The sequence below is a fragment of the Jannaschia aquimarina genome (genome assembly GCF_000877395.1).
In the GTDB taxonomy this organism is placed as follows: Bacteria; Pseudomonadota; Alphaproteobacteria; order Rhodobacterales; family Rhodobacteraceae; genus Jannaschia; species Jannaschia aquimarina.
In genome coordinates, this window is sequence record NZ_JYFE01000048.1 from 1 (window position 1) to 57671 (window position 57671).

Below are 57671 nucleotides of genomic sequence, written 5' to 3' on the forward strand. Positions count from 1 at the left end.
GGGGGGGGGGGGGGGGGGGCGCGCCACGATCACGGATCGTGGCGGGTTCCGTTATTTTCCTGCTCGGACGATGTCGGCGAGATAGCGGCCGTATTCACTCTTCTCGACCAGCTTCGCGCGTTCCGCGAGAGCCTCCCGGTCGATCCAGCCAAGCTCGAACGCGACTTCATCCGGGGAACCTGCCAGCATCCCCTGCCGGGTCTGAAGCGTGCGGACAAAGTTGGCCGCGTCGAGAAGCGACCCATGGGTTCCTGTGTCGAGCCAGGCAAAGCCGCGCCCCATCAGCTCGACGCCGAGCGCACCGTCATGGAGGTAGCTTTCCAGCAGCGTCGTGATCTCCAGCTCGCCACGTGCGGACGGCTTCACGTCTCGCGCGCGCAAGGGCGCGGAGCCATCCAGAAAGTAGAGACCGGTGACCGCGTAGCTCGACGGCGGATCTTCCGGCTTTTCGACAAGGGCCCGGACTGTCCCGTCCTCCGCGAAATCGACGACGCCATATCGCTCCGGATCGGCGACGCGATAACCGAAGACCGTCCCCGCCGGCGCGTCGGGCGCCTCGGCGCGGGCCATCAACTGGGGCAGGCCGTGGCCGTAAAAGATGTTGTCCCCCAGCGTCATGGCGCTGGAGCGGCCATCGAGAAACCGTTCCGCCAGGAGGTAGGCCTGCGCCAATCCGTCGGGGCTGGGCTGAACGATATATTCGAGGTTCAGGCCCCATTGCGCGCCATCGCCAAGCGTCCGGATGAATTGCTCCTGCTCATGCGGAGTCGTGATGATCGCGATATCCCTGATCCGGGCCAGCATGAGGGTGGTCAGCGGATAGTAGATCATCGGCTTGTCGTAGAGAGGCAGGAGCTGCTTCGAGACACCCATGGTGATGGGATAAAGCCTGGTCCCAGATCCCCCGGCGAGAATGATGCCCTTGCGTCCGGTCATGTTGTCTCTCCGATCTGGGCCAGTACGGTGCGCAGGCCCGCCCGCCAGTCGGGGCGAGGCAGGCCGAACGCCGTCTCGGTCGACGTGCAGTCGAGGCGCGAGTTCAGCGGCCGCTTGGCGGGGGTCGGGAACGCTGTCGTCGGGATGGGATCCACGCGACATTCCAGGCCGGCCTGAGCAAAGATTTCGCGCGCGAAACCGGCCCAACTGACGTCCGGCGTCCCTGCGAAATGGTAGGTTCCGGTCGTGCCGGGATCCAATAGCAGATGTCGGGCAATCGCGACCGATGCCGCCGCCAGGTCGCGCGCGGGGGTCGGCCCGCCGATCTGATCGTCCACGACCCCGAGAACGCGCCTGTCCGCGCCGAGCCGCAGCATGCTCCGCACGAAGTTGGCGCCGGTCGGCCCGAAAACCCAAGACGTCCGCAGGATCACATGGGGTCCGCCAGCAGCTCGAACCCCTTCCTCGCCCGCAAGCTTGCTTCGGCCATAAGCATTCAGCGGGCCGGTGGCGGCGTCCGGTTGCCTCGGGGCATCGCCCGATCCATCGAAGACGTAATCCGTCGAGATCTGCACGAAGGGGATGCCCATCGCAGCGCAGGCACGAGCCATGGCCTCCGGCGCCTCTGCGTTGACGCGATAGGCCTCCGCCTCCGCGTCCTCGGCGCGGTCGACAGCCGTGAAGGCGGCGGCGTTCACCACAGCGTCCGGGCGGACCGCATGCAGGTGAGCGGCGCAGCCATCCGGATCGTTCAAGTCCATTGTCGCGCGCCCGGCCAAAGACACACTGTCGATCCGCCCCGCTTCCTGCGCGACCTGTCCCGACTGCCCCACGACCAGGATCATGCGTGCTTGCCGAGGCGTTCACCGACGCCCCGACGCTCCAAGAGGGGCCGCCACCACGCTTCGTGAGACAGATACCACGCCACGGTCCGCTCCAACCCTTCTTCCAGCGTCACAGAGGGGCGCCAGCCCAGTTCCGTTCGGATGCGGGACGGGTCGATCGCGTAGCGCGCATCGTGACCGGGTCGGTCGGATACGAAGGTGATCGCATCCGCATGCGATCCGCTGGGTCGCGGCGAAAGACGATCGAGGATCGAACAGATCGTCCGGACGAGATCCAGGTTCGACCGCTCGGCCTCGCCCCCGATGGCGTAGCTGCGCCCGGCCTTTCCAAGGGCCAGCACGGCAAGCAACGCCCGCGCATGGTCTTCGACGAACAACCAGTCACGGACGTTCGAGCCGTCTCCGTAGATCGGCAGTGGCTTGCCTGCGAGCGCGTTCAGGATGACGACCGGGATCAGCTTTTCCGGAAAGTGGAACGGCCCGTAATTGTTGGAACAGTTCGAAAGGACGACAGGCAGGCCATAGGTTTCGTGCCAGGCGCGGACGAGGTGGTCCGATGCGGCCTTGGACGCCGAATAAGGCGACCGCGGGTCATAGGGCGTGTCTTCGTGGAAGCGGCCCTCCGGGCCCAGCGACCCGAAGACCTCGTCAGTGGAGATGTGATGGAACCGGAACCCGTCGGGGCGGCCGATCCGCATCCAGTAAGCCCGGGCGGCTTCGAGCAGGTGGAAGGTACCGGTCACGTTCGTCTCGATGAAATCCCCCGGCCCGTCGATGGAGCGATCGACATGACTCTCGGCGGCCAGATGCATGACCGCATCGGGCGCATGGGTCGCAAAAGCGGTATCCAGCGCGGGCCGGTCTCGGATATCCGCATGGACGAAGGCGTAACCGGGATCGTCCGACACATCGGCCACGTTGCGCAGATCGGCCGCATAGGTCAGCGCGTCCAGGTTCACGACCGAATGCCCGGCACGGATCGCCGCCCGCACCACGGCCGACCCGATAAAGCCGGCGCCGCCGGTCACGAGGATCTTCACGAGCCTGCCATGACGAATGGTGTCTCGAAGCTCGAAAGCGGCGGCGCGGCGGCGTCGCGGGCATTGAGGACCGGCTCACCTTCGAGGCCCCAAGCGATGCCGCAACTGTCCCAGCTGACAGCCCCCTCGGCCTCCGGCGTGTAGAAGTCGGTGCACTTGTAGCAGATCTCGGTCATCGGTTCGCGGGTGACGAACCCGTGGGCGAACCCCGCGGGAATCCACAGCATCGCGCCGTTCTCGAAGCTGAGCTCAGCCCCCGTCCAGCGCCCGTAGGTCGGACTGTCGCGGCGCAGATCGACGGCCACGTCGAAGAGGCGACCCCGCCCGCACCGCACCAACTTGCCCTGCGCATGTGGCGGTATCTGGAAATGGAGCCCCCGAACCGTACCCACGCGATCGGAAAGCGAGTGGTTGTCCTGAACGAACTGGGCGTCGATCCCAAGATCAGACATCGTGCGCGCGTTCCACGTCTCGGCGAAGAAGCCGCGCGCGTCACCAAAGCGGCGCGGGTGCAGCAGCACGACCCCCGGCAGATCCGTCTCTTCGGCGCGCATGTCAGGCCCCCTCTCCCGACGGCATCCTCGCCGGGAGACGCGGGGCTGTCCAGCCGTTCAGCCCTCGGGGCAGCCAGAGCCGCGCAGCGCAGCAGCCAGCCCGCGCAGGGGCTCGCACTCGACGGAGGGCAGCAAGCGGCCATTCTCGTCGATAGGAGGCATCTCGGCCAGACCGGCATCGTAGCGTTGCCACAGCTCACCCCGCAGCCCGGTCTCCTGCAACAGGTTCTGCCGTTTGGCCTCGAAATAGTAGCCGCGCGCATACCATTGCACGGCTGTCGCCTCGTCCCCGCCCGACAGCATCCAGGCCCCGCGCATGTAGCGAAGCGAGTATTTCAGGCCCGTATCCGCGTCCAGAAGCTGCCTGGGAGGGCCTTCCATTCCCATGTTGCGCGCCGTCGCAGGCAGGATCTGCATGATCCCCCAATACGGACCGTTGCGGGCCGCGGGCCGATAATCACTTTCTCGTTGAATGATCCGGTGCACCAGCGTGCGCGGTAAGTCGTAATACTCGGCCCACTTGTTCACGAGCTGCCTGATCTCGGGGGTCTCTCCGGGATAGAGCGGCAGGGCCGGTTGCGGGCTTTCGGCCTCGGGGGCGGGCGCCGCACAGGCGGCCAGAGAAAACAGGATGGCGACGACTAGGGCGCGCATGGAACCTCCGTCAGGCGACTCGAACCGGGGGCGGGAGTAGCGCACTAGCGAAAGGGGAGGGAAGACCTCGGCTTGCTTTCGGCGGATCGGTGTTCCACCTCGGGACGATGGGACGCGCGCTCTACTGGATGCAGGCCACCGGGTTGCGGACGCTGCTGCGGGCCGTCGCGCCCCTGCCGCTCTCGACGCGGCAGGAAATCATCGCCCGGGCCGCTGCCGGTTTTGTCCGCGTCACGCCCGCGATGAAGCGCCGCGCAGAGCGGAATCTCGACCTCGTCTTCCCGGAGATGGGTCGCCTCGACCGCGATGCGCTGGTTTTCGAGGCCGCACGCAATGTCGGCCGGACGCTTACCGGGATCTGGTTCAACGCCGATCTCGCGCACGCCTGCGCCGATCTGCCGGCGACGGGACCCGGGCTGCAAGCCTTGCGTGATGCCAAGGCCGATGGTCGTCCCGCGATCATCGTGTCGGGTCATTTCGGCCAATGGGAGGCTCTGCGCCACATCCTCATGCGGGAAGGGCTTGAGACCGGGGCGCTCTACCGCCCAAACAACAACCCCTACTACGAACCGATTTTCCGTGCCGGGATCGAGCGGGGCGGAGCACCAATCATCCCCCGCGGGGCGCAGGGATTTCGCCAGATGCTGCGCCATCTGAAGGCAGGCGGATTCATGGCCTTGCTGCCGGACCAGAAGATGCGCGACGGCGAGGATCTGGACTTTCTCGGCCATCCCGCACGAACGCCGCTGGCCGCGGCAGAGCTTGCGCTGCGCTACGACGCGGTTCTCGTTCCCGCCTTCGCGCCATGGATCGACGGTCGGCCCGCGCCCGAATTCGAAATGCCGATCCCCCCATCAGACCCCCGCACGATGATGGCGGACTTCAACGCCCGCCTCGGATCGCGCGTCCGCCAACATCCGTCGCAATGGCACTGGTTCCATCGCCGCTGGAAGGTCTATCGCTGAGGGCCGGATTTCGATGCCCGGATACCACCGGAGCAGCCTTCGAACGCCTCGCAGACATTCACATGCAGCAACGACCTATCCCGAGGCCCCGTGACGCTTAGCCCCCTGCTGCGTATCTTCGGCTACAGAACGACGGGAAGCCAGACGGGGAGGTGCATGTCAGGCTGCGCCGCGCCCTCGCAATTCCTCCCAGAGAGAGCGGTACCGCTCTTCCTCCATCAACCGTGCGAACTGATCCCTGTGCCAGGCCACGCCAGTCCGGTGAGCGCGCCTGACGCCGCGGTCCGACATGAGCCGGGCGTGGACTTCCGCGAAGCCGGGCGCGCCTTGCACCAGCGAGTCGTCGCGTCCGCCCGACATGTTCCATTTGTCCCAGTACTCGCGGCCGAGATCTTCGTTGATGTGGTTCGCCCGGCCACGATTCTTCTTGAGGATGTAGGCTTCGAGCGACCTCAGCGGGTAGTGATGCATGTAGGCGGCGTCGCCGCATCCATCCCAGCGCATCGTCCAGGTCTTGCCCTTGTTCATCCGGTCGCTGATGTCCTCGCCGGATGGCGACTTCCAGACGATCCGCTGCTGCCATTCGTCCTTCACGCGGGGGCGATGTAGTCCCAGATGAAACATCGCCTCGGGCTTGCGAAAGAGCGTCTTCACATCCCGCATCCGACGGCCACCGCGGCGGGGAACCGGCTCGCAGGTCGTGAACTGCGCAGTGATCGGCCGGTCCTCGAAAGCCTCGACACCGCCTTGACCGAAGACCTTCCACGGAAAGCTGACAACGTCCGTCTCGGGCCCCAGATCGCGCAACAGGCCCTGCACCGTTCCATCACCCGAGCGGACATTGATGAACTCGTCCACATCCGCGATCAGCACCCATTCGGACTTCAGCCGTAGCGCATGATCTCGCGCCCATTTCAGCGCGGACTTGTGCGGCCCTCGCCGCAGCACGTTGTTGTGGGCATGGGTCACGGGCGCGACCTGACCAAGCGCCTGCAGCAACTCGTCCGTGCCATCATCGCAATCGTTGGTGAAGACGAGGAAATCGGTGAAGCCGATCGCCAGATGATGAGCGACCCATTCGACGATATACGGCGCCTCGTTCTTCATCGTCGAGACGACGAGGAACCTCGGCTCTTCGGGTCTGGGCGCAAGCTTCGGCCTGTCCGGAAGGCGCAGGGCCCAGAACTGGCCCGCTCGGGTCAGATCGGAGCCGGGCAAGCGCTCGGTCAGGTCCTGCAAGGCGACTGCGACGGGTCGACCGAGTTCAGGGGCCCACCGATATCCGCCTCCGGCGATCACGCCCCCCGGGCGAACGACGCGGACGGCTTCTTCGAGGTCGGCAAGAACCACGTCATAGTGCTTCTGTCCGTCGAGGAAGGCCCAGTCGAGCGAGCGATCGGACATCGCCGCAAGCGCCTCGGTCGAGGTCTTCCGAACGAACCTCGCCTGCGGAAACTCAGACTGCATCGCGGCCAGCGCGGCATCGTGGGTTGCCTGCTCGGCCGCGAAAGCCAACGCGCGGCGATCGCGCTCGGCATCCTCTGCCCAAGGGTCGACGAGAGTCAGCTCCGTGGGTGCGGCGACCTCCACGAGCCCACGCGTCCAATGTCCGTCATGGGCACCGAACTCGGCCCCTTGCGCATTCTTTGGGAGCAACTCGAAGATCGTGCGCGCATTCTCTCGCAACTTTGCCTTCCTTCAATTGCCCCTATTGACCTGACGGCCACCGGAGAAATCCAGCTGCCGATGGCGGATCACACACTCGACCGCATCGTGTGGCCGGGCAGAAAGGCGGGCGTCAGCTCCACCCTTCGATCCTCCTCGTCGGTCCAGGTCCAGGTCCCGGCGACGATCCGCCCCGCGATCCGCCCCGCCTCTCGGCGGCAGCTATCCACTGTCGCCAGTTTGCGCGGCAGACCATCCAGCAGGCTGAAGCCGTTGAACCCGGCCAGCCCCAGGTCGCGGCCGACCTCGATCCCCTTCTCGAGGCAATAGAGCAACCCGCCCGCGCCAGTCAGGTCGTTGGTGTAGTAGAGAAAGTCGAGGTCCGGCGTGCGCTCCAGCATGGCTGCCGTCATCTCGCGGCCCTTGGCGAAGCCGGACCAGCCCGCGTAATCGGCGCGGTCGACGATCACTACATTCGTCCCCCGCAACCCCTCCTCCAACCCCTCGATCCGCTTGCGCGCGCGATGATCGCCATCGACCTTCGTGCCCACGATCCCGACCCGCTTGTATCCGCGCGCGACGATCTCGCCTGCCATTTCGTAGCCCGCGCGGCGATGGCTGATCCCGACAGCCGCATCGACCGGGACGCCGTCGACATCCATCACCTCGACGACCGGCACGCCCGACCCGGCCATCATCGCGCGCGAGGCTTCGGTATGCTCCAGCCCGGCAATCACGATCCCGGACGGGCGCCACGAGAGCATCTCGAAAAGGGTCCGCTCCTCCTTGTCGAGATCGTATTCGGTGCTGCCGACGACAGGTTGCAGCGGCGTGCCGTCGAGGACTTCCTCCAGACCGGCAAGCATCTCGGGAAAGACGAGGTTCGACAGGCTGGGGACGATAACGCCGACCAGGTTCACCCGCTGCGAGGCGAGCGCGCCCGCGATCTTGTTCGGCACATATCCAAGGGCACGGGCGGCTGCCTGCACCTTCTCGCGTGTGGCATCGCTGACGTCGCCGCGGTCGCGCAAGACCCGGCTGACGGTCATCTCGCTGACGCCGGCGGCCTCCGAGACGTCGCGAAGGGTCAGCTGTGATCGGCGTGGGGCCAAGGCGGTCTCCGGTCGGGCTGCCCGTCGAGTTAGCGTGAACGCGACAGGAGGGACAAGCGGAACGGTGTGCGAAGTCCCGCGGGGTCAGGCCGCGCTCTGCAGGTCCGACTCCGCCTTTGCCGGGCGGGGCGCCATGTCGAACCGTGGATCGTCGGCCGGGAGGAACAGGACGTCGGACATCCGGGGCGCGCGCGTCAGCCCCGACAGGAAGCTGTGGGCCTCGAACCCGTGATCCGCCATGAAGCCGATCATGTCCGAGAACCGATAGCCGCCCGCGAACCGCTTCTTGATCGATACCTCGGCAATGACGAACTCGCAGCGTTTCAACGTCTCCGTTGCGCCCTTGAGAACTTCGATCTCGTGCCCTTCGGTATCGATCTTCAGGCCGAACGGGCCCGGGCGCCCCTGCGTTATCCGGTCCAGCGGCGTGACGAAGATCGGTCTGGGCGTCGCACTCGGAGGGCCGGCCCGCCGCGACGCCGAACTTCGCGCCAACCGGCCCGGCTCGACCAAGAGATCGAGCTGCCCGGGTGAGGCCCCCGCGGCCGTGAGGTGAAACTCGTAGCTGAGATGGGACCATTTCGCAGCGATGGCGGCTCCGCTTTCCTCGAGCGGGTCGACAAGGATGAAGTGACTGTCGGGAAACGCATCATAGAGAAACGGTGTGCCGTTCAGGACCCCGACATCGATGATCACCGGGGCCTGAAAGCCGTATTTGCGGAAGTATCGCGCGCTCATCTTGTCGGGAAGGGCCATGGTTAACTCATACGCTCCGTCACCGGCGAAATTTGGACCGGTCCGTGGCCATCCTTGGTCGAGGAGCCTTGCGATAACGTGAACTTCGCCGAGCTTCCGGGATGGTTCGTCGATGTGGACCTCCGCCCGGCGCTCTGCGCGCCCGGCCGGTCAGGCGAATTCCGGCTTTGCGAACGGCGGCGCGGACGTTAAGCCCGGCAAGGCAGGCCCGTCCTGCCGAGCGGCCCCGTGGCTCAACTGGATAGAGCAGCCCCCTCCTAAGGGGCAGGTTGCAGGTTCGAATCCTGCCGGGGTCGCCACTCGTCACGTATTATTCCGACTAGGAGTTACGTGCCTTTTCGGGGTTATATGCCATCGGATGCGCAGGACTTGCGTGCCATTGGACGGTCTTGGCAGGTTTTCAGCAGGTGCCGCAGCAAGCTGCGTGACCGCCCCCCCTCGGGTGGTCCGGATTAGATGTTAGGACAACATCGCCTCCTACGCCGTGGTTGGCGGGAGGCGCAGCGGAGCCGGACGGCGACCATGGCGCAGGTCGGCCCGGCGGGGCGACGGTCTCGGGCGCCGGGGGTCGATACCCGAGCGCCGAGTGCGGGCGCACGGTGTTGTAGTGTCGGCGCCATGCGCCGATCAGCACGCGGGCCTCGGCGAGGGCGTAGAAGACCTCCCGATCCAGCAACTCGTCGCGCAGCTTGCCGTTGAAGCTCTCGTTGTATCCGTTCTCCCCTGGGCTTCCGGGTTCGATGAAGGCCGTCTTCACGCCAAGGCGGCCGAGCCATTCGCGCACCGCCGTGGCCGTGAACTCGGGGCCGTTATCGGACCTGATGTGTTCGGGCGGGCCGCGCTCGACGAATAGGTCCGCCAGCACCGCCAGGACGTCGTCGGAGTTCAGCCGCCACGCGACGGGAAGTGCGAGGCACTCGCGGGTGTACTCATCGATCACCGTCAGCATCCTGATCCGTCGACCGTCATGCGTGCGATCCTGAACGAAGTCGCAGGACCAGACATGGTTCGGCCGCTCGGACCGAAGATGCATACATGAGCCGTCCGCGAGCCAGAGCCGCCCTCGCTTCGGCTTGCAGGCCGGGACCTTCAGGCCCTCGGCGCGCCAGATCCGCTCCACGCGCTTGCGGTTCACATGCCAGCCGGCGGCGCGCCGCAGCGCGGCCACGCGCCGATAGCCGTAGCGCCCATACTGGCTCGCCAGCGCGATGATGTCCGCCGTCAGCGCTTCCTCGTCGTCCCGGCCCCGCGGCGCCTTCCTCTGAGTGGATCGGTGCTAGCGCAGCACGCGACAGGCGCGCCGCTTGGACACGCCTACCGTTTTGCGCACGCGCTCGATCGCCAGCCGTCGGCGCGCGGGGCTCAATAGTTTCCCCGCGCCGCCTCCGTCAGGATCACCTTATCCAGCGTGAGATCGCTGACCGCCCGGCGCAGCCGCTGGTTCTCACGCTCGAGTGCCTTGAGCCGCCGCACCTGATCAACCTTCATGCCACCATACTCGCGCCGCCAACGATAGTAAGTCTGCTCAGTCACGCTGATCGCATTGGCCGCCTCGGCCGTCGTTGCACCCTTCGCCATCAGTACCTCCGCCTCGCGAAGCTTACCGATAATCTCTTCGGGTCCATGCCCCTTCTTGCCCATGATCCGCTCCTTCCAGGTCCAATCCGAACATAGTCAGCGGACCACTCAGAAGGGGGGAGGCCAAAGTCATGAAGCGGGCTTGGAACGATGAGGCGGAGACGTTCATGCAGAGCTACGGCGGCAGCCATGTCGATGCGAGCCTGCTCTTGCTACCGCTCTCTACGGATACCTGCCGGCCGATCACCCTCGCATGGACGGCACCTTGGCGGCGATCGAGGATCGCCTCGACGTCGACGGGCGGCTGCTTTGGTATGAGGAAGGAGGAAGCCGGCGACGGCTTCGAAGTAGGACAGGGCGCGTTCCTCCTCTGCTCGTTCTGGCACGTGGAAGTACTCGCGATGCGCGGGGAAACGGACCGCGCCATCGCCATCTTCGATCGGCTCCTGAGCCTTCGCAATGACCTTGGGCTGCTCGCCGAAGAATACGATCCGAGGGACGGACGACAGCTGGGGAACGTCCCACAGGCGTTCTCGCATGTCGGCATCGTCGGTGCGGCGGTCGCGCTTTCAAAGGACTGGTGACTGCTGGTAGCGCGCAGAGGCACACGAGGAAAAGGGGGAGCGGTGCATGGCACCGCTCCCCCTTTTCTGCTCGTCCTCGCCCGCTTTTCAGCGAGACGCTCTTACAATCAGCAACCTGGCTTGCGCATCGCAGACCTACCTTCCATCAAGTTGACGTTCGTCTAAAACTACCAGAACCCGTTGCAGGGTTCCATGCAACGTAAAACTCGTTCGAAGCTTGTCTATCCGCGGAGTGTCGCCTCAGCGTCTTCGAGCATTTCCTCGACGACACGGCCGCCATGTACGGTCACGAATCGAATTTTGTCCCTCATAATCATAGACTTGACCAGTTTCGCGGCGTCCTGCGCACGCTCTACTTCCTCGAAGAGTTCAAGGTGCGCTGCTCTCAGCGTGTCTGCCCAGATAGGCATTTCCGTTCCCTTCTTGAAGACTTCCTCCGCTAGCAAGTCGCAGTACCCGCGGAGCACTGACGTATCGATACCGTCCTTCGCCAGAACGGCGAGGTCGCCTCCCGCACGCAGGAAGCACAAGGAATACTCCAACAGATTGTTGACCGTATGAAGGCGATCATCTGTCGGTTCGTGGGAAGCAGCGTCCTCAAACTCCCGTGAAGGAGCAACCTTCCGATCCAAAAGAGGCTTCGTCGTACGTAGTGCCTTGAGGTAGTACTCTCGTTGCTCCGACCGGACGCTTTCCTCTGCACCCAGAGGGGCCTCCCTCAGTCGCAAATTCTCTGCCAGTTCCCAATACGCGAGACCGAGCTGACGCGGAATTCGAACTCTGAGGAAATGATCATCCTCAAGTTCTCCTTGAGGATGATTATCCAAGTTTCGGACAGCTTCCTTGAGCTTGATAACGGCGAGGTCTTCCTGACTTCCCTGCGCCATCATGACATTGGCCATCCGGTAACCGAGGATCGCATCATAACGATATGCCGGGTCTTGAGATAGCTGGCCATAGAGCTTGAGGGATAGCGCCATTTGCTCGGCTACATACGTCTCATCGTAGGCGGTATCATGAAGGCCACTGGCGACACGGCCTGCCCAATAATAAGCCAGCGCCGCTTCCATCATCAGGTAATACCGGCAATACGCCACAGCCTCACGGGAGAGCCCCTCTTCTGCCTTCACTGCTTTGACCAAGTCCAGAAGCTCAGTCCCGATCGCCGTGAACTCTGCCGGCAGCCCAGCTTTCGCCTCTACTCCCCCTTTGAAGAAGCTCGTAAAAGCTATCCGGATTTGATCAGCTACAGCACCCACCCTTTTCTGAAGCTGCCCCCTGAGTGGAAGCTGACTCAGTGTCTCAAGATGTACCGTTCCGGCAGAAACGTGCGTGGTCGATGACAGGCCAGCCGGATCTGCACGCATCATTTCTTGGCGAATGTCGTCGGCGATTGTCCCACATTCGTCAAGAAGCCGCTTGAGGCTTCCTAGACGCTTCGACGCGCTCTGAAAGTGTTCCCATTCCCTACTGCCCTTATCTGCGAGGTCGGCCTTGTATCGCAAGGAATGATCGATCTCGCCCCACACATCCTCCATGGAAGTACGTATCTGCACTTCCATGGGTATACGCCGATCATGGCGACTGTTGATCGGGTTTCGACACCAAACGACGATGTGGATTGACGAGTACTCGGTTTCCTTGCGCTCGACCTCCACCCCCAACACGTCCGATTCGGCTTTGACTGGCACGCCTTTCGTGTTGAATTGATCGATGATCATCGAGACGATCGGATCGTCCTCCTTTGCAGATGTATATATCTTGATCTCTTCGATCGCATCTTCAAGAACTGTTCCCGGAAAAATGGATAACTCCTGCATTTGCCCGGCTTCTATGAACTTTAGGAAGCGCGCGACCAGCAGGGGTAATTCAGCCTTATATAGCGTCAGCAAGCGGAGGCCTACGATGTCGCGGACATCGCCGGGGCCATAGTCAGGACGCTTGCTTCGTCGATCCATCACCTTTCTCGCAAGGCTTCGATGATCCTTTACCCGACACTTCGTGAGGTAAGCGGTCCCATCAATGCTCCGATCACCCATGATGAGCCCAGCAAGCACGCGATGCCTGACCTCCGCCGCGCCCGCCAAAGCGTTAACGCAGTCGAGTTCGAGCTTCATTTCGATGTCGCTGGTCATGACGAACCCTTGCGTCGGTCGGTACTTCGGCGGAGGGCCCGCATGCTGTGTAGCTTGGATACCGCCCCCCCCGAACGAGTCAATGGCTCGGACGTCCGCGTGCGCGAGGCCCGGTCCCGCGAACGAAGAGCCGATATCGCGGCGAGAATATAATGATGCGAGTAGGAAGACCCTAGGAGATGTCCGTCAACGGAGGCCGGAACTCAGATCGTGGGCGGCGGCACCTTGATCGCTCTTTGGCTTATGAAGTGCCAACTGGACGCGTTCGTCGTTTCCCGACCGTCGATGGTGAAGTCAACCGCGCGGTCCGATCCGAGGGTCAAGAGAACCCCTTGGTGGTCCGGCGGAAGAAGGATCTGACGCGTCTGACCTCCGCTATCCCTGAGTAATCCGACGCTGTGCGACACGCCGAAGGTCCCGTTCTCGTTTCCGCGGCGGATCAGTCCGTACGAGGAGAACGTCAGGACCGTGCAGCCCGGGTCGTCAGCGAGGGTACTCGCGTAGCGGGCCGGCCAACGCCCTTCCAGCTGGGGTCCATCCATGAGGAGCGAGAACACGAGGTTCGGACCGACGGAGCGGATGATCTCATGGCAAGGATCGTTTCTCGCAAGGTCCTCGCAGATGAGCGACGAGAATACGGCGTCCTTGCGGAACTGGAAGAAGTTGAGTTCGCGGCGCTCGATTTCGTGGCTTTCCCACCAGTCGACGTTCGGCCGCAGGGACGACGCCAAACCGTAGTTCGAGATCTGTGACCTATCGAGCATCCATCAATGGTGCTTCCGTTGGCTGACCAGTCGCGCGCGCGGTCGATCGCTTCCGGTCGCGGCCGTCATGCTCTTTTCCCAGATCGCCGTCAGAACGCAGTTGGTCTCGTCGCCGTCGCAGTTGCCGCTGCTTCCGGCGATCATGAACTCAACCGTCCCCTCGGTGGCATCGTAGACGACGTCCATGAGCTTCCGAAAGAGGTCGAAGCTTAGAGCATACTCAGGAAAGACCACCGCGTTGATGCTGCCCACATCGTTCAGCGCCGTTCCGATCAGACTTCGGACGATCTCGCATATCTCGTCGCTTCCGCCGTCCAGCCAGGTCTGGCTGACGCCGAAGTTTCCCCACCGGGCCCCATCTCCCTGGTTCTCCCGGACCTTCGCGAAGTCCAAGGCACGCAAGTGATAAGGAAGGGGCACGAGGAGAATGTCGAGGCTTTCGCCGGCGTCGGCCTTGGGTTCGCCCTGAACCTGTTGCCAGGAGCATCGGACGGTCCCCTCCGGCCCGGTGATCGCAAGGTTCCGGGAAATGCTCCTAAGGGTACATCCGACTTGCGTGACCCGTCCCTTCGGCTGGACGCAGACGACCGAACTGTCCGCGGCACCGGCGAACGTCGCGACGTGCCGGTTCGCCCGCACCATGTTCGGCACCGCCCCTCCGGAAACGACGGTCTCCGTCAGACGGCTCCGCTTGACGCGGATCGAGGCCCACCGCTGGAACTGGTTCGCACCCGACGCGTCGTCGGTCGAGTAGACGTGACCGATCCGGTCGCATGCCTCGTCTGCGATGATGAGCATTTGGAATAGCGCTTTCCACCACGGGGGTGCCTCGCGCTCGGCAGGCTGGCCTTCCTGGCCCACTGTATCCCGATGCCACTTCTGGACGGAGCCCATCTTGATCTGCTGCCGACGTCGGCTGAAGACGAGTGCCCAAAGCGAGTGGAGCAGTTGCGGTGGGCTGGAGGTCTTCCTCCATTGGAGGCTGGCTTCGACGCACCTCTTACGCTCGGCCTCGTTGATGACCACCATCAGAGGAGACGGTCGTCCAGTCGCCGGCTTGCCGAAGCGAGGCGACGCAGTCGGATCGGGCTCAAAGTAGCCCATGAGGCCCATCTGTTGGATCATGTAGGCGCAGAAGGCGAACACGTCGTATGGCAGGACCGGGGTGAGCCTCCACGGCGAGTCGAACTCGGACGGTTGGTCCGTAGTCTGCGCCACGTCCGATGACGTGATCTGCGGCAGGGCTTCGCCTTCCGAGAGCAATTCCTCGATCAGACGCGGGTCGATCGCCTGCGTCCCGTTGGGGAAGACAGTCTGGAGCACGTTTAGAATCGTCGTGCGTCCGCGATGGTCCATCTGCGCGCTCCGAATGTGACGGCAATGCGACATCGCTAGCCCCTTGCAACATAGGGAACAACACCACATGTTGGGGCTATGACACGGACAACACATGTCCCAAGGGTCTCACTTGTGCGTATGGGCGACACCTCACGCTCGTTCATGCGCATTTGAGTAGGAAACCTTTCCCTGCCAGCATGCGTAGTGCTATCACCTGTCGATACGCGGCCGGGGCTCCATCCCGGCCGCCTTACGCTTTCGACGTCAAGGACTTGACATTACTCAGCTGAACTCCGCCGCGATGATCGAGGATGCGATGACAACGCTTCCCGGTGAGACCGAGGCGCTCGCCAAGGGCCTCGCCGCTGCCATCCGGGAGTCTGCTCATGCATCCATGAAGGCTACCTTGCCCGATGGCATCGAGGACTCCGATGAGTATGCGGTCTTCGATGTACCCACAGGGATCGTTCAAGTCAGCCCTTTTCGGAACGTGGCCGTGGAGGGCTCGGTCGATCATCGACTTGTAAGCGCCGCGCGCGAGTTGATCGACGCTTTCGAGTAGATGGCCGCCACCGGCGGTCTCGTTCGAATACCGCCGTAGGTCATGGTTCAGGCCTTCGCCCGATGTTCACTCGTCCGTAATGCCGGACCCCGTTCGGCTCGTTCGTACCGCTTCGAGGAAGCTCTTGTGCGCGAACCGCTGTAGCTCGGCCGCGGCTGCACGCGCGCTTTCGGATGCAGCCGTCAGCTCATCCGAAGAGGCATCCCGACCCGACGCCTAGCGATCATCTCAGCCCGCGCGCGTTCCAGTTCCTGTCGCTGCGCCGGGAACGCGTCCCTGCGATCTAGGATCTCGCCGCGAACCGCATCGCGCAGGACCGGGTTAAGACCTTCCAGCGCAAGCGGAACGGCTACCTTCGAAGGAGGCCATCGTTGGCCTGCGATCACCGCGACCGCGAACCCGAGACACACGAGATTGAGGGAAAGGGATACGACGAACCCGATGAAGGTGAGACGGCATCCGCGATCCATCACAGCAACCCCTACCAAAGTAGGCCGCCGGACGTCCCGGTGAACGCCGCATGCGCCGTCGCGACCAGGCGTTCGTCCTCGAAAGCATCCGTGACCGCCCCACCCGCGTGGTATCCCAAGACCACGTACGCGATGGCCGCTGCGCCGGCGGCGATCCGTGGCGCGCCGCCGAGACGGGTCGCAACCCTTGGGGCCGAGCCGTCGTTCGCTGCCGCTCCTGGATCGATCGTCGACCGCTCAGGTGGCTCGCCCACGCTCACGGCAAAAACGTCCTGCACGGACGGTCGATGCGCCTCGTCGTCGACCGCGAATGCCTGCTCGATATCGAGGTCGACATACCGGACCTCCTGAAGCAAGAAGAGCAGCCTTCCATCTCGACCGATCGCATTTCGCGCACGCACGGCTTTCTCGGAAGGCCATCGGTCGAGATCCTAACCCCAGCGCAGGAGCGACTCCTCGAACTCGTTCCACGTCATCGTCATCCGCTCAGTTCCCTCCCCGGCGGTCTCGCGCCCGCCGCTTCTCACGTAGAGATCTGCGGGCGCGTATAATCAATTGCTCCGCTTCCCCTCTGCTGCTGCCGACCACGACGGCGATCTCGGCGGTCGATAGTTCCCCCTCCACGGCCAGGATGAGAGCAGCCCGCTGTCGCGCGGGAAATCCCGCGATGTCGCGCCGTACGGCTGCGAGCTCTTCTACCGCGATCACGTGCCGTTCGCCGTCGCCGCGGGAGCGGCAGCAGGCCATGATGGGCAAACGAAGTTCGCGCCGTCGACGGGCAGGCGTCCCGCTGAGCTGTAGCCATCTTCGAGCGCAAACCCCTCACGTCTTCCCGGCTAAAGGAGAAAGAGCGAGGAGCACCTCAGCGCTTGTGCATTAAGTCCAGCACGTCATCGTACAGGCTCTGCAACCCTGGCTCATCCGGCCGCGACACCGCATACGTGAGCCGACTGATGTGGCTACCTGCCCTAGCAAGACGCCCTAAACATACCCTCAGATGCCGAAGTGTGATGATCTCGGGACCGTTGTTCAAGCGGCATTCGAAATGTGCCTCACTTGATCCGTCACTCGCAGCTACGCCGTAGCCCTTCAAGCCATGGGCGATCGAGTTCCGGATCCTTAAAGCCTCGGCAAGCTGATCATGCAACGCGTTCACGACTCGCAGATGGTCCGCACGGTTCTGCGCACTGTGAACGTGCAGGTCCTTCCACCTTGCCAACGAACGACCGATCCCATGCGGTTTGTTAGTGCTCAGCGGATCACCTAGCGCTGCAATGGCTTCCCCCAGCTCGGCCTCCACGCTCGACCAAAGCATGAATAGGGAACCAGTGGCCTCCCTCATCTCGGCGATTGTAGCCGGAGGCTCTGACCAATCGTTCGGACGAGGCGTCATATCTAGCGGACCTTCATCCCACTGGTTCGTCTGCCTAAGCCATCGGCCGAGTCCCCACGCAGCCAGATGCCGTCGTAGGCCACATCTTCTACCTGAAAGCTGGGAAAACCGCGGTTCTTCATCTCGGCGGCCGCAACCTTCGTCGGCACGCCCCTCTCCTCCGCCAGTGTCTTCGCCGTCACGAACCGCTCGTGGAACGCAGCCGCATCCTCCGCCGTGATGCACCGCCTCAAGCTCCGCGTCGCGATGTTCATCAGAGTCGTCGACGGCGTGTGCCCATCCTCGACAAGCCGCGCGAAGGACCCCGCCCGGCTCAGCCCAACCCGTTTCTGGAACGCAGCCACCGTCATTGCCCCGTCGTCCGTTTCCCAATCCTCCGGGAGGATACGTGCGACGTCCGCCTCTCTCACCATGATCGACGGATAACCTTCCTCCCTGGCCAATCGTGCCGTGGCGAGCCGACCGGATCGGACGGCCTCGAGAATGTAGCGCACACCTCCCGCTATCTTCGGCGCGGCCTTCTGGAGACCGATCCAGCCATCCGCTCGCTCGATGGTCGACGCATCCGCTGGCAGGAGGGAGGCGAGGAACCCGTTTGCGTCCGCACGCCGCCACGGGCGCTTGATCGACGGGTTCGCCACGAACGGCTCGAACAATCCTAGGTCGGCAAGGCTACGGAACTGATCGCGCGAGATCCCGAGACGCTTCGCCATCTCCTTCTCGCCCACGAGCGTCAGCACCTCTTCAAGCAGAGGCTTCCAGCGCTCCGCGTCGAACGTCAAGACGGCGTCGGGCCGAGTGTCGTCCGCCGGGATCGCCCCCCTCTCCACCAGGATGGGCCGGAGCGTAGCCGTCTTCAGCCCGACCTCGGCGGCGGCGGTTCGGACGGAGTGGCACCGACGCACCTGAATAACCTCTCCTAGCACGCGTTCGCCGGGCGCGATCGGCCAGTGCCTGAGGATAACGCTGCGTAGACGATCCCGCATCGGGTCGAACGCTTCGTCGTCCGCGAGATCGCCGTCGAGGCGGGTGTAGAGCCGTCCGAAGGTCTTCTTCGCTCCGTCCTGCGGGTCCGCGCGCCGACGGAGAAGCTTGTGGAGCGCCGCGTTCAGACCGGCGTCTCCGTCGCGCAGCACCCGGAAGCCCCGCTCCAGCGCGGCGTGCAACCTGCCGGTCTCATCGTCACCTGCCTCTCCGTCGACGTTCAGTTCCTCGCCGAGAAGCTGACAGAGTTCTGCGGCCGCATAGAGCGAAGGTTGTCCAAGGGCGGGCCCTACCATGGGGTGGGCGAGCCGGTCATCGAGCCAAAGATCGAAGTCGGTCGGGGTTCGATCCAGTCCGTCCAGCACCCCGGCCGTGAGGTCCGCTTCGATCTCACGGAGGTGCGGCAACTGATCGAAGCGGCGAGTCGGCTGACGCTCTCGCCAAAGCGGAGCGAGGTCCACGCCGTGCCGGATGCAGACGTGAACGTAGCGTAGCTGCCAATGGCCGCGCATGACCATCGCGGCGACGCCGCCGACTTCCGAGCGAAGCGCGTCCTCTCGCAGGCAGGCGGGGCATCCCCGGACCTCGGGATTGCGCAGCGCCCGGGTGACGAAGATCTCATCCCGGAAGCGCATACGGACATCGCCGATTGCGACGCCGGACCAGGAAAGGAGTTCATCTACGTCGGCTGGGGAGATCCGAGCGACCTCGGCAAGCCGTTCCACCGACCCGTCCTCACCGCTCAATGTCCCCCGCACCGGCAGCCCCATCTCTTCGAGGAACGTCGGAAGGTCTATCAGGTGATAAGCCGCCACACGGGAGAGGAAGGAGGGCAGCGTTTCGCGCGCGGCCGGGGTCGGGTGTTCTTCGGGCGGCATGGGAAGAGAGCACCACGGTGGGAGCGAAGCGGCAAGCCGGGGTTATGATACGAGTGCTGCCGACGCACTGCGCCAGTCACGTGCCGATGGGTGCGCAAGCTGCACGATTTTCGGACCTTCAGAATGGCAACAGGAGAGCTGCGACGCCGGGTTGTCGGCGCCGCTAGAAAACTGCCATTTCGGGCAAATAGCTACCTTTCGACCGCATGGTTATCTGCCATCGGTCCTGAACGCTGGGCGTTCGGCAGGCGTGATGAAGGTGCATTCGGCCGTCGTCATCTTTGGGAGCGGTAGGTAATCGATTTCCGAAATCCGATGTCGGCCTGACTTCATTCTTGCTGTCTGAGCGCCTCGATCACCGACGCCTCGATCGAACCGACGATGGCCCACGTCGCCACGCCTGCACCGATGGCAATGAGGAAAAGAAACGTCGGAAGGGCGATCGCCACAAGAGGACCGGAACGCCTACCTTTCTCGGTAATGGCATCGATCGACCACGGGAGAACCAAGCCTGCGACCGCGCAGACCGCGAGGCCCCCGGCGAGGAGGCCGCCCATCATCAAGGGCAGCTTCTGTTGTGCGTGCGGGATCGAAAGGCAGACCGCCGATAAACCTGTCCAGAAGACTACGGCATGGGTCTTGTCGGCAATGATCCAGAGCAGCTCGCCGCTCCGGCGCCATTCATTCCAGTATTCGTCGTTCATATCATACTCCTATCGTGACGGGTGGAACCGGTCGCATGTGTTAGGGCACTGTCAGTCAATGACGTGCTATCTTGCTTCTCCACTCACCCTCCGCCATGTTTGAAGCGGGTCTGAAAACCCGGACTAGGAATAGCTGCATCGTGGAACTGGGTTCGCCTCGTGTCGCATGCGGTGATGCGTGTGACCGCTTGGCGGCCGTCACCTCCGACTCTGTCGGGGTGGCGGCGCTATGCAACACCCGTAAGGGGAAACCGCCGCACCTGTATTCCTAGCAGGTTTTCAGCCCCCGGCGCCCGGCCGGTCCGGGTTCGACCTCCCGGACTTGGAGGTCGTCCTTAGGGGGCGGATGTGGCGGCGGACGACGAAGTAGAGACGGAGAGCGGCGCTCGATTGGTCCCGGCCGGTAAGCGACCTCAGGCCAACGACCTCGCAACGATCCTGGACGGTCGCTACGTCACCTGGCTGACGGCTAACGCCACCTGGACGGACTTAATCCGAGACGAGGACGCCATCGGCACGGTCGAGTACGGCGAGGTCACGGCCAACCTGCGCAAAGCACGCGATGCTGCGTCCAGGACCCCGCCCCGTTGCACGGATGACCTAGCCGCACTCCTTCACATTTGGTGGGACGAGTATGGCCTTTACTTGCGCGACGACGACCTCGACCTCCCGGACGAAGCCCACGATCCGGCGCCGCTCTTCATCGCTCGGATGTGGAGGGCCGCGACAGGGCTGGACGGCTGGCCCCGCCAGATCGTCGGCACGCCTGAAGGTTCCCCTTGACCGCCCTCCGCCTCCTCGTCCTCGCCGACCTTCACATCGACAAATGGCTCGTTCACCGTCGTGATCCGCTCGACCACCTCATCCCCGAGGATTGGGCGTCCGTCGATCTCTGCGTCCTCGCCGGCGACCTGACCGATGAAGCGCCGAAGCGATGGCCCCGGGCCTTCGATTGGCTGGGCAAGCGGATCGCCCTCGGGCGGGTGCACGTGTTCGAAGGCAACCACGACTACTACGAGACGGCCTTCGACGATGGCGGGCGGCATGCCGAGATTGCCGCCGCCCAAGGCGCGAACTATGCCCAGATGGGCCGGATCGTCCTGGGACGGCACCGGTTCCTCTGCTGCACGCTCTGGACCGACTTCGCCCTGACCGACGACCGTCCCCGCGCGATGGCCGACGCGCAGGCGTGGATGAACGATTACGGCAGCATCCGGGTGGCGCGGGCGGGGTATCGCCGCCTCCGCCCCGCGGATAAGGCCCGGCGGAACGCGGAGCACCGTGGCTGGCTCGATCGCGAGCTGGCCGAGCCGTTCGACGGCGAAACCACCGTGGTGACGCACCACGCGCCGCATCCCGGCGCCCTGCTCGATCCGCAGGCCGACGTCGCCCCGGCCTACGCGTCCGACCTCACGAAGATGATCGAGCGGCACCGCCCCGCGCGTTGGATCCACGGACATACGCACGTCTACCACGAGACCACCGTCGGCGGCACGGAGATCATCTGCGCGAGCGTCGGCTACCCTTGGCAGCGGTCCCGGGGCGAGACGGAGATCGTCCCTCGGGTGATCGAACTGCCTGACCCGGCCGGCGGCACCGCATGACCGCGCGCGATGACATTATGGATCGATTCCCCGTCGTCTCGACGTGGACTTGGTTCCATAAGCCGACCCGGGCGTACTACCGCCTCCAGCGGGACGACGAGCACGGTCCGCCGCAGGAGGGGCGGGACCGGGCGTTCGAAGAGCTGACCACGGCCATGGACACCGCGCTGTCGGACGAGTGGGTCGGCTACCGCATGGTCGAGGCCGCTCTGCACCACCCGCCGCCGGAGCCCGAGATCCAGAACGCGGAGACCCGCTGGACTCGGACGGCCGTGATGGTAGCACAGCTGAAGAAGGCCGGCGTCGAGGGCGCGGACGAGGTGCGCGACGTCCTGCCGGGATGGCTGACGCCGATGGGAATGGCTGTCCATGGGATCGTTGAGCGGATCGCGCTGCAAAACGGACCATGCCGCGTGGTGATCCAGCGGATCAAGAAGAAGTGGGGGACGCTGCGGATCTCCATCCGGGCCGAGCCTGGGGATCTCGCACGCGACATCTCGACCATCGCCCGTTGGGCTGAGGCCTGCACCGTAGGGCGGTGCGCGGTGTCGGGGCAGCCGGGAGAGGTCGTGGGGCCGGGGTGGATGCTCACGCTGTCGCCAGAGATGGAGCGGCTGCGAAACATCGAGCCGTGAAGGTTCAGGCGAATGGTGTCTCCAACTCAGTCAGTCAATCCGCCGACGGCCACCTCAAGTGACAATTGATCAACACTACTTCCAATCCACTCCAACGGTGTTCAGTTCACAAGGTTGAGGCCATTCTCCGGGAGGGCACGCCGAGTATATGTTCTTCAGGGCGGACCATCGCAGGAGGCACCATCGAGTCCGATCAGTCGCCGAAGCTGACATCGCCCGATCCAGCAGCTGCCGATCCCCCACAGGAGATCGAGTCCCCCACGCGTCCGGCAGGCTTACCGTTGACGAACACCGTTCCCGAGCCGCCCGACAGACTGCGCGGATGCGGCGACGCGGGGCATGTCGGGCAGGCGTGCGGCGCGTAGCTATCTCCCTGGCGCACGACGGCGATGCCGTTGACGAAGACGTCCGGAGAAGCGCCCGTCGCCGGGGTAGAGGGGAAGTGGCATGCATGGCCTGAACCGGTATCGCCGAGGCGGGTGGCTTTGGGCATGATTCAATCCTCCTATCCGGCATCCTCCGAGCGAATATCTTCAATAGTGCCGTCTCCACGATTTAAGATAAGCGCCTTAATGCCAGGCACCATGCGCGATCCAATCATATCGGCAAGCGCTTCTTTCGACAGGACCGCTCCCTCGTCGCGCATGACGGCACGCTCGAGATTGAAAGTCTCTGCATAGAATTCTAAGAGAGCGATATGAAGTCTGGGCGTGCCCGTACGGATAGAGAGATGCAGGAATGGTTTATCGTTGACGCGCATGTCGGCTGGTAGTTGCATGTTTGAGCCTAGAGCAGTGTGTTCTGAATTTCATTCTGATGGACGATGTTTTCGGACGGAACAGCATATCGAGCAGCGGCGAATGCGATCCATTCGGCCGGGTCTGACAAACGATGTGAAAGGTCCGATAGCCAGGTCACATGCCCATGGCGGACAGCAAGCACCGTTCCATCGGAACGTATAATTGCCGCCGTTTCGGAGAACTGGTCGAACATGATCGCCAGGTCGGTCCAAACATGATGAAACTCTGCATCTTTCTCCATCCGCGCAAGACAGGCGAGATCAGTATAGACCCGTAGTCTGGACGAGACCTCACCTGCAAGCTTTCCGGCCCCGTCCACGCACCGCCAAACGAGTTGGCCGGTTCCATACCAATCGAGCTGCCGTCTGCGGCCCCCGGTAGCCTTCGACATCTGCGCAGAGAGCGCGTTTGCCGAAAGGCCGATCTCACACGAGCCGAATAGGGTAAAAAGCGTCGCCATGGACTAAGGATCTTTCGGAAACAGGCCGGAGCTTATGGTTCGTTCGAAGGAGTGCTACGACACGCCTTGTCTTCGAGTAGAGACAGTAAGGGCATTAGTGCCAAGGTTGCATCCTCTTCGTTCAGTTCGCTCCGAGGGCTTAGAAGCGGTTCGTACCGACCGATGTCATGATCGACCCCGACCGCCAAGGTCGGTCGACACACATCGTCCCATGGATCGGTCTCGTCCGGAGCTGGCTCGTCCGGGAAGAGGAGCGCCTGGTGCGACGGATCCCCAACGATTCGCACCTCTCCAGGGGCGCGACCTGAATCGACCATGCAGATCAGCCCGTTCTGAACCAGCTCCTGGAGAATAACTGCGACGTCGAAGAATTCGGCGCTGTCTACAGGCACCGGGGGCGTACTTTCCCGCACGTCGGTTCCAAAGGCGAAATACCAGTCGGTCCCTGCATCCGGCGGGGAAGAGAGGCCGTTGACCGCATCGGCAAGCTTCCAGCCATTCGGCGGCAAAGCCGATATCAGAATGTCCCGTCTGCCTAGTTCCATGCGTCCAAGAAGTGGCGCGTAGGACGTCAAATGTATGTCTTCGGCGGCCTTCCGCGATACCGTAGCGTCGAGCCGCTTTGCGATCGCATCAATTGCCGAGATCGCATCTTCGAGCGATCCGAAAGCATGCACCGTATCTTCGGCGCCGTGGTACCAAGAGATAAGCGTTCTATGAGCATCCATCTACTGTTTTCCTCTAGTTCGCCGAAAACGCTGGGTTCGTATACGTTAATATCCGACCGGTTCTGTTATCGATGATGATCACTTGCGCAAATCGCTGCTCTTGAAAGCGCCTGAGTTCGGATAAGTACGCACTAGGCGGCGGCCCTCCATCTCGCCCGATACGGACCACAAAGTTTCGAGATTGGTTCTTATCCAGTTTATTCGTTATCTGACGCAGCATCGCTTCAGGCGATCGCGGAGAGAAATGATCGAATATGACGCCGTTTATGCGGTAATCCGGTCTTTTCGTGTTCGGCGTGTCCGCATCGTATCCATAGTCTCCGTCGCCGTAGGGCGACGGAGATCCGGGGCTATCGTCAAGCATTTCGACCCGGTATCCAGCATCGGCTAGGTCCTGTCCGCTCCGACCCTCGTCGACCAAATCCTCTATCTCTCGAAGACGGTTCGGATGGCGACCTGGGGATCTAGCGAGCTGCTCGGCTCTGATCTCATCGGGCGTCTGCCCGGCGTAAGTACCGGCACGACCGTATCTGGGGACGCCACCATTGTCCGGCCCACCATAGAGCTCCACAGCATCCGGATCATCCGGCGATAGGTAGTCAGGCCTGACGTCCCCTTCGGCCTGCGGAGCCGGGCCGTTGGGGGTCGCCGCCCCGTTTCCATCGGGGTCGTCGACGATAGTCTCAGGGGACTCAGAATCGTCCGGCCGGTCGAGATCGGGGCGGTCGCCATCGGGGATGCCGCGCCTGACGGTCTTCACGATCCGCAGGAGAGCTCCGCCGCCGAGCAACATCTGTCCGATTTGGCAGACAAGGAAACCCACGGCATAGTCCGGGTCTTCCCGCATGAACTGTCGGAACTGGGCGACCAGCTGTTCGGCTCTGTCACGGCCGCGTGCTGCCATCGCGGCCCACTCGTCTTCCGTGTAGACAAGAAGGATCGCGCGGGTGAGTGCAGAAAAGACGGCGTTACTGTCCAGCGTATCGCCAAAATAGGTGTGAAGTGCTGCGAGTAGCTCGACGCCCTCCTTCGCGTTCTGCTCCAATGCGTCCCGTATTTCGGCGATCTGACGCCCGAACTGTTCATCCGCGTCATCATCTGTAAACCACCCAGGGCCCCAGCGCTCCCACGCGGCAGCAATGCCGCCACCAGCGAGGCCTAGAAGCTCCGTAATTAGTTCCCAGAGCTCTATCAGCGTCTGCCGTCCGCACTCTATGAAACCAGTTAAAGCGGAACCCTTCTCTCGATGACCTTCCTCCGTCCGTGTATCTACGGCGTCGTCGTTCTCAGGCTCGCCCTCATCCACCGGTTCGGTAGGCGCAGGATCAACGGTCGGTACTTCATCCGATGGAACAGTTTGCGGCGCATCCGGGCTGGCACGTCCATCGTTGAGTGGTGGAGCTATGGTCGAAGGTAGAGCAGGAGTATCCTCGACTGGCGGAACGATCGGCTGGCTCGGCAAGATTGGAGCGGCCCGCATCCCATCTTCTAGACCTTCTGTCTCGCCACAGTGGGAGGACACCGCACTTGGCGGCATCCCACCTAGGGAACTCAGCAGGAGCGGCGTACTGTAATCCGGACAGTCTTCGTCCTCATGGGGTTGCTGTTCGCCCATGGCGTCTGGCGGCAAGAGGGTGCCGGAGCGGAACCGGGCCAACGTTGCCGGCCCAAGGTCCTGCGATCGATCGCCGATGGAAACCTCGGGTGATGCCGCAAACCGTGCTGCATAGGTTTTTGTCGCTGCACTCAAGGCTGCGATATCGGTCGTTCCGTTCTGGAGTGTAGCGAACGCATCACTTGCGATGTCCAAAGAACTGTCATCGATGGTGGTAAGGGCGGCCGGCTCGATGCCGGGCGGGAACCTCGACGTCGTTCCAGGCCGCGGCTCTATATCGGAAGACAGCATCTCCTTCGTCTGACGGCGCGTATCCTCATATCTCTGATAGAAGCCCATCTTCGGCCTTCGTCAGTTCAGGTCGATCCGCGGGGCTTTCATCGAAATAGACTTGTGCCCCTTGAGTTCGATGTCGTCCGCTTCGATCGTGATTTTACCTGAAGCTGCGTCGAGCACGATATGGGTTTTCCCGCTTCCGGCCTGCCACCGCTCTCCAGCGACCTGAGTGAGCGTGCGAAGGGTTTCGTCCATTCGATGCTGTCCGGAAAATGAATGGTAAGAACCGCCGGTGAAGTCCTGTCGTGTACCGCCAACGATCGTAGCCTTGTTTACACCAACCGTCTCCGTCGATGTGACCGCCGTCGTCTCTGCCTTGTTACCGCCGATATGGACGGTCAGATTTCCTTTTCCGAGGCCTGCGGCACCAAGAGCGCCCATCAAGTTGGCGGATTTGAGTATTTTTCCAGCCTTATCCATTAGGGCATTACCGAAGTGGGAGTGGACCTTGCTTACGAACCCGGCAAGCCGGTTTGCCCCAATGACCATATGGACATTACCGCCGACAACTTCCTCGTGGTTATTGCCGACCTCGATCGCCTTATTATGACCTACACTTTCGAACTGGTTCACATCAATCCGCTTGGCGCGATTGTTCTCGACATGTATGGTTTGATCTTTCTGGGCATGAAGATAAACCTCTTCGCGTCCGCGATCGTCTTCAAATGTTAATTCGTTAAAACCGCGACCCTTATGGGTATCGGACCGGAAGACGGATTTCGTTTTATTCGCTGGCAAGGCGTAAGGGGCATAATTTACGCCATTGAATACGCATCCTGTGACGATAGGCTTATCGGGGTCGCCGCGGAGGTGTTCGACGATGACCTCCATGCCGATGCGGGGGATGACCATGCCGCCCCAGCCCTTGGACGCCCAGTTCTGGCTGACGCGCATCCGCATGGTGTGGGCGCCGGTATCGTCCCAGTGGAAGCGCGCGAGGATGCGGCCGTGCTCGTCGCAGTCAATCTCACCTTCGCCGACGACGACGGCCGTCTCGGGACCCTGCACCTTCGGCCCGGGCGTGCGCCGCTCGGGGACGAGCGGCGCGTCGTCGGGCATCAGCACGTAGCTGCCTTCGTAAGGCACCTCATCCGCCTGTGCGTCGCCCGTCCCATAGGCTTGACTGCGGAAGCGGTGCTCGGCGCGCAAACATAGGAAGGTACGGCCGGTGGCGTTCTCGACCCGATCGCCTGCGAGCGTCACCCGCCCGCCCGCGCCCAAGCTCGCCACGAAGCCAGTCGCCCGATGGCGCGGCGCTTGGCCCCGCTCTCCTTGCGCCCGGCGTGCGACCACGCCCCGGCCCCCGCCCTGGTCGAGGTAGTCGCCGGGCCAGTCGTAGCTCTCCACCTGGCCGTGGGGGTGGCTCGCATCGCCCATGCGGTCCACCTCCTGCATCGCGCGCGGCGTCTTGAAGTTGTACTCGGTCAGCCGCACCGCGCCCGTGGTGATCCGCTCCGCGCTCGACCACGTGCGGAAATGCTCCTCCTCGGCGAGATGATGACCCTCAACGCCATAGTAGGGGCGATCGCCCCCGGGCACGAGGGCGTGGCTCTCCGGCAGGTCCGTCAGCCGCATGGCGTGCGTGCCGTCCCCGTGGACCCACGACCACGTGATGCCGAACCGCTCTAGCTGGCGGCGTACGAAGTCCGCGTCGCTCTCGCCGTACTGGACGGTGTACTCGAGGACGGGATAGTCCTCGGTCAGCGCCACCTCCAGATGCGGCTCGCCAAGGTCGGCATAGGCCGACAGCACCTCCTCGACGATCTGCACGACGGTCTTGTTGTGGAAGATGCGCATGTTCCGCCGCAGGCCCGCCACGTGCAGCCAAGGCCGCAGCACGAGGTCGTAACGGAACCCGTTCTCCGAGACGCCCGCGTGCCTCGCCTCGCAGACCACGCCGTCGAAATGCCGCGTCCCGCCGGCGAGGTCGACCTCCACCGTGGCGGGGGTGCCTAGCAGAGCGTGCAGGTCCACGTCGCCCCGCGTCGACAGCGCCTCCACCCGCCATTCGAAGTCGCCGCTGAGTTCCTCCGTCCCGTCCATGCGGAGCAGTACCAACGCGTCCTTGCCGAGCGTGGTCGTCAGACGCCCCTGGCGCGCGTCCTGGCTGAAAAGCGCGTTCATCTAGTCGACCGCCTCCAAAGACCGGGGCTGCAACATCAAATCCGAATGCGTTCACCATCGACAAAGAGAACGGCGAGGGCAAGGCAAAGGCAGCCGAGCGGCCGAACCGCGCCGCCCGTCACTCCATGCCACCTCTCCATCTGCGGCGCCTTCATTCCGGCGGCGCCTCGCAGAACCTCTGCGTCGGCCGCATCAGGCACCGCATCCGGGCCTGGACGTCGAGGCCGGACAGGTCGCCTCCGAGGCTGTGCTCGACCTCTGTCGGGATGAGATCGCCAGCCTCATCCACCTCGAAGGACGCGGTCGTCCCGCTCTCAGGCCTTGCTAGGGAGGTCACAGTCAGTTCGTAGCCCGTCGTGAAGAACCCCGTCGCCTCGAAGGCGACGTCGTTCGCGTCCCCGAAGTCGCAGAGAAACTCAGCGAGGCTGGTGTCCTGCATGTCCAGCGCCGTCGGTCCCGTCCCGACGCGGAGCATCAGGTCGAGCTGCTCCGGGTCGTCCCACGCCTCCAGGCGGGCGTTGCAGCGGAGTTCGCTCCGCCGTTCCTCATAACCGCGGATGGCGGTGGCACAGGCCTGGTTGATCGAGAATGATAGCGTCGAATCGCTGATCCCCTCCGGTACGGTCAGCCCGCACTTGTCGATGGCGAGGGCGGAGGTCTTCCAATCGTCAGCCAGCAAGTCCTCGTCGGACATGTCGATCTGACCGGCGAGCCAATCCTGAAGCGCCGGTTCCACCTCCGCGCGCAGGGCTTGCATCCGGAGGCGGTACTCTCCTCGGATGTCCGCGGCCCGCATGTCGGTCCGGTCGATCTCGATGTCTTGCGCCGCGAAGCCGTTAGTAGCGAGGTAGTTCTCCACGGTCGGCTCGAACGCTATCGCTTCGGCGAGGATGGCCTCCAGTTCGGCCCGCGCGCCCTCCGCAGTACGAGCGGCCTCGGCCTGCGCCTCCTCCCTCGCCGCAGCCTCCTGGATGCGCGGCCAGTCCCGCACCAGCCGGTCCGCTTGCACCGGGCCGAGCCGGGAACAGTCGGACAGGCGCACCAGCATCTCCTCCGCCACGGCACGGTCCCACGCGCGATAGGGCAGCCCGGCGAGGACGTTCCACCGATCCGTCCCGAGCGGCATCGTCGCAGCGGCGGTGCAGAACCCGTCGCCGGAGAGGTCGAGCAGGACCGGAACGGAAAGCTCCGCGTCGAGAATGCGCGCGCCCGCGCGGGTCAGCACGTCGTCCACGGCGGCCGTGTAGTCCCAGTCCTCGAAGATCGTCCGGGCGGGCGCGACGTCCCACGGAAAGGCCTCCCGAGTGAGAGTCGCGAGCGCTTCGGCATCCGCTTGCATATCGAGCGGTGCAATCTCGACCCTCTCCATGACCCCTTCGATGTACCGATCCCAGAAACCAACCTGCGCCTCATGCGTTTCTCGAGGGTCGGTTTGCTGGTCGAGGGTCGGCAGCAGACCGGATGGCGGCAGGAGAGCCGCCGCCTCGGAGAGGCCTCGGGCATCTTGCGCTGTAGGCCGCTGGACGGATGCCAACTCTCGCACGGTCTCGTACACTGCCATCGGCTCCGCCTGCGGGCGCAGAGTGAATCTGCCGCATTCGGGCTTCTCGTTGCCGCGCCGGTCGAGCCACTCCGCCTCGACGGCAGAAGGCCCCAACTCGTGAATCACGACGTCCCAATCGCGGTTGCCGAGGCCATCATGCGATCCGAGTCCGAGATCGCCAGTATAGGTATGTGCATAGAATTGCCGCCCATTTCGGCGATCCTCTCGCACAATGCGAAAGCCTCCTTCGCCGTCGGGAGACACCGTGAGGTGGGCCAGGACCGGCCCCTCTTCGCACGTATAGAGGCCCGCCCAATACTCCTGTGCGGTCGCCCCACCACCGGTGGCGAAGAGCAGGAGGCAGGCGGTGGTAGCAAGGGCGGAGAAGCGTCGGGGCCTGGCAGGTCCTCAGGTCGGTCGATCATGGGGGCACCGCATCAGGCGGTACATATCCCTAAATGGGATTATCCGACTTGGGGATTAGCGCAACCGGGTATTCACCCTGGAGACCACCGTGCCGAAGACCCTGCGCTCTCCAGAACACATCGCCCTCATGGGGGTGCTGCGCGAGGCGCGGCTGACGGCTGGGATGACGCAGGCGGAGCTCGCAGGGCTGCTGGGGCGGCCGCAGTCCTACGTCGCGAAGATCGAGACGGGAGAGCGGCGAGTGGAGGTGGTGGAGTTCATCCTGATGGCGAGGGCGGTGGGGAGGAAGCCGGGGGAGATACTCAGGGAGGTGGAGGCCCGGAACGCGTCCAAGAATGAAACGTAGGCGAGCAAGCATCTGGGAACTCCCAAGATGCTCGAAGACAGTTCGTAGGAAAGTGAAACAAGCACAAAGGCTGCGCCCATACCTTCCTTACCTGAACGGCATCTCAGGCTTTGATTTGATCTTGTCGAAGGACGCGCGGAGCTTCCCAAGCCTTCTCAATATCCCCTGCACCCTGTCTGAGCTTCGATGATCAACCTGCGCGACCTCATCAACCAAAGTGGAAGCGCCTTTGCGGCACCAACCGAACGACATCGTCCCTATGGATTGACGTCGCTGCCCGACGCTCTCCGCCCCGTGGCGTAAACACCTGCACGTCCGGATGGAGCATCATGGCAGCGTGGATGTCATCGCTATGGGCTGGGGTCTGCTTGTAGACATCTCGCCAGAGCGCCCCAACGCCGATCTGCTCGCGGTCGTAACCTCTGATCAAGCGTGCAAGATCATCTGGAAGCTGATCCCTCGCTTCTTCGCGCGCCGACTGGTCGAAGAGATAGAGGCCGTTCTCGCCGTGGCTTGGGTCGAACTGGAGCATGCGCAGTCCGGCACGCGCGTAATGGGCCTGCTGCGAGCAGTTGTCGTGGAGCACGTCGTTGTAGACCTGCCGCGCCCTGTCAACGCTGGCCATGTGAATCAGCCAGTACCGCCAGCCCTTCGGGTTGTGGATCGAGAATGGGCTGACGAACGGGGCGCAGCCTTCCAAGGTCTCGAAGACCAAACGCTCCATCGTGCCCAGGAACTGCGTCCGGGCAATCGTCTTAGGGCCGATGATCTGCGTCGCTGGATCGAGATCGAGGAACCGCAACGCTTTCGCGACACGCTCGGGATCGTTGATGCTCAGGAACGAGATCAGCGTCTGGATGCCGACCGTGTAAAGAATCTCGACCGACCGGGTCATCTGGATGAGGCGGGCAAGCGTCGTCCTGTGGACCGCGTTATAAGCGCATTGATCCAGGTTCAGCAGGACGTTCGAAAACTTACCCTCCTTCACAATCCGCTCGATATCCGGCGCCAAGGTCTCGAAGGGCACGGTTCGGTAGACGACCTCAAGCGTCACGCCCGCGTCGTCCGGCAGGTCCCTCTGCGCATCGGCCATCCTCTGTCGCAGGAGCCCGACCGCTTTGGTATCGATGTCGTTGAGCAGGAGCGTGCATCTGACCGCCAAGGCCGGATGGTCGCCCTCGACCCGCCGCGCGTTGATCTCCGCTACCGTCCCGTAGAGCGTCCGCAACAGGATCACGGGCGAGCCCGGCGCCCCGTCCGAGTAGACCCCGCCGCCGGCAAAGCCATCGACCAGAAGCAGCTTCAGACCCCGGGACAACGGGCTCTTGCATCGCTCCAGCAAGTATCGCCGGACGTACTCCCTTAGGATCTTGTGCTTGCGCTCCGAATGCTCGGCGAGCTCGGCTCCACCCTCGGCCGCCCACTCATACTGCTTGGTCGACATGCACCCCTCCATCTGCGGACTCGCGCAGCGTGAAGGGCATCTCGTCCCAAGTGGTTCCCCGGTAGGTCCGCCCGTTCGACTTCTTTGAGCGCCGGACGTTGTCCTTCCCCCACGCACCCCATTGCTTGAAGAAGAACGCCGTTCCTCGTGTGAGGCAAGCTGCGTGGATCTCGTCGATCCACGGCTCGCGGATCGGACGGGCCTGCGGGCCGCTCTCCCCACCGACGATCGCCCAATGGATGCCTTCGAGATCGATGTCGCCCACGGGCCCGATCAACGGCTCGAAGGAGATGAACCGGATCTTGGCCAGGATCGCGCGGAGGTCATCGATCCGGTCCACAACTTTCGCATCTTCGACGCTCGTGCCCAGCCAAACGTTCGAGAGAGGGTCCGCATTGAGCGCGGCGACGAAGGCTGCCATCCTGTCCGGGCGCTTCGTGAGGATCTGGTAGCTATGTCGCGGCGTCCTGGCCATAACATCCCAGACCTTCTCGACGAAGCCGGAGGACACGTCCGGGTGGAACAGGTCGCTCATCGAGTTGACGAAGACCTTGCGCGGCTTGCGCCATCGCAGCGGGATATCCAGCGCGGACGCATCTTCCCGAACGATGCCCTTCCAGACCGTGCGCCTGCCGGAGCGCCGTGTAAGATCGATATACTTCTCGACCCCCATCGCTTCGAGGCGACGGGCCATCGATGTGGCATAGCAGTTCGTGCATCCCGCCGACATGGCTGAGCAGCCGACGACCGGGTTCCATGTCGCGTCTGTCCATTCGATGGTTGTCTCGCTCATAGCCTATTATCCTAGCCCCCCGCACACTATACGGGAGAGAACATATCAGAAACAACACTTACTACTACCGCCCCCATTCGAGCCTCGACAGGGCCCGGGGTCGCATCAGTTCACACGGAGCTTCTGCTTGTCGCGCGGCTTCGAAGGCAGCAGGCGACTCGTCAAGACTAGTTCGGCGTCTACACGGTCGCGTAGGCCGTCATACCGAACCACGCCGGTCCGACGTTAGGCAATCAGAAAAATGGCCGCCCTGTTCTTTGACAAGGAGCCTCGCCGGTCCTATGTTAGAGGACGTGGGCTTTAGAGGTCATACTTGCAGGATCAGATGGCCGCTGTACTTGTTCACAATATAAGCACCGCCCTGCCGGCTGAAGTTCTGCACCTTGTCGATCTGTGCAAGCAAGACATGGGCGCTGCTGAGGTTTGGTTGTTTGGAAGTCGTGCTCGAGGAGACTTCCGGGACGATAGCGACTACGATGTCTTGGCAGTAGTACCCGACGAAGCTCCTCAAGAAGTTGATTCCCCCGTAGCTGCGTTCCGATTGCGCAGAAAGTCTAGAGCTCATGCGGACCTCCTGACGGCACGTATGAGTGACTTTCTCGCTGCGCGGTCAACACCGAATACCCTCAGTTTTGCTGTAGCTCACGAAGGTGTTCGCTTGGATGTGTGAGGCCAAGACTATTGGCACTCATGTCAAGCTTGCGTGCGTAAATCTTCTCGCAGTGAATAAGCTAGGCTCATCTGACCGAACCTCTCCAACCTTGATGTTTTACGCCGCCGAGAACCTTTTGATGGCAGCTTTTATTTCAGAAGGTATGGACGTAAGCGCTATTCGAAGGAGGGCTGGTAACCATCAGTTGGATCGGATGCTCGATGAGTTGCCCAAAGAATGCTCTCTTAAGCTAAAATTCGAGCAAATATCAGACCTTGGTGCTTATGCGACGACGCATCGGTATCCTACTCCAACGGGAAACTTGCCAACACCCCCTCCAGAAGAGGATGCGGGCAAATACTTTTCTGTTCTGAGAGAGATATTGGGTATCTGTACGAAACATTTTAAAGTAGACGTTAATCTTCAAGGGCCCGTTGCGGGATCGACAGAACCTCTCCGATAGTTTCTCTAGAGCGTGGCCAACTTTGATATGGGTCAGCGTTCCCGAAGAAAATTCCATGGCGGAGGGCGTCGTTGGGTGAAGTCTGTCTGGGATTTACATGGGGACCAGCATTAGAACTGGGTGGCATGTCGAAAGCCGCGCCCAGCCATTACCGCACCTTGCACTCGTCGATCTACAATTCCGCGACTTGCTCAGCGCGGGTCTCTGACGGTCTGGTTCGATATACGGGCGCCGTAGCTTGCGGTGCCGTTAGGCAAGCGCGGCGCGCAGCACGCGGCATTTACGAGATCTTGGATGAACTCGCGTTCCCCGTCCGGTTGAAGAACCGATCGCAGCATGTCGCCCTCCTCGTCGTAGCCGATCACAACGTATCAGCCGTCGGCATTGGCCATCGCGATCACCGCCTTAGCAAGCGTCGCCCTACCGTGATTCGTCCCTAAATCGATCCACACCTTGTGCTCGAAGGACAGTCCTCGCGGGGGTCGAGAAGGGCGGCTTCGAGTTCATCGCGTCGTGACATCGTGTACTGCCTCGCCCTGACGTTAGCCTTAAGCGGCCAGTAAGGCTTCGATCACCGAACCCATCATGACCGTTGACCCGCCCATAATGCCCAGGGTCCACGTCCTCCTGATGTTTAGATCGCCTCGGCAGAATAGCGACCGGACGAAGTAGGCGACGGTGTTGCCAGCCGTCAGGAGGGCGAACAAGGCGAAGCCCAGCAGGAGGAGGATCTCCTCGCGTGGCGCCCCCGCAAGAACGAGGCCTTCCGTCATCAGACCGGCAATCAGCAGCGGGCAAGCGAGATGCCATGCCAAATGCGCCGAGCGGGTGGAGCCGACCTCGGGAGGCATTGTCACGTACGCGACGACGCAGTGGACCTCCACGAAGATCCATGGCCAGTATGGCGCGCTCGGCGACACGGACAGCGCCACGACTACGATCGGAAGGAGACCGGCTGCGATCATTGGCGGCGTCTTGAGGAGATCTTGGGTCGTCATTGCTGGCTCCGATTTCGTTCTGTCCGCATTGGCGGACCGGTCAGTTCTCGTCTAGCCGTTCAGCGTGTTCCTTCAACTGCTCAGGCCGGTACTCCCGCATCTCGCCAGAATGCGAGACCGGCCCGGCCGCAATCCTTTCGCGGACGGACGGATGCAGCTCAGCGCCCTCGGGCACCATCCGCGGCTCGACTGGCCACCGCCGCTTCAGCGGCCCAAACTCGAACATGTATGTCTCTTCATGCTGCATGCCCTTCGAATCGGGGAAGACGTGCAGCATGTCGTCATTGATGCGTATCTCGGGCAGGCATTCTCGCAGCTCGTCGATCATCCATCGTAGGGCTATGTCGCTGAGGCGGGACTCCGGCTCCGGATAGCTGCCACCAATGTCGCTATGGCACCCCGCAAACCAGACCTGCTTGAGCCATGGAGGGTCGCGATCTGCGGCCTTGTCCGCCTCCGCTTTCATCGCCCACTTCACCCGGGGGAAGTTCTTGCGGTGCTCATCGATCGCCAGCGCATGCCGCGCATGGCCAACATCTGAGTCGAGCCAGCGATCATAGTTCTCGAGGTTCCAGACGGCCCGGTGTCCGTAGCGCCAGATGTCAGGCCAGTCGCGTATCCGGCCGATCTTAAGAGGCCTGTTCTCCTCAGGCGAGTAGTACTTCCACTGCGACCAGCGGAGCTTGCCGTACCAGTACCCGACGAGTCCGAGCACTGCGATGACCGGTGCTATCCACAAGAACGAAACTGAGTACGCAATCTGGGCCACAAGGATGGCAAGAAGGGCGAGCACGCACCCCCATGCCGCGACCGTGACCTTCTTGTTCCCGAGCGCGGCGACGGTGTCGAAGACCCCGATAAAGGTCGGCTGGATGTTCCCCTGGACGTCGCCTTCTCGTTCGACCCCCGGGACGAAGCTTCCATACTTCCGGCGGAACCGTCGACCTAGTTCTTCCCGCCGGTCGAGGTAAGGTTTCTGTCCGCGGGAGAATCCGTTCCCATGGTTGTAGACGAAGTGGACGGCGTCGTTCGCGATCTTCCGCAATCGAGGACCATGGCGAGGCACGGCCGAACCGTCGGGCATCTTTGTCGGGATACCGCAAAGGTTCATCACGTTCGCGACTGCGCGCACCGTGTAGGCGCCCCGGGAGAAGCCGAAGAGGAGGATCCGGTCTCCAGGCTCGTAGTAAGAAACGATCTTCTCGTAGCAGTCGATGACGTTCTCATCGATCCCGGTGCCCAAAGCGGCCGCTAGAACGTTGCGGACACGCTTGAATGTCACGCCACCAACATCACCCGCACCGAGGCCCGGATCATAGTAGCAAACCTGTTCCGCAGGAGGGATCGGTGAGGACGGCCCAGGGCGCATGGCACGGTACATCTTGTACACGTTCGACAGGCGCTGATCGGGCTTAAGGCCGCCAACCTGACCGGTGCCGTCCGAGAAGATGCAGATGTTCTTAGGCATCAACAGGCATCCCAATGTTCCAATTTCGTTCCATCATCTGGCTGGCTTACTAGGGAGTCAATGAGGTCTCGAGATATAAACTACGCTCATAACCCTACTGAGAGGCTCGGAAGTCAGACTACGCAGGTTCTTGCAATCGCACTCTGGCTACCGTTCGATCGACACATCGTAACAATGACAGGCACCTGGAATGGCTTTCAAGAAGACGAGGTCTGCAAGCACGGCACCGAGTGAACCGATCGGCCTGCTTCCCCTTCTCACACGCCGGTCGATACCTGATGCGATGTCTCATCAGAAGGAGATTTTGGCGGATTACGTCTCGGTCGCAGACCGCCCGGACGTGGCCCTTCAACTTCCCACCGGCAGCGGCAAGACGTTAGTCGGGCTATTTATTGCTGAGTGGCGGCGCCGGAAGTTCTCTGAGAGAGTGGTCTATCTATGTCCGACCAAACAACTCGTCCATCAGACCGTTCAGCAGGCGAAGGAGCAGTATGGTATCGATGCCGTTGGCCTAACGGGTCCGAAATCGGAGTTCTCTCCCTCCGACCGAGCTTCATACCGGACCGGCGCGAAAGTCGTCATCACGACTTACTCTGCCCTATTCAACGTGAACCCATTCTTCGATGACCCCGACACGGTAATCCTGGACGACGCCCATGCCGCGGAGAATTACGTCGCGAAGATGTGGTCACTGGAGATCCCGGCAGGAGAAGCAGACGCTCAGCCATTGCACCAGGGCGTCTCGGGGCTGCTCAAGCCACGCATCTCGGCAACTGCCTATAGCCGTCTGACCGGCGACTGGGTCAACGCAGCCGACGCGTCTTGGGCAGACAAGCTGCCGACGGAAGATCTGATCGAGGTCGCCGATCAGCTGATCGCCGTCCTAGATGCTCATGCGGACGGGTATCGTGGAGCCAAATACGTATGGCCTCTCCTTCGAGATCATCTGCAAGCATGCCATCTGTATATGTCATCGAGAGGCATCCTGATCCGTCCGCTGATCCCGCCCACGTGGTCGCATGCGCCTTTTCAGAATGCGAAACACCGTTTATACATGTCGGCTACTCTTGGATCAGGGGGCGACCTTGAACGGTTGACGGGCCGGTCCCGCATAGACCGCGTGAAGGCGCCCCCCGAATTTCGCAAAGCGGGCGTCGGTCGCCGGTTTTTCATGTTTCCAGGCCTCTCCCTAACGGAAGACGAATGCAGGTTGCTGCGCGCCGACATGATCAAGCGCGCAGGCCGCGCGGTGGTGCTGACCCCAAGTGGCAGGCAGGCAGAGCGAGTGAAGGAGGATGTGAAGGCGATCGGTGTCCCGCTTTTCGAAGCTACAGACATTGAGGCTTCGAAGACGGCGTTCGTCGAAGCAAACCAAGCAGTTGCAGTCCTCGCAGGTCGTTTCGACGGCATCGACTTTCCCAACGATGAATGTCGTCTTCTTTGCCTCGATGGTCTTCCAGCCGCGGCCAATGCTCAGGAGCAGTTCTTGGTTGCGGGCATGGGAGCGACGGCGCTTCTGCGAGATCGAATGCAGACCCGCGTCCTCCAGGCCGCGGGCCGTTGCACTCGTTCTCTACAGGATCGCTCAGTAGTCTTCGTCATGGGGGGAGACCTCGAGAATTACCTTGCCGACGACCGTCTATGGGACCGTTTTCACCCCGAACTACAATCCGAGCTGGCGTTCGGCGTGGAGCAGTCCGTGGATCAAAATGCGGCGTCGTTCCTCGAGAACCTCGACGCATTCTTGAAGAACGACGCCGCCTGGGAGGAGGCCAATGAAGTGATCGTCACAAACTCCGCGGACTTCGAGGAGAACGACGAGCCAGCAATGAACGACCTATCCGCGTCCGTGGCGCATGAAATCGCGTACATGAAGGCGATCTGGAGCGGGGACGCGGAACGCGCGTATGAAGCGTCTCGACAGGCCGTGGCAAGCCTCGGCTATTCGACGCTCCAAGGATATCGAGCGCTATGGCATTATCTAAGTGGGTCCGCAGCCAACATGGTGGCTCGGGTGGGTAAAGCGGATTTCGCAGCCTTGGCGGTTTCCCAGTTCGATATGGCGAGACAATCTGCTCCCAATGTACGCTGGCTCGCCAAACCCCGGGCGCAGATAGGATCAACCTCTGAGGAAAGTGTCGACGCGCGAGATTCTAATCTCTCCGTGCAGGTGGAGCAGATGGAAGCGACCCTTCTGGCCCTTGGCACCGCAAGTGACCGAAAGTTCGAGAAACGAGCCGCGGACATCCTAAACAAGCTTGGGGATGGGAAAACGTTCGAAGAAGGCCAACGGCTCCTCGGTGAACTATTGGGCTTCACAGCAGACAATACTGAAGAAGCGGGCGGCCCAGATCCTTGGTGGGTCGCAGGAACCTCTGGGATCGTTTTCGAAGACCATGCCAATGCTCAATCGACAACTGTCTTTCCGATCGAGAAAGCCAGACAGGCAGCAGGGCATCCTAAATGGCTGACTGCAAATCGCCCCAATTTGGCGGAGGTCAATTTTCAAGTAATTCTCGTCACGCCTTGCACGATTGCCGCGGAAGGGGGGCAAGCTCATCTAGTTGACGTTCGCCTTTTTGGCTTGAACGCCTTTCGCGTGTGGGCATCGGATGCAATTGCAACCGTGAGGACGCTCAAAGTCATGATGAAGGGTGAGCCAGATTTGGCTTGGCGCGCGGAGGCAGCATCTGCGCTGCGGTCAAACAATCTCGACATAGGTGGTATCTCTGGTAGTCTGACCGCCGCATTTGTGGCCTTCTCGTTTAAATAGACGATTGCAGGTAATGCGACGATGGCGAAGCTAATAACCGAACGCCGCTCTTGTCCGGCCCCTTCAGATTTCAAATGTATCTTCTGGGCTTCTTTCTGAAGGGTCAGACAGCCAACCTGCCATAAATCTAGGTCACATCCGCGCCGTTGATGAAAATAACGTGCAGCATGCAGATTCACGTCCATCCAGCCTATGTGAAAAGATCGAGCTTCAAGTTTCTAGAGGGTTCTATGTCTAAGCAGGGACAGCACGGCGAAAACCTTTTCGCGACCAGATGCACTGCTCCCGGCGTGCAGGCACAGGCCGTGGTCAACCCGTCCCTGAATGACGAACACGGCTGGGATCACGTGGTCGAGATCGAGCTACCACAGGAGGTCACCCGCCCTGCCGACCTTCGGACCCCGATCCTCACCTGCTACGCGCAGATCAAGACTACGCGCGGTACTAGGCCAAAGAGGACCGTGAAACTGTCGAATGCGCTCAAGGCCGTCCGTTCACCGGCCCCGAGCTTCGTGTTCCTCCTCCACTATCGGCCCAGCGGGGAGATCGACTTCTACGGGCGCCATATCTGGACTGACGAGATCGAACGCACGCTCAAGCGTGCGCGCGAGGCCGGTGAATCGGATCTTCACAGGCTGACCCTGGCGCTAACCTTCAACGACGACGACCGTCTCGAAAGCCCACCGCCCGACTGGATGATCCAGCAACTGCCGACGACCGACGGCTTGGCCTATACGGATGCCAAGCGTTCCCTGGTCCAATCGGTCGGCTACGACGGCAATCCATGGGTCGGAACGGTCACGATCGGTCCCATGGAGTCGATGGACGATATCGTGCTTCACGAGATCGGAGTGATCGAAGACCTCCCCTTCTCCACGCTGAGGGTGATGGACTGCCGCTTCGGAATCGAGGTCGAGGACCCATCGATGTCGATGGAAGGAGGACGCATCAGCATGATGCGCGAGGGTCGTCCGCTCACCGTTCGGATGACTTCGCAAGATGGAGAAACGTTCAGTGTTCCCGCCCTTGCTTGGGCGCCCATCAGCGTGGCGCCCGGGTCGCCCGACTTTAAGGTACGCGCGAAGGCGGGACCAATCGACCTCGTGTTTGGCGGCGTGGGCAAGGAACCGTTCTCGCTTCGCGTTGATTGGGCCGGCCGGTATACATTGCTCGAATTGTTCGCTCTCTTCGCAACGCGTCTCTGGTCCTCGCCTGGACCAATGCGGATCGACCTCGAAGCGTACGAAGGCGAGCTCATGAGCGGTTCCCTCACGATCCATGAAGAGCTCGAAAACTGGTTCTCCCAAGCGTGGCAGTGCGCGCGCTTCGTTCTGGACATCCTCGGACGGGAACGATGCGCTGCGACGTCAATGACGATCGCACAATTCGGAGAAGCGATGAAGTCGGTCCATGCGGTGGCGGCCATCCAGACGAGCGGCTCAATCAGGATCGAGGCGGTATTCCCCGACGATCTGCCCGAGTTCGATACCCTGGCCTTCTACAGCTGCGCGCAGATCGGAGAGTGGGCCGTTGGTACGATCCACGAGATGCCGGTTCGGGCGAAGGCCGATGACGGGGATCGTACGACATTCTACTTCTCCCAGCCGAGTGTCATCGACCAGCAGGTCTACAAACGCTCGATCGAGGTGGCGCGAACGGCGGTCTCGGATGCCTTTGCTGCGTATAGGAAAGGCGCCGAACGCGTCGCCCATGTCGGCGATGGCGATCTGCCGTCGTGGATCGCGCACCGGTCAGAGGACAGCGACATAATGATCACCGTTGGGGACTGAGGTCATAGTGTGCGGTGAGGCGTGACCGGCCCCCATCAGGTGGTCCGGTTCTAATGTTAGAGCATGGGGGCCTCCTGCGCCACGGCTGACGGGAGGCGGAGCGCAGCGGAGCCGGACGGCAGCCGTGGCGCTCTCGTCCAGTTGGGGGCGATGGCCTCCGGTGCGGGCGGCCGGTATCCAAGGGCGCTATGTGGGCGGACGGTGTTGTAGTGCACCCGCCAGGCTTCGATCAGGACGCGGGCTTCCGCGAGGCTGTAGAAGATCTCCCGGTCCAGCAGCTCGTCGCGCAGCTTGCCGTTGAAGGATTCGTTGTAGCCATTCTCCCACGGGCTGCCCGGCTCGATGAAGGCGGTCCTCACGCCAAGGCAGCCGAGCCAGTTCCTAACGCCGTTCGCCGTGAACTCGGGCCCGTTGTCCGAGCGGATTTGCTCGGGCGGACCACGCTCGGCGAAGAGGTCCGCGAGCGTTGCCAGGACGTCGTCCGATCGCAGCTGACGGGCGACGGGGAGCGCCAGGCACTCGCGGGTGTACTCGTCGATGACGGTCAGCATCCTGATCGCCCCGCCGCCGTGCGTCTTGTCGGCGACGAAGTCGTAGCTCCAGATGTGGTTCGATCGGTCGGGCCGCAGGCGGATGCACGATCCGTCCGCGAGCCAAAGCCTGCCCCGCTTCGGCTGGCGTTGCGGCACCTTCAGTCCTTCTGCCCGCCAGATGCGTTCGACGCGCTTCAGGTTCACCCGCCAGCCGGCACGACGCAGCAGCGCCGTGATCCGCCTGTAGCCGTAGCGCCCGTACCGGCTCGCCAGTTCCACGATGTCCGCCGTGAGCGCCCCCTCGTCGTCCCGGCCCCGCGGCACCTTGCGCTGCGTCGATCGGTGCTGGCGGACCACCCGGCACGCCCGCCGCTCGGAGACGCCGAGTACACCCTGGACGTGATCGATCGCAGCGCGCCGGCGCGCGGGGCTCAGAACTTTCCCCGCCCCACCTCTTCCAAGATCATCTTGTCCAGCGTCAGGTCCGACACCGCCCGCCGAAGCCGCTGGTTCTCCCGCTCGAGCGCCTTCAGCCGCTTCGCTTGATCCACTTTCATGCCGCCGTACTCTCGGCGCCACCGGTAGTAGGTCTGCTCCGTCACACCGATCGCCTTCGCCGCCTGCGGTGTCGTCTGACCCCGCGCGATCAAGACCTCTGCCCGTCCGGACCACTCAGAAGGGGGCAGGCCAAGCCTGTCGCCCGGATCGATCTCTGCTCCCGAAACGGATCGAAGACGTCCGACAGGACCTGCATCGTCGATGGCGACACGATCTGGCTGCACGGCGTGAGTCTTCGGCTGAAGAATTTCGACACGCCGGAACCCCGATCCGATGTCTGCGGCAGCTTCAAGGAGATCGATCTCGCGCGCGCAGCCACCGATCGCCTCCATGCGCCTTTGAACGACAACCCATGGACCGTGGAGATCTTCGGGATCGACGGAACGGGGGAACGGCGTTTGGCGACGATCCGCATCGGCGGAGAGGATGTCGGCAACATCCTGATCAGGGAAGGCCTGGCGCGCCGGTGGCCGGATGGAGACAAGTTCTGGTGCGAGTGAACCAAGCACTCGGTTGCGCAGATGGGATGACGGTTTCACCGCTGGCTCTCTCATCGGATGCGAATCGCCGACATCGAGATGGCGTCGCGACCTAGACATCGCGAGATCACCGGGTCCGGCTCCTGAGCCGGATTTCTAGCGAAGAACGAAGCCGTGTCGATCGATACCGTTTCCCAATCATCGACTTACGGAAATTCTTTGACCACACGAGGTTTGCGAAAAACGCCGTCCGGTGCATCCGGTTGATATTTATGCGATTTTAGTATATGTTGGTCGGTCTGTGCGGAGGGTTCAGCTCCACCACAGACCTGACCAGAACAGATCCATCGGGAGACCCATTATGGCTGTCCAAGCATATAGCATGCCGGTCGCGGCGCCTGAAGTGCTGCCTACAAGGAATATCGAAGAGTACGTCTACGCCGACGGGCATCGTTTCGACGCATCCATGCTTTTGGAGGAACTCTCCGAGGAACTGATCCAGGACCTCGAAGTGCTGACGCAGTTCGATGATGAGCCTGAGTTCCGCGGCGATCCCGCGATCGCGATCTTCACCGAGGAGGCGGATCGGGCCTGGCGGTCCTCGCTCGCGCTCGTCGATGAGATCTGCGGCCTTCGCAGGGGCCTCGCTCCGGAGGACGAGGTCCTTGTCGCGGCCGCGCGTGACGTCGGTCGGCTTCTCCGCTCCGAGACGCCGTGCGAATTGGACACTGCGTCCATGATGATCTGCGCCAAGGCGGCGGGCCTCGACGGGGTCCCGGACGGCGCGCGTTCCGTCGTGCTGATCAAGCAGTGTGCCGACATCGTTGCCCGGCTCGCGCAATGTTGGTCAGCCGGGGAGGCTGTCGCCCTCGAGATGGCGTAACGCTCCGCCCCTGCCGTCGCGCCCGCTGTCCGCATGGATTGGATGGCGGGCTTTCCTCGATCGCCGCACGCACCCCCTTGCCCACACTTGGTTGAGGTTCGAAGACGTGCGCCCAGTCATGAGCATGCCGTTGCAGTACGAACCTACCCCGACCGCACCCCCACTCTCCAGCGATAAGGTCCAAGCCGCGCTCATCGCGGACCTTCCCCGCCAGCTCGCCATCCGTGTCCTCGGCCCGAACCACCTTGCTACCGACCAGCATCTGCTCGGTCCGGACGACTGGTGGCGGTCGGAGGAGGACGAACTCCTCGACGACGACGAACCCGACGCCGAACAGATGGGAGAGGTCGTCGCGCGGATGACCGAGGCGGACCAAGTCGGCTCGACCGTGGGCCTAGATCTGCCCGTCGATCGCCCAGAGTTGAGCGGCGCCGACCGGACGAAGGCGTTCCTCGCATGGCAGCTCGGGGCAGCCATTCGCGCCGCCCTCGTGGCCGCACCGAACCTGGACCCGAGGCGGCTCGCCCACGGCGGGGCGGTCCTCGACCTCCGGGTTGCTACGCATCTCGACCATGGCGATCATGTTCGGGCGGAGACGATCGCGCTCAAGGCGGTCGTAGATATGCTTCGCAAGCTCCTCGGCGCCCCCGACAGACCCACCGGACGGATCACCTTCGAGAGCGTCCTGGGCCTATCGGACGACGATCCCGGGACCGATCCGCTCACGACCAAAGCCCGTCCAAAGCGGCGGAGGTCGCCCGCGCCCGGGAACGCACCGGTCGCGCGTCCCGTCGGCGAGTGGGTCGCCCGGGAGAGCCTCGACTATGCCGCGATCGGTCACTTCGTCGTCTGTCTCACGGATCGCGACGCGTGCCTGCCGCCAGAGGTGGATGCCGTCCTCGATCTTAAGGCTTCGCTGGAGCCGCTGACACGAGAGGACATGACTGGTCTCATCGGGTTGACGCATGGCATTGCAGACCATGCCGCGGAGGCCAACCTGCGGCAACGGCTGCCGTCCGACGCGGACCTTTGCAGCCTCTCGACCGCAAGCGTCCTCGCGGCCCTCGCGGGACCAACGGCGTCTGCGGTCGCCGAGCGCCTCGCAAAGATGACGGAGATCGCCGAGGAACGGCGCCCGGTGGCGGGCGACAATGCAGCCGGGGGAGAGGGCAAGTCGCAAGCCACCGGTGGCGAGAGGCCCACCAGTTCGAACCGGCTCACCCTCGCCGACGTGAAAGGGCAGGACGCCGTCGTCGAGGAGCTGCGCGGCATCGCCGCCGATATGCGCCTGTGGGAAAGCGACACGATTGCCTGGTCGGACCTCGTCAGTTCCGTGATCCTCCACGGACCGCCTGGGACCGGCAAGACGATGGCCGCCGAGGCGCTGGCCGGCGAACTCGGCGTTCCCTTGATCGACGCATCCGTCGGCACGGCGCAATCGAAGGGGCCGCTGAGTTCGGTACTGGCGGCCTTCGAGGCGGCCGTCACCAAGGCGGAGGCATCCGCGCCCTGTGTCCTGCTCATGGACGAGCTGGATTCGTTGATGCCGCGCGACAACGAGCGCGACAACGGCTACATGCGCCTCCTCGTGAATGCCGTCCTCGAGGCCCTGACGCGTATCCAGTCGATGGAGGGCGTGATCCTCGTCGGAGCGACGAACGACCTGCGGATGATCGACCCGGCGATCCGGCGGAGCGGGCGGTTCGATTTGAAGCTGCGGATGGCGAACCCGGACCTCACGGGAATCCGCGCGATCGTCCGGGCGGAACTCGGCGACGCGGCTGACCCGAGAGATGCACCGGCATTGAACGCCGCGCTCGTCAACCTGATCGGCCGGTCTGGCGCGGACGCGGCGATGGTCGCCCGTAGAGCGAAAGGCCTCGCCCGACGAGGGGCCTCCGAGAGGGGCGAAGCTGTCCGTATCACCGTCCCAGACCTCGCGGTGGCCGTCGCGGATATCGCACCCCCTTTGGACCTGGACGACCTCCGCCGGATCGCGATCCATGAGGCCGGGCATGCCCTCGTCGGCGCGGCCTGTGGGCTGGGGTTGCCCCGCGCCGTCCGCGTCGCGGGCGAAGGCGGCGTTGCGGCGTTCCCGCCCCGCGCTCTTCGCACGTCCGCGGTTCTCCGGGTGCAGATCCTGACCACCCTCGCTGGACGCGAAGCCGAGCGGCTCGTCTTCGGCGACGTATCGACGGGTGCGGCGAGCGACCTCGCCACCGCGACGATGATCGTCTTGGAGGCGGAACGCCAGTGCGGAATGGGGAGTGAAGGCATCGCGTGGGAGCCCCTTCCCGCCGCGGGGACGCCGCTTTCAGAAGCGGAGCGCCGCTTCGTCAACGAGCGGCTCGAACCCCTCTCCCGCGAGGTCGCGGGGTTGCTCGCTCATCATCGTGCGACGCTTCTCGCAATCGCCGACCGGCTCGTCGCCGACCGCGACCTCGATACGGCCACCATTGAGGCCCTTCTCGCCTCGCTTGCGAAAAATCATTTGCCAGAACCAGATGGGAGCCTCTATGCAAGCGGCGAATCACGAGGTGACCACGATGATACGAGCCAGAACCAGGACCCGTCCGACCGACGCCTGACGACGCCCGTATCACGTGCGCGGCAGGCGCACCCTCCTTCAGAGGCACCCCTGCCATGATCTATCTCCTCCCCAAGGGCGCTGCCTGCGGCAGCCTGCCCTCCGATCTTCTCAGTCCGATATCCGGCCTTCCGCCTCGCCACCGGTGTGCGCGGGTCCGAGATCGGTCCGGTCGTCTTCACGCCTGACCCGTAGATCGCGTCCTCGCGCATGCCCGTCTCTCCTTCGAGATCGGGATATCGCAACCCATGTTCTTCCATGCCCTGACGGGTGAGGCCGCGCCTCGCCCGAACCTAGTTCTGTCCCCGACGGGTCCCCGCGCGCGCCGAATAGCCGGCGGGCCGGCAGGCGACGACTAACCGTCCGCACCTGACCGATTCCGTCCGTTCGCCCACGGGCCCGACATGCCTCCGCTCATCCGAATGACCGGGCGAGCGGCATGGCCGCGCTGTGCGCGGCGTCCAGAACCATGAGGACGAACCCATGTCCCTCCATTCCGCCCCGGGAGCCGTCCGGCTGCCCGAACCCAGCCTTGCGCACCGCAGCTTCTCACCGCGCAGCAAGGGCCACTGCACTGCGGACGTCGTCATCGACGGACGCCGCCTGCACCTCGAAAGCCATACCGAACTGATGGCGCTTCTCTGCCTGTGGGCCTCGCCGGGCGTCGTCGCCGTGCGCGAGCAGCAGCTCTACGAATGGTTCGACCACGACGGCGTCGTGCACGAGCACTTCTTCGACCTCGTCGCGGACTTCGCGGACGGGACGACCGTGGCCTATGCGGTCCGCCCCGTCGCACGGCTGAGCCTCCGCTACCGGAAGGAGATGGAGATTATCCGCCAGCAGGCGATCGCGGAGGGCGCGTTCGACGACGTGCGCTTCCTAACGGAGCGGTCGTTCGACGCCGCCACGCGCCACAATGCGGCGCTGCTCCAAGGCTCGCGGCATCCCGACCCGGACGTCGACGCCGCGGCCCGCGACGTCGTGCGCGGGATGTCCGGCACCGCGACGATCGGCGACCTCCGCGGACGCATCGGCCGCGGCGGAGCGGGCTTCCGCGCCGTCGTCCGGCTCGTCGGCGCGGGTGTCCTCGCGCCGCTGCGTCACGAGCGCCTCACCTCCTCCACCCTCCTCTTGAAGAAGGACCACTTCCAATGACCGTCCATGTCACCGCCACCCCCGCCGCCTTCGACACCACCCGTATGCGGGTCGGACCCTACGACCGCCTCTTGTCGGGGACCGTCGGCTACCGCCTCATGCAGGATTATGGCGACGCGATCCTTTGCCATATCGACGACGGCACCGACCGCGCCGTGCAGTTCACCCAGGTTCAGTTGCGAAGCATGGTCGCGCGCGGCGAACTTCATATCGACCGCGATTGGTATCACCCCCACCGCGATGCGAAAGTCGAGGAGGAGGACCACCTGCTCCTCGACAAGCTGTCGCCGCGTGAGCAGGCGATCCTCGCATGGCGGTCCGCGCTGACGGACGCCGTCGAGGACCTCGTGCGTGAGGGCAAGCTGAAGCTCACCGATGACGACATCGCCGCGAACATGGACATGATCATCGGCCGCGCGCAGACGATGATGGGGCCGCACGCTGACCGACGTCGTGAACATCCCGTGCGGGCTCTCGACGAGAACAATCGTCCTGCGCCCGGAACGCTGCGGAAGTGGGTGTCCAAGCGCCGCAAGCGAGGCCTCGTCGGCATCTGCCCGGCGTTCGGCAACCGCGGCGGCCCCGGCATGCCGTTGAACCCCCAGATCCAGAAGATCATGTGGCAGGAGATCCAAGGCTACCTCGTGTTGAACGGTCCGTCGAAGACTGTGATCTGGCAGCGGGTCGCGCGCCGCGTCGACAAGTTGAATAAGCAGCGCGCCGTCGCAGGCCTCGAAATGCTCAAGCGTCCGAGCCGTACGACGGTGTCGAACGCCATCGGCAAGCTCGACGCCTTCCAAGTGATGGTCGCCCGCGAGGGGGAGGAGCGAGCGCGGAAGGAGTTCCGCCCGGTCCTCGAGGGCATCCGCGCGGAGCGTCCGCTCGAGATCGTCATGATGGACACCCATACGCTCGATCTCTGGACGCTGATCGAGGAGAACAACTGGCACGACAAGCTGTCACCCGAGCTTCTGAAGACGATCCGGAAGAACAAGGGCAAGCACCGCTTCAAGCTCACCTTCGCGATCTGCGCGGCGACCCGGGTGATCGTCGGGATGACCGTCTCTTTGTCGGAGAACACGCCAGCGGCGCTGCACACTCTTGCAATGGTGCTGTCGGACAAGGGCGTCTGGGCGGACTGCGTCGGCGCGCTGCGACCTTGGAACATGTACGGCCGGCCCGAGGAGGTCCTGACCGATGCCGGCAGCGCGTTCACGTCGGAGATCTTTCGGCATGCCTGCTTGGACTTGGGCATCGCTCCGCGGCGTGCGATGGCCGGGAAGCCCGAGATGCGGGGCATCGGCGAGCGGATCTTCCGGACGGTCAACACGGGCCTCTGCGCCCGGCTGGCGGGCAACACGTTCCACGAGCTGGTCTCGCAAGATCAGCCCGACGACCTGCCGACAGGCTTCAAGACGGCCGCCCTGACGATCGAGGACCTCGTCTTCGCGATCGTCCGGTGGGTGGTGGACGTGTACCACCACTCCCCGCACGAGGGTTTGCTCGGGGCGACGCCCGCCGATGAGTGGCGTCGCCGGGTCGCCGAGTACGGAGTCATGCCGCCCCCGGACCGGGCCCGCATGCGCATGGCCTTCGGGACGCGCATCCGGCGAACGCTGTCCAAGGCGGGCGTGACCGTCCTCGGCGTCCGCTACCACTCCGCCCAACTGGCCGCGCACATGCACAAGCACGGTCGTCGCAAGGTGGATGTGCGCTGGCACCCGTCCGACATCGGCATGGTCGCCGTGCGCACGGAAGCGGGCTGGATCGACGTGCCCTCCGTGCAGCCCGAGTTCGAGGGCAGGCGCGCCGATACGTGGCTGACGGCCGCCAAGCACGTGCGCCCCGGACGGGCCAAGGCCAAGGAGATCGACCTCCGCGTCGCACTCGAAGCCCTGGAGGCGATCGAGGCCCCCTCGAACGACGCGCGGCTGACCGCCGGGATCACGGTCGATCCGTGGGACGAGGGACGACTGGCAAGCGCGGAGTCGCGGGTCTTCGCCGGCGTGACCTGGCGGGAGACTGGCAGCGCCGTCGAGGACCGTCCCTGCGACGGGTTCATCGGCGAGGCCATCGGCGACCCCATCGACCCGCCCCGGCTACCCGATGCCGTCGAGGTCGCGCCGACGGCTCCGGCACCGGTGGCCGCACCGACGCCCGGCACCGCACCGGAGACCGAGCCCACCGAGCCCACGCGCGCGACCCGGCGCGACGGCAGTACCCTGCGCATCGAGGAGGACTGATCATGCCCGACCACGTCAGGATCCAGGACGTCATGGACACCATTCGGCGCCTCCACGTCGGCACCGAGGCGGACGAGGCCCTTCGCGAGCAGATCGATCGGCTGCTGCGCCGCAACGAGGAGGGCGACCTCCTGCCCGAGCCCGTGCGGGTGGGTCGGACCGCCGAGACGCGCGGCATCCTCTTCGTGGATGCCGCGGGGGCCGGGAAGACCACCGCCGTCTCCCGCGCGCTCGAGAAGCACCCCGCCTTGGGTGGCGCGGACGGAGAGGCCACCGCGTTCCTTGCAGCGACGGTTCCGACGGAGCCGACGCTCAAGGCTATGGCGATCAAGCTCCTGCAAGAAGCAGACTACCCAAACCGATCTAGTGGCGCGAAGCTGGAACGGACTCGCCGGACATCCTTCCAGCTGTTCGATCATCTGCGCGAGCTGATGGACCGGAACGGGCAGATCGTCCTCTGGATCGACGAGGCACACGACCTGATGGCCCGCGATCCTGAGCAGATCCTGCGCGCGGTGAAGTCGCTGATGCAGGACGACAAGTCTGTCATCGTGATCCTGTCTGGGACCGAGCGGTTGGGCGAATTGATCCGGTCGGACCCGCAGGTTCAGCGACGCTTCACCATCGTCGCGCCCGATCCGCTGAGCGTGGCTACGGACCGGGAACGGCTGCTCGACATCCTCGACCACTACTGCGAGCGCACAAGCCTCGGTCGGATCGAGGACGAGACGGTCGTACCCCGTCTCCTCGTCGCTGCACGCGACCGGTTCGGCCGGGCCATCGAGATGATGCAGGGCGCGGTCGAGCAGGCGATGATGGAAGAGGCCGACACTCTCGACCTTTGGCACTTCGCGCTCGCGTGGGGGATGAGGGAAGGCACCGACCGGGAGACCAATCCGTTCGTCGTCGATGATTGGGCGCGGATCGATCCGGATGCCCAGCCGGAGGAACCCGTGGTCAAGAAGAAGCGGACGCGGCGAAAGAAGTAGCTACTGCCTTCAACAACATCTCAAGTCTCGGAAGCGCTCGGCCTATGGCCGGGCGCTTCTTCTTTACGACGGGCTGGGTCCATGTTGGCCGCCGATGGCACGGAAGTCCTGTGCACGATGGCACGGAGGGTGGCGCGGTCGAAAACGAGGCTCTGATTTCATTGAGTTTTATGGGGCGTCCGGCGAGTCAATGGCACGGAAGTCTTACGTTCTACAGCTTGGTCTGCGGCGGGACTGACGTCTGAGCGGGGCGCTCGCGGGGCTGGATGGATCGTTCAGCGGACGGTCGAAGCGTTGAGCGTGCGGACCCCATGCGGCACAGCCGGGCACATTCGGGGGGCGGAGGAATAGGACGCGCATGTGCGGTATTGCTGGGTGAGCGCCGGTCCCGCAGGGCGATCGGTCCAGTGGACCGATTGAGGCGCGAACGCGCGAGGCGCCGGACGTGTTGCCGGATCACATGCACGCGGTTTGGACGTTGCCGGAGGGAGATACGGAGTATTCGGTGCGGTGGGGCGCGATCAAGGCGCGGTTTTCGATGGCGATGTGTAGGGCGGGTTTCACCCCGCCCTACGGCGCAAGGGCAGGTGGAGTTGAGGCAGCCCCGGTTTTGGGAGCATCACATTCGGAGCGCGGAGGATTACGCCGCGCATGTCCGGTATTGTTGGACGAACCCGGTGAAGCACGGGTTGTGCGAGGCGCCGGAGGAATGGGCGTTGTCGTCGGTGCTTGGGGCGATGCGGCAGGGGGTGTATCCGCAGGGCGGGGTTTACCCCGCCGGGGTTGCTACGCAAGCGTCATCATCGTTCTCAATCTCGTAAGGTGCGCCGTCCTTGACAAGTTGCAAGAGCCCGATTGTGTCGTCCGTATATTTATGTATTTCGGATTTCCTGCCGACCTTCACCTTGCTGTGATATCGGTTATCCGTTGCCTTAAGATCGACGCCTTTTTCCTCAACGATCTTCTTGAGTAGCTTGTCGGCCCCATGCCACCCTGGATAGCCAAGAGACCTCCCGACATCTGAGAGGATGTATTTATATCTTGCGGAGAACTCCGTGGCGGATTGCATTGAGGCGACACCGAACAGTCGGGCAAATTCATCCTCCGACTTTACTTTCTCTGCAATGAGTTCGAAATCGACTTCGACCTGTTGCTTCGGAATATCCGAGCGAACAAGATTGTAAGACCTCGCTAGAAGGGACCGTAGCAATTGAGGGTTGAAATTTGCCAGAGGGGCGTTGTGACCAAATGCTTCGAAGACCCACGTAAAATCAGACGCCTCAATTGAGTTGACCCGGATACCTTTGCTTGCCGATACCTGAAGGATCCTTTCCGCGCCAGCCCCGCCATTCCCCGGCCTCGTCAGAAAGAAAATATTCCGAAGAAGCTCCCCCGGCAGGTCGACTGCCTCCTCCAGGTCTTCAAGAATTCTGCGAATGTTCGGGTCTTCCGCGCTGTAGCCGACGAACAAAACAATATGCTCTGCGAAGAAAGTGAGGAGCTTCGCGGTTAGATATTTTCGTTTCGCGGAGAAAATATCGTAGTCTTCACTCGTAAGCACTAGCGAACTTGGCTTATCGACCGAGCCGTGTATTTTGAATATCTCGCCTACACTGGCGAACGGTGCCGTAATTAGACCTGAACCAAGGACTGGCTGGTAATCACTGAGGATCGCTTCTATTAGCCCGTCATAGTTTGTCGTTATGACCGCATGAGGCCGGATACTGCAGAAAGCCTCGGTTTCCTCCGAGTACTCCTTGGTCGGCATAATACCATACGTTTTTATCTTCTGCGCGATAGAGTATTTGAGATACGTGTCAGCAGGCAGACCAGCTTCAAAGAGAATATCGGGGAAACTATCACGCCCCTCGCCCCATGCCCACTCTTGGTAGTCAGGAACAAGTCGAGACGCGACGCTCTTGAGATCATCGTCTCTCTGAAGAAAATACTGGATTGGATGGTTGATCGTCGGGCAATTATCTACTGCCCAAGAAAGAAGGCCGCGCCAGTCAGGAGCTCCGATCCAGCGCCTGCTCAAACCCGAGCCAGCGAAGATTATTGGCTGAAATGAAAAGTGTTCTCTTGCTTCACCAATGCGCGCCACTACGGCTTCAATATACTCCGGGTCATCTGCCAACGTTTTCTTTTCCTTGAAATGGGACGCTATCGCCTTCGTCACCTTGGCGGGGTGAACCCCGCCCTACGGTGTTTTGGGGCTACCCATCCATCTTGAGCGCATTGATGAAAGCCGATTGAGGAATCTCGACTCTGCCAAACTGCCGCATCTTCTTCTTGCCCGCCTTCTGCTTCTCCAGAAGCTTCTTCTTCCGGGAGACGTCCCCGCCGTAGCATTTGGCCGTCACGTCCTTGCGGAGCGCGGCCAGGGTCTCTCGGGCGATGACCTTGCCTCCGATGGCGGCCTGGATCGGGATCTTGAACATGTGACGGGGAATGAGATCCTTGAGCTTCTCGACCATCGCGCGGCCGCGGGTCTCGGCCCGGTCGCGGTGGACCATGACCGACAGCGCGTCCACGGGCTCTTCGTTCACGAGGATCTGCATCTTCACCAGATTGTCCTGACGGTAGCCCGTCATCTGGTAGTCGAAGCTGGCATAGCCCTTGGTCACCGACTTGAGCCGGTCGTAGAAGTCAAACACCACCTCGTTCAGCGGCAGGTCGTAGACCACCATGGCGCGGGGGCCGGCATAGGTCAGATCCTCCTGGATGCCCCGGCGGTCCTGACAGAGCTTGAGCACGTCGCCCAGATAGTCGTCCGGCACGAGGATGGTGGCCTTGATCCGCGGCTCCTCCAGGTGGTCGACATGGGTGAGGTCAGGCATGTCGGCGGGGTTGTGAAGCTCCCGCATCTCGCCGTCCTTCATGTAGACGTGATAGACGACGCTGGGCGCCGTGGTGATCAGGTCGATGTCGTACTCGCGCTCGATCCGGTCGCGGATCACTTCGAGGTGGAGCAGGCCGAGGAAGCCGCAACGGAAGCCGAAGCCAAGCGCGGCTGAGCTTTCCACCTCGAAGGAGAAGGAGGCGTCGTTGAGGGCGAGCTTCTCGATCGCGTCGCGCAGATCCTCGAACTGGGCGCTGTCCACCGGAAAGAGGCCGCAGAAGACAACCGGCTGGGATGGCTTGAAGCCGGGGAGCGCGGTCTCGGCGCCCTTCTTCTCGTGGGTGATGGTATCGCCGACGCGGGTGTCGCGAACCTGCTTGATCGACGCGGTGAGAAAGCCGATCTCGCCCGGGCCGAGTTCGTCGACTTGCGTCATCGCGGGGCGGAACACCCCGATACGATCGACATGATGGACCGAGCCGTTGGACATCATCTTGACCCGCTCGCCCTTGCGCAGGCGGCCGTCGATGACGCGGACCAGAACGATGACGCCGAGATAGGCGTCGTACCAGCTATCGACCAGCATCGCCTTGAGCGGCGCTTCGGGGTCGCCCTTGGGCGCGGGCAGACGGTCGACGATGGCCTGTAGCGTTTCACGGATCCCCTCGCCCGTCTTGGCGGAGACCAAGAGCGCGTCGGAGGCGTCGAGACCAATCACGTCCTCGATCTGCTCGCGCACGCGGTCCGGCTCGGAGGCGGGCAGGTCGATTTTGTTGAGAACGGGCACGATCTCGTGGTCGGCGTCGATGGCCTGGTAGACGTTGGCCAGCGTCTGGGCCTCGACGCCCTGAGTCGAGTCGACCACCAGCAGAGAGCCCTCGACCGCCCGCATGGAGCGGCTGACCTCGTAGGCGAAATCCACGTGGCCGGGCGTGTCGATGAGGTTGAGCACGTAGTCCTGCCCATCGGCGGCCGTGAAGTCGATCCGGACGGTGTTGGCCTTGATGGTGATGCCGCGCTCGCGCTCGATATCCATCGCGTCGAGGAGCTGCTCCTTCATGTCGCGCTCGGCGACGGTATTCGTCTCCTGGATGAGACGGTCGGCCAGCGTCGACTTGCCGTGGTCGATATGAGCCACGATCGAGAAGTTGCGGATGCGGGAGAGGTCGGTCATTCGGAGCGGCCTTTCGGGAAGCGTTCGGGTGCAGATATACGCGGCTTCGGGCCGGGGAAAGGGACGCGGGGTCGCATTGGCCGCCGGATAGGACATGAACCCAAAGAACGTTGCTATGCGACACTGAAACGGGGTTGTGGAGGTCTTTGACCGCCACCGGGCCGGGGGTCAGCCCGTTCTCTATTGGATTGGGAATTTGTGATGCCTCGACTCGTGGCTTCTGACGACAAAGCCCGATTCACGACAGGTCGTGAGCGCGGCTCCCAACCGGAGCGCCCCTCTGTGCAAGGCCGCCTCTATCCGAGAAACAATCCGTGCTATACCGCGCGGATGGTTGCCTGATTCTCGGTCGTGGGGCATGGTCTGCTCCACAAGATACCAACAATGGTACAGGGCAGTACGATGACGAAGTTCCTACTCGCGATCGGGGCCGTTCTGGCCGTGTCCGCCTGTGGCGGCGGCCGGTCCAACGACGTGACAATGTCCACGATCAGCCGCGCCTATTCGGCCGGACCGTTGCAGAATGCATGTCTCGCGTCGGACAGACGCGCAGCCAACCGGGCGCTTTGCGGTTGTGTGCAGGCGGCGGCGAATGCGACGCTCAGCCGGTCCGAACAGGTCCGCGCCGTCCGCTTCTTCGAAGATCCGCATCATGCGCAGGAAGTGCGTCAGTCCGATCGCGCCAGCGATGAAGTGTATTGGCAGCGCTACAAACAGTTCGTCTCTGCGGCCGAACGGTCCTGCCGCGCCATCTGACGGATCAGGCGACGGCGCGCCCCTTTGCCATCTCCCAATGTGCGGAGATGGAGGGCAGGAACAGAAGCAGGAAGCCGAACTGGGTCCAGGCGAGGAACATCGCCGGGATCCAGAGGATCGCGCAGATCAGGCCGACCCATCCGGCCACCTGCATCGCGACGCGCGGCGCCAGGATGCGCAGCATGGCCAGGTGGAACAGCCGCCCGCCATCGAGCGGCTGGACGGGAATCAGATTGAGCGCAAAGAGCGTCAGATTGATCGATGCGAAAATCGACATCCACGCGCCGACCTCGGGGTTGGTCATCATCACCTGCGGCGCGAAGAGCGACGCAATCGCCCAGAGGGCGAGGTTCGTAAGCGGCCCCATCGCGACGATCAGTTCATCTTTGAGGGCATCGCGCGTGATCTGATGCTGGCAAAACCCGCCGCCACCCCAGAGCATGATCCGGTGGACCTTCACACCCTGAACCAGACAGCCCCAGGCGTGCCCGATTTCGTGCAGCAGGATCGACAGGGCGATCAGGCCGACGAAGACCAGTGCCCAACCCTTGTCCTGCATCGTCAGAATCAGCAGACCGGCCAGCATCAGGAAGCTGGGACCGATATCGATCGGGACGCCCCACGGACCAGGCAGACGGGCGATCGGAGTTTCGTGACGGTCGATCATCTGGATCCTCGTGACGCGTGCGTTTCGCAGTGCCTCTGCTTTGTGACCGCTTGATGGCAGGCTCTGGACGGTCGGACGGCAGCGTGGAAGCAAGGGACATGGACCGGATCGTGGTACTTTCAGGGGCGGGACTCAGTGCGGAGTCGGGACTGGGCACCTTCCGCGACATGGGCGGCATCTGGACGCGCTACGACCTGAGTGAGGTGGCAACCCCCGAAGGCTTTGCGGCCGATCCGGCCAAGGTTCACGACTTCTACAATGCGCGGCGGGCCAATATGGCCGGGGCCGCGCCGAACGCTGCGCATGACGCCCTGGCCCGGCTGAGCGGCCGCGCTGACGTGACATTGGTGACGCAAAATATCGACGACCTGTTGGAGCGGGCGGGCGCGTCGGGCGTGATCCACATGCACGGAGAGCTGTCGCGCGCGCTTTGTCACGCCTGCAGGGCCCGATGGGACGCGCCTGCCTCTATGGCGCCCGGGGATCCTTGCCCGGCCTGCGCGGCGCCCGCCACGCGCCCCGACGTGGTGTGGTTCGGCGAGGTCCCCTACCACATGGAGCGGATCGAGGCGGCGTTGGCGGACGCGGATCTCTTCGTGAGCATCGGCACCAGCGGACAGGTCTATCCAGCGGCGGGCTTCGTCGAGATGGCCCGGCTGTCGGGCGCCCGAACGCTGGAACTGAACCTGGAGGCGTCGGGCGGCCGGTTCGACGAGGTGCGCGAAGGCCCGGCGACCGAAGTGGTTCCCACCTGGGTCGCCGGGCTGATCGGCGATGCGTCCGCCTAGTAGGGGAAGCGGCGGCCCAACTGGCGGCGCAGCTCCTCGGCCTTACGGCGTTCATGCTGGTGCATCATCTCGGCATGCGTAGGTCCCTGCCGAGTCCCGGTGTCGCGCATCATCCGGCGAAGCATGTTCGTAAGTCTGTTTGACATCTCATGGCCCTTTCCTACGGGTGATGAAATGAACTTGCCATGCAGAGATGATTCTATCTAACCAATACGAATTTCATCATGTAAGCTGGACTATCATGATCGATTGGTTGCACATGCCGTCCCTCGCCGCCCTGCGCGCCTTCGAGGCCGCGGCGCGCGAAGGCAGCTTCACACGCGCGGCCGCCGCGCTGAACGTAACCCACGCCGCCATCGCGCAGCATGTCCGCGGACTTGAAGCGGAATTGGGTCGCACACTGGTCGTCCGCGACGGGCGCGGCATCGCGGCGACAGAGGATGGCAAGGTCTTGGCCGAGGCGCTGACGCAGGGCTTCGAGACGATCGGCGCCGGGATCGCGCGCTTGCGGGCAGACGATGCCGCGCGGCCGTTGACGATCTCGGTCACGCCTGCTTTCGCGACGAACTGGCTGATGCCCCGGGTGGGCGACTTCTGGGCGCGCCACCCCGAGATCCAGATCAACATCTCTCCGGCGATCGAGTTGACCGATCTGAGGCGGGACGGGATCGACGTCGCCGTGCGCTACGGACGGGGACCGTGGCCGCCCTACGACGCGAAATTGCTGACTGACGGAGAATTCTGGATCGTCGCCCGCCCCGACCTTCTGGACGGGCTGCAGGCGGAATGCGTGGAGGACGTCGCCGGGCTGCCATGGCTGGTGGACCGGAACCTGCGAGAGTGGAAAGCGCTGCTGTCCGAGGTCCGGGTAGATATCGACGACCTGAAGGTCACGTCACTGAACCTGAACGGCCTCGTCCTGTCGGCGCTGAAGGAGGGGTTGGGGGTCAGTCTCCAGGCCCGCACATTGGTAGAACGGGACGTGCGCGAAGGGTCGCTTCAGCGGATCTGCGTTCTGAGACAGGAAGGGCTGGGCTATCACGTGCTGACGGATCCGCAGCGGCCGTCGGCACGGACGAAAACCTTCGTGAGGTGGATCATG

The 57671-nt window shown here is 63.1% G+C and carries 49 protein-coding genes, 1 tRNA gene and 1 pseudogene (1 of these 51 running past the window's edge); 20 read left to right on the plus strand and 31 right to left on the minus strand.

The features are described 5' to 3' along the window. Positions 1-51 precede the first annotated feature (51 nt). From rfbA to jaqu_RS13095, 5 genes are read right to left on the minus strand one after another with little or no spacing between them, the layout of a single operon-like run. Positions 52-936 (minus strand): glucose-1-phosphate thymidylyltransferase RfbA, encoded by an 885-nt coding sequence (gene rfbA, locus jaqu_RS13075; protein WP_043919445.1) that lies wholly within the window; start codon positions 934-936, stop codon positions 52-54. After that, on the minus strand, positions 933-1781 hold the full coding sequence (gene rfbD, locus jaqu_RS13080) for a dTDP-4-dehydrorhamnose reductase (protein WP_043919446.1): 849 nt from the start codon (positions 1779-1781) through the stop codon (positions 933-935). Before rfbD ends, rfbA begins: the two co-directional genes overlap by 4 nt. Next, positions 1778-2821: a dTDP-glucose 4,6-dehydratase gene (gene rfbB / locus jaqu_RS13085; protein ID WP_043919447.1), complete on the minus strand. Its 1044-nt coding sequence runs from the start codon at positions 2819-2821 to the stop codon at positions 1778-1780. Before rfbB ends, rfbD begins: the two co-directional genes overlap by 4 nt. Continuing rightward, entirely contained in the window at positions 2818-3375 is a 558-nt protein-coding gene (rfbC, locus tag jaqu_RS13090; protein ID WP_043919448.1) for a dTDP-4-dehydrorhamnose 3,5-epimerase, read from the minus strand. The genes rfbB and rfbC overlap by 4 nt, the downstream gene beginning before the upstream one ends. Before the next feature lie 57 nt (positions 3376-3432). Then, entirely contained in the window at positions 3433-4029 is a 597-nt protein-coding gene (locus jaqu_RS13095; RefSeq protein WP_084629824.1) for a lytic transglycosylase domain-containing protein, read from the minus strand. 89 nt (positions 4030-4118) lie between these two features. On the opposite strand from jaqu_RS13095, the gene jaqu_RS13100 reads away from it, so the two are divergent. Continuing rightward, positions 4119-4994 (plus strand): lysophospholipid acyltransferase family protein, encoded by an 876-nt coding sequence (locus jaqu_RS13100; protein ID WP_161793869.1) that lies wholly within the window; start codon positions 4119-4121, stop codon positions 4992-4994. A gap of 159 nt (positions 4995-5153) precedes the next feature. On the opposite strand, the gene jaqu_RS21120 is transcribed toward jaqu_RS13100, so the two are convergent. The 3 genes from jaqu_RS21120 to jaqu_RS13115 all read right to left on the minus strand — a co-directional run bounded on the left by jaqu_RS21120 (position 5154) and on the right by jaqu_RS13115 (position 8527). Continuing rightward, on the minus strand, positions 5154-6680 hold the full coding sequence (locus jaqu_RS21120; protein WP_084629825.1) for a glycosyltransferase family 2 protein: 1527 nt from the start codon (positions 6678-6680) through the stop codon (positions 5154-5156). A gap of 68 nt (positions 6681-6748) precedes the next feature. Continuing rightward, a complete protein-coding gene (locus jaqu_RS13110) occupies positions 6749-7771 on the minus strand; it encodes a LacI family DNA-binding transcriptional regulator (protein ID WP_043919449.1) in 1023 nt (340 codons plus the stop codon). 84 nt (positions 7772-7855) lie between these two features. Continuing rightward, positions 7856-8527, minus strand: a complete 672-nt coding sequence (locus jaqu_RS13115) for an FkbM family methyltransferase (RefSeq protein WP_043919450.1) — start codon at positions 8525-8527, stop codon at positions 7856-7858. Between the two features lie 222 nt (positions 8528-8749). On the opposite strand from jaqu_RS13115, the gene jaqu_RS13120 reads away from it, so the two are divergent. Then, positions 8750-8826: transfer RNA gene (locus jaqu_RS13120), tRNA-Arg, on the plus strand. 101 nt (positions 8827-8927) lie between these two features. Here jaqu_RS13120 and jaqu_RS21125 read toward each other — a convergent pair. Then, positions 8928-10168: pseudogene (locus jaqu_RS21125) on the minus strand (IS3 family transposase). Between the two features lie 68 nt (positions 10169-10236). Here jaqu_RS21125 and jaqu_RS13135 point away from each other — a divergent pair. Next, a complete protein-coding gene (locus jaqu_RS13135; protein WP_043919452.1) occupies positions 10237-10689 on the plus strand; it encodes a glycoside hydrolase family 15 protein in 453 nt (150 codons plus the stop codon). Positions 10690-10910: 221 nt separating this feature from the next. Here jaqu_RS13135 and jaqu_RS13140 read toward each other — a convergent pair whose 3' ends face one another. The 3 genes from jaqu_RS13140 to jaqu_RS13150 all read right to left on the minus strand — a co-directional run bounded on the left by jaqu_RS13140 (position 10911) and on the right by jaqu_RS13150 (position 14944). Beyond that, positions 10911-12824 (minus strand): nucleotidyltransferase family protein, encoded by a 1914-nt coding sequence (locus jaqu_RS13140; RefSeq protein WP_043919453.1) that lies wholly within the window; start codon positions 12822-12824, stop codon positions 10911-10913. A 203-nt stretch (positions 12825-13027) separates the two neighbouring features. Further along, positions 13028-13588 carry a hypothetical protein gene (locus jaqu_RS13145; RefSeq protein WP_043919454.1) on the minus strand — a complete coding sequence of 187 codons (561 nt, stop codon included), beginning with the start codon at positions 13586-13588 and terminating at the stop codon, positions 13028-13030. Positions 13589-13591: 3 nt separating this feature from the next. Then, a complete protein-coding gene (locus tag jaqu_RS13150) occupies positions 13592-14944 on the minus strand; it encodes a hypothetical protein (protein WP_043919455.1) in 1353 nt (450 codons plus the stop codon). A 283-nt stretch (positions 14945-15227) separates the two neighbouring features. Here jaqu_RS13150 and jaqu_RS13155 point away from each other — a divergent pair, with 283 nt between their 5' ends. After that, positions 15228-15488, plus strand: coding sequence for a hypothetical protein (locus jaqu_RS13155; RefSeq protein ID WP_043919456.1), 261 nt, complete (start codon positions 15228-15230; stop codon positions 15486-15488). A gap of 481 nt (positions 15489-15969) precedes the next feature. Here jaqu_RS13155 and jaqu_RS13165 read toward each other — a convergent pair whose 3' ends face one another. The 4 genes from jaqu_RS13165 to jaqu_RS13185 form a co-directional block, all read right to left on the minus strand. Beyond that, positions 15970-16314 carry a hypothetical protein gene (locus jaqu_RS13165; protein ID WP_141134366.1) on the minus strand — a complete coding sequence of 115 codons (345 nt, stop codon included), beginning with the start codon at positions 16312-16314 and terminating at the stop codon, positions 15970-15972. A gap of 130 nt (positions 16315-16444) precedes the next feature. Further along, positions 16445-16705 carry an RNA polymerase sigma factor gene (locus tag jaqu_RS22405; protein ID WP_141134367.1) on the minus strand — a complete coding sequence of 87 codons (261 nt, stop codon included), beginning with the start codon at positions 16703-16705 and terminating at the stop codon, positions 16445-16447. Positions 16706-17353: 648 nt separating this feature from the next. Next, positions 17354-19213, minus strand: a complete 1860-nt coding sequence (locus jaqu_RS13180) for a TniQ family protein (protein WP_043919460.1) — start codon at positions 19211-19213, stop codon at positions 17354-17356. A 329-nt stretch (positions 19214-19542) separates the two neighbouring features. Further along, positions 19543-19917, minus strand: a complete 375-nt coding sequence (locus jaqu_RS13185; protein ID WP_043919461.1) for a hypothetical protein — start codon at positions 19915-19917, stop codon at positions 19543-19545. Between the two features lie 348 nt (positions 19918-20265). Between jaqu_RS13185 and jaqu_RS13190 the strand changes: the two genes are divergently transcribed. From jaqu_RS13190 to jaqu_RS13200, 3 genes are read left to right on the plus strand one after another with little or no spacing between them, the layout of a single operon-like run. Then, positions 20266-20700, plus strand: a complete 435-nt coding sequence (locus tag jaqu_RS13190; protein WP_043919462.1) for a hypothetical protein — start codon at positions 20266-20268, stop codon at positions 20698-20700. Then, positions 20697-21521 (plus strand): metallophosphoesterase, encoded by an 825-nt coding sequence (locus tag jaqu_RS13195; protein ID WP_052500959.1) that lies wholly within the window; start codon positions 20697-20699, stop codon positions 21519-21521. Before jaqu_RS13190 ends, jaqu_RS13195 begins: the two co-directional genes overlap by 4 nt. A 17-nt stretch (positions 21522-21538) precedes the next feature. Beyond that, positions 21539-22156, plus strand: a complete 618-nt coding sequence (locus jaqu_RS13200; RefSeq protein WP_141134368.1) for a hypothetical protein — start codon at positions 21539-21541, stop codon at positions 22154-22156. 193 nt (positions 22157-22349) lie between these two features. Here the strand turns inward: jaqu_RS13200 and jaqu_RS21130 are convergent, their stop codons facing one another. From jaqu_RS21130 to jaqu_RS13235, 7 genes are all read right to left on the minus strand, one after another. Then, positions 22350-22649, minus strand: coding sequence for a PAAR domain-containing protein (locus jaqu_RS21130; protein ID WP_043919464.1), 300 nt, complete (start codon positions 22647-22649; stop codon positions 22350-22352). Between the two features lie 12 nt (positions 22650-22661). Continuing rightward, positions 22662-22916, minus strand: coding sequence for a hypothetical protein (locus tag jaqu_RS13210; protein ID WP_141134369.1), 255 nt, complete (start codon positions 22914-22916; stop codon positions 22662-22664). 26 nt (positions 22917-22942) lie between these two features. Continuing rightward, positions 22943-23416, minus strand: coding sequence for a hypothetical protein (locus jaqu_RS21400; RefSeq protein ID WP_141134370.1), 474 nt, complete (start codon positions 23414-23416; stop codon positions 22943-22945). Between the two features lie 32 nt (positions 23417-23448). Next, a complete protein-coding gene (locus tag jaqu_RS13220; protein ID WP_043919467.1) occupies positions 23449-24144 on the minus strand; it encodes a hypothetical protein in 696 nt (231 codons plus the stop codon). A 13-nt stretch (positions 24145-24157) separates the two neighbouring features. Beyond that, complete coding sequence (locus jaqu_RS13225; RefSeq protein WP_141134371.1) at positions 24158-26098, minus strand: CdiA C-terminal domain-containing protein; 1941 nt, start codon at positions 26096-26098, stop codon at positions 24158-24160. Positions 26099-26110: 12 nt separating this feature from the next. Then, on the minus strand, positions 26111-28219 hold the full coding sequence (locus tag jaqu_RS13230) for a type VI secretion system Vgr family protein (protein ID WP_043919469.1): 2109 nt from the start codon (positions 28217-28219) through the stop codon (positions 26111-26113). 151 nt (positions 28220-28370) lie between these two features. Then, positions 28371-29993: a hypothetical protein gene (locus jaqu_RS13235; RefSeq protein WP_141134372.1), complete on the minus strand. Its 1623-nt coding sequence runs from the start codon at positions 29991-29993 to the stop codon at positions 28371-28373. Between the two features lie 283 nt (positions 29994-30276). On the opposite strand from jaqu_RS13235, the gene jaqu_RS13240 reads away from it, so the two are divergent. Continuing rightward, positions 30277-30534: a helix-turn-helix domain-containing protein gene (locus tag jaqu_RS13240; RefSeq protein ID WP_052500960.1), complete on the plus strand. Its 258-nt coding sequence runs from the start codon at positions 30277-30279 to the stop codon at positions 30532-30534. A 208-nt stretch (positions 30535-30742) separates the two neighbouring features. Here the strand turns inward: jaqu_RS13240 and jaqu_RS13245 are convergent, their stop codons facing one another. Both jaqu_RS13245 and jaqu_RS13250 read right to left on the minus strand, forming a co-directional pair. Then, on the minus strand, positions 30743-31978 hold the full coding sequence (locus jaqu_RS13245) for a three-Cys-motif partner protein TcmP (RefSeq protein WP_043919472.1): 1236 nt from the start codon (positions 31976-31978) through the stop codon (positions 30743-30745). After that, positions 31959-32771 carry a phage Gp37/Gp68 family protein gene (locus jaqu_RS13250; RefSeq protein WP_043919473.1) on the minus strand — a complete coding sequence of 271 codons (813 nt, stop codon included), beginning with the start codon at positions 32769-32771 and terminating at the stop codon, positions 31959-31961. The genes jaqu_RS13245 and jaqu_RS13250 overlap by 20 nt, the downstream gene beginning before the upstream one ends. A gap of 406 nt (positions 32772-33177) precedes the next feature. Here jaqu_RS13250 and jaqu_RS22410 point away from each other — a divergent pair, with 406 nt between their 5' ends. Further along, on the plus strand, positions 33178-33441 hold the full coding sequence (locus tag jaqu_RS22410) for a nucleotidyltransferase domain-containing protein (RefSeq protein WP_089268418.1): 264 nt from the start codon (positions 33178-33180) through the stop codon (positions 33439-33441). Positions 33442-34434: 993 nt separating this feature from the next. Here jaqu_RS22410 and jaqu_RS13260 read toward each other — a convergent pair. Beyond that, complete coding sequence (locus tag jaqu_RS13260) at positions 34435-34884, minus strand: hypothetical protein (RefSeq protein WP_043919475.1); 450 nt, start codon at positions 34882-34884, stop codon at positions 34435-34437. 40 nt (positions 34885-34924) lie between these two features. After that, positions 34925-36352: a DUF2235 domain-containing protein gene (locus tag jaqu_RS13265; RefSeq protein WP_043919476.1), complete on the minus strand. Its 1428-nt coding sequence runs from the start codon at positions 36350-36352 to the stop codon at positions 34925-34927. A gap of 283 nt (positions 36353-36635) precedes the next feature. Here jaqu_RS13265 and jaqu_RS13270 point away from each other — a divergent pair, with 283 nt between their 5' ends. Beyond that, entirely contained in the window at positions 36636-39125 is a 2490-nt protein-coding gene (locus jaqu_RS13270) for a DEAD/DEAH box helicase (protein ID WP_161793870.1), read from the plus strand. A gap of 230 nt (positions 39126-39355) precedes the next feature. Further along, a complete protein-coding gene (locus jaqu_RS13275; RefSeq protein ID WP_141134373.1) occupies positions 39356-40915 on the plus strand; it encodes a hypothetical protein in 1560 nt (519 codons plus the stop codon). 56 nt (positions 40916-40971) lie between these two features. Here the strand turns inward: jaqu_RS13275 and jaqu_RS13280 are convergent. Next, a protein-coding gene (locus jaqu_RS13280) for an IS3 family transposase (protein WP_089268419.1) occupies positions 40972-42158 on the minus strand; the annotation gives its coding sequence in 2 pieces (ribosomal slippage) (positions 40972-41885 and positions 41885-42158; 1188 coding nt in all). Positions 42159-42233: 75 nt separating this feature from the next. On the opposite strand from jaqu_RS13280, the gene jaqu_RS13290 reads away from it, so the two are divergent. The 6 genes from jaqu_RS13290 (at position 42234) to jaqu_RS20720 (ending at position 50342) form a co-directional block, all read left to right on the plus strand. Beyond that, entirely contained in the window at positions 42234-42506 is a 273-nt protein-coding gene (locus jaqu_RS13290) for a thermonuclease family protein (RefSeq protein ID WP_052500961.1), read from the plus strand. Positions 42507-42846: 340 nt separating this feature from the next. Then, the gene (locus jaqu_RS13295) at positions 42847-43368 is read left to right on the plus strand and encodes a hypothetical protein (protein WP_141134374.1); all 522 of its coding nucleotides are present in this window, start codon (positions 42847-42849) and stop codon (positions 43366-43368) included. A gap of 118 nt (positions 43369-43486) precedes the next feature. Continuing rightward, complete coding sequence (locus jaqu_RS13300; RefSeq protein WP_043919481.1) at positions 43487-46015, plus strand: AAA family ATPase; 2529 nt, start codon at positions 43487-43489, stop codon at positions 46013-46015. Between the two features lie 423 nt (positions 46016-46438). Continuing rightward, positions 46439-47110, plus strand: a complete 672-nt coding sequence (locus tag jaqu_RS21660) for a PDDEXK family nuclease (RefSeq protein WP_052500962.1) — start codon at positions 46439-46441, stop codon at positions 47108-47110. Continuing rightward, positions 47107-49353 carry a Mu transposase C-terminal domain-containing protein gene (locus jaqu_RS13310; protein WP_052500963.1) on the plus strand — a complete coding sequence of 749 codons (2247 nt, stop codon included), beginning with the start codon at positions 47107-47109 and terminating at the stop codon, positions 49351-49353. Before jaqu_RS21660 ends, jaqu_RS13310 begins: the two co-directional genes overlap by 4 nt. Positions 49354-49355: 2 nt before the next feature. Beyond that, the gene (locus jaqu_RS20720; RefSeq protein ID WP_052500964.1) at positions 49356-50342 is read left to right on the plus strand and encodes a TniB family NTP-binding protein; all 987 of its coding nucleotides are present in this window, start codon (positions 49356-49358) and stop codon (positions 50340-50342) included. A gap of 769 nt (positions 50343-51111) precedes the next feature. On the opposite strand, the gene jaqu_RS13325 is transcribed toward jaqu_RS20720, so the two are convergent. Next, positions 51112-52521, minus strand: a complete 1410-nt coding sequence (locus jaqu_RS13325; protein ID WP_141134376.1) for an SIR2 family protein — start codon at positions 52519-52521, stop codon at positions 51112-51114. 37 nt (positions 52522-52558) lie between these two features. Then, a complete protein-coding gene (lepA, locus tag jaqu_RS13330) occupies positions 52559-54358 on the minus strand; it encodes a translation elongation factor 4 (RefSeq protein ID WP_043919484.1) in 1800 nt (599 codons plus the stop codon). Positions 54359-54760: 402 nt separating this feature from the next. Between lepA and jaqu_RS13335 the strand changes: the two genes are divergently transcribed. Continuing rightward, positions 54761-55114 carry a hypothetical protein gene (locus jaqu_RS13335; protein ID WP_043919485.1) on the plus strand — a complete coding sequence of 118 codons (354 nt, stop codon included), beginning with the start codon at positions 54761-54763 and terminating at the stop codon, positions 55112-55114. A 4-nt stretch (positions 55115-55118) separates the two neighbouring features. Here the strand turns inward: jaqu_RS13335 and jaqu_RS13340 are convergent, their stop codons facing one another. Next, positions 55119-55781, minus strand: a complete 663-nt coding sequence (locus tag jaqu_RS13340; protein ID WP_043919486.1) for a site-2 protease family protein — start codon at positions 55779-55781, stop codon at positions 55119-55121. A 98-nt stretch (positions 55782-55879) separates the two neighbouring features. Here jaqu_RS13340 and jaqu_RS13345 point away from each other — a divergent pair, with 98 nt between their 5' ends. Together jaqu_RS13345 and jaqu_RS13350 are read left to right on the plus strand one after the other, a co-directional pair. Continuing rightward, the gene (locus tag jaqu_RS13345; RefSeq protein ID WP_043919487.1) at positions 55880-56569 is read left to right on the plus strand and encodes an NAD-dependent deacylase; all 690 of its coding nucleotides are present in this window, start codon (positions 55880-55882) and stop codon (positions 56567-56569) included. 241 nt (positions 56570-56810) lie between these two features. Continuing rightward, positions 56811-57671: the 5' portion of a LysR family transcriptional regulator gene (locus tag jaqu_RS13350; RefSeq protein ID WP_052500966.1), read on the plus strand. 69 nt of this gene lie beyond the right edge of the window; only the first 861 of its 930 coding nucleotides appear in the window; it begins with the start codon at positions 56811-56813; its stop codon lies beyond the right edge, outside the window.

Coding starts and splice junctions, on each gene's coding strand:
- jaqu_RS13295 (WP_141134374.1), top strand. CDS start 42,847: ATGGCTGTCCAAGCATATAGCATGCCGGTCGCGGCGCCTGAAGTGCTG.
- jaqu_RS13200 (WP_141134368.1), top strand. CDS start 21,539: ATGGATCGATTCCCCGTCGTCTCGACGTGGACTTGGTTCCATAAGCCG.
- jaqu_RS13180 (WP_043919460.1), bottom strand. CDS start 19,213: ATGCCGCCCGAAGAACACCCGACCCCGGCCGCGCGCGAAACGCTGCCC.
- rfbA (WP_043919445.1), bottom strand. CDS start 936: ATGACCGGACGCAAGGGCATCATTCTCGCCGGGGGATCTGGGACCAGG.
- jaqu_RS13300 (WP_043919481.1), top strand. CDS start 43,487: ATGAGCATGCCGTTGCAGTACGAACCTACCCCGACCGCACCCCCACTC.
- jaqu_RS13115 (WP_043919450.1), bottom strand. CDS start 8,527: ATGGCCCTTCCCGACAAGATGAGCGCGCGATACTTCCGCAAATACGGC.
- lepA (WP_043919484.1), bottom strand. CDS start 54,358: ATGACCGACCTCTCCCGCATCCGCAACTTCTCGATCGTGGCTCATATC.
- rfbD (WP_043919446.1), bottom strand. CDS start 1,781: ATGATCCTGGTCGTGGGGCAGTCGGGACAGGTCGCGCAGGAAGCGGGG.
- jaqu_RS13230 (WP_043919469.1), bottom strand. CDS start 28,219: ATGAACGCGCTTTTCAGCCAGGACGCGCGCCAGGGGCGTCTGACGACC.
- jaqu_RS13340 (WP_043919486.1), bottom strand. CDS start 55,781: ATGATCGACCGTCACGAAACTCCGATCGCCCGTCTGCCTGGTCCGTGG.
- jaqu_RS13260 (WP_043919475.1), bottom strand. CDS start 34,884: ATGACGACCCAAGATCTCCTCAAGACGCCGCCAATGATCGCAGCCGGT.
- jaqu_RS21130 (WP_043919464.1), bottom strand. CDS start 22,649: ATGCCCAAAGCCACCCGCCTCGGCGATACCGGTTCAGGCCATGCATGC.
- jaqu_RS22405 (WP_141134367.1), bottom strand. CDS start 16,705: ATGGCCTGCTGCCGCTCCCGCGGCGACGGCGAACGGCACGTGATCGCG.
- jaqu_RS13095 (WP_084629824.1), bottom strand. CDS start 4,029: ATGCGCGCCCTAGTCGTCGCCATCCTGTTTTCTCTGGCCGCCTGTGCG.
- jaqu_RS13185 (WP_043919461.1), bottom strand. CDS start 19,917: ATGAACGACGAATACTGGAATGAATGGCGCCGGAGCGGCGAGCTGCTC.
- jaqu_RS13150 (WP_043919455.1), bottom strand. CDS start 14,944: ATGGACCATCGCGGACGCACGACGATTCTAAACGTGCTCCAGACTGTC.
- jaqu_RS22410 (WP_089268418.1), top strand. CDS start 33,178: ATGGGCGCTGCTGAGGTTTGGTTGTTTGGAAGTCGTGCTCGAGGAGAC.
- jaqu_RS13250 (WP_043919473.1), bottom strand. CDS start 32,771: ATGAGCGAGACAACCATCGAATGGACAGACGCGACATGGAACCCGGTC.
- jaqu_RS13275 (WP_141134373.1), top strand. CDS start 39,356: ATGTCTAAGCAGGGACAGCACGGCGAAAACCTTTTCGCGACCAGATGC.
- jaqu_RS13270 (WP_161793870.1), top strand. CDS start 36,636: ATGTCTCATCAGAAGGAGATTTTGGCGGATTACGTCTCGGTCGCAGAC.
- jaqu_RS21400 (WP_141134370.1), bottom strand. CDS start 23,416: ATGGCGACGCTTTTTACCCTATTCGGCTCGTGTGAGATCGGCCTTTCG.
- jaqu_RS13155 (WP_043919456.1), top strand. CDS start 15,228: ATGATCGAGGATGCGATGACAACGCTTCCCGGTGAGACCGAGGCGCTC.
- jaqu_RS13310 (WP_052500963.1), top strand. CDS start 47,107: ATGACCGTCCATGTCACCGCCACCCCCGCCGCCTTCGACACCACCCGT.
- jaqu_RS13225 (WP_141134371.1), bottom strand. CDS start 26,098: ATGGGCTTCTATCAGAGATATGAGGATACGCGCCGTCAGACGAAGGAG.
- rfbC (WP_043919448.1), bottom strand. CDS start 3,375: ATGCGCGCCGAAGAGACGGATCTGCCGGGGGTCGTGCTGCTGCACCCG.
- jaqu_RS21660 (WP_052500962.1), top strand. CDS start 46,439: ATGTCCCTCCATTCCGCCCCGGGAGCCGTCCGGCTGCCCGAACCCAGC.
- jaqu_RS13135 (WP_043919452.1), top strand. CDS start 10,237: ATGAAGCGGGCTTGGAACGATGAGGCGGAGACGTTCATGCAGAGCTAC.
- jaqu_RS13140 (WP_043919453.1), bottom strand. CDS start 12,824: ATGACCAGCGACATCGAAATGAAGCTCGAACTCGACTGCGTTAACGCT.
- jaqu_RS20720 (WP_052500964.1), top strand. CDS start 49,356: ATGCCCGACCACGTCAGGATCCAGGACGTCATGGACACCATTCGGCGC.
- jaqu_RS13145 (WP_043919454.1), bottom strand. CDS start 13,588: ATGCTCGATAGGTCACAGATCTCGAACTACGGTTTGGCGTCGTCCCTG.
- jaqu_RS13210 (WP_141134369.1), bottom strand. CDS start 22,916: ATGCGCGTCAACGATAAACCATTCCTGCATCTCTCTATCCGTACGGGC.
- jaqu_RS13220 (WP_043919467.1), bottom strand. CDS start 24,144: ATGGATGCTCATAGAACGCTTATCTCTTGGTACCACGGCGCCGAAGAT.
- jaqu_RS13265 (WP_043919476.1), bottom strand. CDS start 36,352: ATGCCTAAGAACATCTGCATCTTCTCGGACGGCACCGGTCAGGTTGGC.
- jaqu_RS13335 (WP_043919485.1), top strand. CDS start 54,761: ATGACGAAGTTCCTACTCGCGATCGGGGCCGTTCTGGCCGTGTCCGCC.
- jaqu_RS13245 (WP_043919472.1), bottom strand. CDS start 31,978: ATGTCGACCAAGCAGTATGAGTGGGCGGCCGAGGGTGGAGCCGAGCTC.
- jaqu_RS13345 (WP_043919487.1), top strand. CDS start 55,880: ATGGACCGGATCGTGGTACTTTCAGGGGCGGGACTCAGTGCGGAGTCG.